The sequence below is a fragment of the Pseudomonas sp. 382 genome, from assembly GCF_002759075.1.
GTDB lineage: Bacteria > Pseudomonadota > Gammaproteobacteria > Pseudomonadales > Pseudomonadaceae > Aquipseudomonas > Aquipseudomonas vlassakiae.
This window is the reverse complement of record NZ_PEMX01000034.1, coordinates 1-56,753: the sequence shown is the minus strand read 5'-3', so window position 1 is coordinate 56,753 and position 56,753 is coordinate 1. Positions and strand designations below refer to the sequence as shown.

Sequence of the window (56,753 nt, the reverse complement as noted above, 5' to 3'; positions counted from 1 at the left end):
GTCGCATGCTTGTGCTCGCTTGTCGGTTGCAATGTTCACGGATGCCTGGCGCTGGCGGCGCTCGAGGCGGTTGTAGACGACACCGGTCAGCACCAGCCCGAACAGCATCATCACGGCCAGGAAGTACAGGCCCGAGGACAGCTGGCCGGTGTGTTCCTTGAGCGCGCCGATGCCGAACGGGCCGAGATAGCCGCCGAGGTTGCCGATCGAGTTGATCAGGGCGATGCCGGCCGCCGCGCTGGCGCCAGAAAAGAAACGCCCAGGCAAGGTCCAGAAAATCGCCGTGCAAGAGAACAGCGCGAAAGCCACCAGGCACAACGCGGCCAGCTGCATCGCTGGCACGGTCAGCCAGGCGCTGAGAAACAGCCCCGTTGCGCCCAAGGCATACAGCAAGCCCAGGTGGCCATAGCGGTCGTTGAGACGGTCGGAGCTGCGCGGGATGATCAACAGGCCGATGATGCCGAACAGGTACGGCACTGCCGAAACGAAGCCAGTCACCAGGTCACTGCCACCGAACTGGTGGATCAGCGTCGGCAGCCACAGGCCCAAGCCATAGATGCTCAAGGTCACTGGCAGGTAGAACAGCGCCAGCAGCAGCACCCGGCCATCCTTCAGGGCGTGCAGCGGGTTGCCGTGGCGGGTCTGGCCGAACGCACGCTGGTCTTCGGCCAACTGCTCCTTGAGCCAGCTACGCTGCGCATCATCCAGCCAGCGCACCTTGTCCGGGCCGTCCGGCAGCAGGCGCAGGGTCGGCCAGGCCAACAACACGGCGGGTGCGCCGATGCAGACGAACAGCCACTGCCAGCCATGCAGGCCCAGGTTGCCATCCAGGCCCAGCAAGGCGCCCGACAGTGGCCCGGTGATCAGCATCGCCAGCGGTTGCGACAGGATGAAGAAGCCAAGGATCTTGCCGCGATGGCGCACCGGGTACCACTGGGTGATGTAGTACAGCACGCCAGGGAAGAACCCCGCCTCCGCCGCGCCGAGCAGAAAGCGCATTACGTAGAAGCCGCTGGGCCCGGTGACGAACGCCATGCCGACGGTGATCGCACCCCAGGTCAGCAGGATGCGGGCAAACCAGCGCCGTGCGCCGAAGCGATCGAGCAGCAGGTTGCTGGGGACTTCGAACAGAAAATAGCCGATGAAGAACAGCCCGGCCCCCAGGCCGTAGGCCGCATCACCGAGGCCGATGTCGGCACCCATGTGCAGCTTGGCAAAGCCCACCGCCGAACGATCGACGTAGGCCACCAGGTAAAGCAGGACCAGAAAAGGGATGAGTTTCAGGGTGATCAGGCGGACGAGCCGCTGCTCCTGGATCATGGCGAGGTCTCCGATTGTTCTTGTAATGGGGACAGCACATGGCCGGGGTTTCATGGGCAGACCTCCGGCGCGGTGAGACGAGCATATAGTATTACTATTTAAATCAACAAGCCTTCACAATGATGATTTTTAGCGATAGAGTCGAAGCATAACGACAAATAGTAATACCAATAAGGTGTCCGTCATGTCTGATAGCAAACGCCCCCTGCGCTCCGCCCAATGGTTCGGCACCGCCGACAAGAACGGCTTCATGTACCGCAGCTGGATGAAGAACCAGGGCATTCCCGACCATGAGTTTCAGGGCAAGCCGATCATCGGCATCTGCAACACCTGGTCCGAGCTGACCCCGTGCAACGCGCACTTTCGCAAGATTGCCGAGCATGTGAAGAAAGGCGTGCTGGAGGCCGGCGGCTTCCCGGTGGAGTTCCCGGTGTTCTCCAGCGGCGAGTCCAACCTGCGCCCCACCGCGATGCTCACCCGCAACCTGGCGAGCATGGACGTGGAAGAAGCCATTCGTGGCAACCCGGTAGACGCCGTGGTGCTGCTGACTGGCTGCGACAAGACCACCCCGGCCCTGCTGATGGGCGCCGCCAGCTGCGACGTGCCGGCGATCGTGGTCACCGGCGGGCCGATGCTCAACGGCAAGCACAAGGGCCGCGACATCGGCGCCGGCACCATCGTCTGGCAAATGCACGAGGCCTACAAAGCCGGGCAGATCGACCTCAACGAGTTCCTTTCGGCCGAAGCTGGCATGTCGCGTTCGGCAGGCACCTGCAACACCATGGGCACCGCTTCGACCATGGCCTGCATGGCCGAGGCCCTGGGGACCTCGCTGCCGCACAATGCGGCGATCCCGGCGGTGGACTCGCGCCGTTACGTGCTCGCTCACCTGTCGGGCATGCGCATCGTCGAGATGGTCAACGAAGACCTGCGCCTGTCGAAGATTCTTACCCGCGAAGCCTTCGAGAATGCCATCCGCGTCAACGCCGCCATTGGTGGCTCGACCAATGCGGTGATCCACTTGAAAGCCATCGCCGGGCGCATCGGCGTCGACCTGCAACTGGAAGACTGGACCCGCGTCGGCCGCGGCACGCCGACCCTGGTCGATCTGCAGCCGTCCGGGCGCTTCCTGATGGAAGAGTTCTACTATGCCGGTGGCCTGCCTGCCGTGATCCGTCGCCTGGGCGAGCACAACCTGCTGCCCCACCCCAGCGCGCTGACCGCCAATGGCAAGAGCCTGTGGCACAACTGCCAGAGCGCACCGCTGTATGACGAAGCGGTCATCCGGCCGATCGACAAGCCGCTGGTGGCCGACGGCGGCATCTGCATCCTGCGCGGCAACCTCGCCCCCAAAGGCGCGGTGCTCAAGCCCTCGGCGGCAACCCCCGAACTGATGCGCCACCGTGGCCGTGCGGTGGTGTTCGAGAACTTCGAAGACTACAAGGCGCGCATCAACGACCCGGCGCTGGAGGTCGACGCCAGCTCGGTGCTGGTGATGAAGCATTGCGGCCCGAAGGGTTACCCGGGCATGGCCGAAGTCGGCAACATGGGCTTGCCAGCCAAGCTGCTGGCCCAGGGCGTGACCGACATGGTGCGCATCTCCGACGCGCGCATGAGCGGCACGGCGTATGGCACCGTGGTCCTGCATGTGGCGCCTGAAGCTGCGGCGGGTGGGCCGTTGGCGGCGGTACGCGAAGGTGACTGGATCGAGCTGGACTGTCATGAGGGCCGCCTGCACCTGGATATTTCCGAGGCGGAACTGGCCGGCCGCCTGGCAGATCTGCAGGTGCCGCAGCCGTTGATCAGCGGAGGCTATGCGAAGTTGTACATCGACCATGTGATGCAGGCCGATGAAGGTTGTGACTTCGACTTTCTGGTGGGCTGCCGAGGCTCTGCTGTGCCCAAGCACTCCCACTGAGCCTGCACTGGCACTGTGCGGGAGCGGGCATGCCCGCGAAGCAAGCAGCGCGGTGCGTAGCACCGGCTTTGCCGGTGTTCGCGGGCCTGCCCGCTGCCACAGGGGCCGGTACAGCTTGACTGATGCTATGATGCCCACCCCGCTCCGATGGACCGCCAGCACCCCACATGAACTACCGTCAGCCCACCACGCGCAAGAGCATGCACGCCACCCTGGTCCAGGACCTCGGCCTGCAGATCGTATCCGGCCAGCTCCAGCCGGGGCAGAAACTGCCCGCCGAAGCCAGCCTGTGCGAGGCCTATGCGATCAGCCGGCCGGTGTTCCGTGAAGCGATGCGCGCCCTCACCGCCAAGGGCCTGATCGAAGCCCGCCCCCGTGTCGGCACCTTGGTGCGCCCGCGCCACGCCTGGCACATGCTCGACCCCGACGTGCTGCACTGGCTGATGCAGGCTACGCCGCAGCAAGAGTTTTTCAACACCCTGTCCAGCGTGCGTTGGGTCATCGAACCTGCCGCCGCCGCACTGGCCGCGACCAATGCCAGCGCCGAGGATGTCGCCTCGATCAGCGAGGCCTATCAGCGCATGGAAGCCGCACGCACCCACGAAGAGCGCCTGCAGCCGGACCTGGACTTCCACGCACGTATCGCCGACGCCACCCACAACGACCTGCTCGCCTACCTGTGCAACATGCTCTCGCTGGCCCTTCGCGAGTCGGTGCGCTACTCCAACCAGCGCCCCAACTTCGACGAACTGGCCCTGCCGCGGCACAAGGCGATCCTCACGGCTATCCAGAACGGTGACGCCCTCGGCGCCCGGCATGCTTCGCTGGTGCAACTGGAAGATGCCCGGGTTGCGTTGAGCAAGGTGCTCGGCCAGGACCCGATCGGCTAAGCCTCACCGCCGCTGCAAGCAAGCACTTCTGAGGCCTCAGGCCACGGCTCGGCGCTGCATGATGAAGTACCGGGCCCGGTCGAACGCCCAGTTGTACACCACGGTGTAGGGCAAGATGATCACGAAGAAGCCCAGCTCGACCATGAACGCCTGCAGCAGCGAGATCTCCAGCATCCAGGCCGCCACCGGCAGGCACCAGACCACCAGGCCCGCCTCGAAGCCCAGGCCATGGACGAGGCGCGCCGGGGCTTTCCACTGACTGCGAGGCGTCGCCACGAAGCGGTCGACGAGCGCGTTATAGACCATGTTCCAAGCCATTGCGATCAGCGACAGCGTTACCGCCAGGGTGCCGGCCGTGGCCAGCGACTTGCCCATGATCCACGAGAGCAAGGGCGCACACAGCAGCACGGCGAAGATTTCATAGCCGACGGCATGGACCATGCGTTCGGTGAAAGAGACTTTGTTCATGGCAGATTCCAACATGTGGTTACGTGGCCCCATTTTCTTTGATGGAACAGATGCTTGCGATATAGCTCCCATCGGTTTTATCAATACCAAAGCGCGCTAAGGGACTCGTAAGTGCAATGGCGTCGCCGCACCGCCCCCAAAGTTGTACAGCCTCAGGCACAGAAGCCCACAAAGACCTCGATATGGCTATTTTGTCGCCCGATTTGGCTGATAAACCGTCTTCTCTACGAAAAATAATTGTACAAACAGCTTTCCTTGTACAAGTATTGGGGCAATACTTCGCCTCAGGGAGCGTGCAAGCACCTCCAGGACATCGGCACGGAGCCATACCACCGCCCCACACGAGGTGCCAGCTTGTCTACAGAACTCATACCCGTCACGGCTCAGCGGCCCCACGGTTGCCGCAACTGCAAGGACAATCGCGGCTTTGATGTCGATTTCACCATGGCCTTTCAACCGATTGTAAATACCTTCAACAACACTGTATTCGGCTATGAATCTCTGGTTCGCGGCACAGACGGAGCGGGTGCCAAATCCATTTTGGACAAGGTCAATGAGTCTAATCGATACCGCTTCGATCAAGCATGCCGTGTCAAAGCCGTTGAATTAGCCGCAAAAGCCAGCGTTCAAAATTTTTTAAGCATCAATTTTTTACCCAACGCGGTCTATCAAGCAGACGCCTGCATACGCACCACACTGGAGGCCGCCGAGACATTCGGATTCCCGATTGATCGAATCATCTTCGAAGTCACTGAAGGCGAGAGCATCCGTGACAAATCTCATATCAAGAACATCATGAGCTCTTACAGGAAGCAGGGTTTCAAAACGGCTATCGATGATTTCGGCGCCGGCTACTCTGGACTCAACTTACTTGCCGATTTTCAGCCGGACATCATAAAAATCGACATGGAACTCATCCGAGGGATTCAGCACAGCAAAGCCAAAAGAGTGATAACCCATGGAATCGTAACGATATCCAAGGGGCTCGGCATCGAGGTCATCGCCGAAGGCGTAGAAACCTTGGAAGAATTGACGACACTGCAAGACATTGGCGTCAACTTATTTCAAGGGTACTTTTTCGCCAAGCCCGCGATCGAAACCCTCCCCCGTATTAGTTGGCCTTAGCCACGACATCGATGACACAGAAGCACCGAGCCCAAAATCAAAGCAGCACTAGGAAAGCTTATGTTTAATACTCGATTAAAGCTCGAACTTGAACATGCCTCATCGGCGTTAAGGTACACGGAGGCAAGAACGCGCGCCATCGACCTGTCCAACCTGGTGATGGCGCTTACACCGAACGGCACCATCATCAGCGCCAACCAGAACTTGCTACATGCGCTGGATTACCGTCAAGACGAACTGATTGGAAAGCATCACAGCCTGCTCGCCCCGAAGGATGACACCCCTACAGGTATAAATAGCGACCTTTGGACAAAATTGCGCAGAGGTGAGTATGTTCGCGATCGGTTTGCGCTCTGTAATAAAGCGGGAACGAAAGTATGGATGGAAGCGAGCTACAATCCGATTCTCCGCTCAGATGGCGGCGTAGAAGAGATCCTGATGCTCGCGACCGTTGTAACAGACCGGGTAAAGATTGAGCAAGAGCAAAGGGGTGTAATAGACGCCATCCATCGCGCCATGGCCATTGTCTCGTTCGACCTGAACGGGCACCTCATTGAAGCCAATCAAAACTTTCTGCGCACATTCAAATATGAAGTAAAAGATATCCAGGGCAAGCATCACCGATTGTTTTGCACGCCGCAGGAAGCGGACTCGGCTGAATACCAACAATTCTGGAAACGGCTGAACGCAGGTGAGTTTTTCTCTGGCCGCTTCCAGCGAGTTGACCGGCACGGCAATACCGTCTGGCTGAGCGCGACTTACAACCCGGTCTTCGATACCGAGAACAGGCTGTACAAAATTGTCAAATTTGCTCGCGACATAACACCTCAAGTCAACCACCAACACGCTGAATCAGCGGCTGCCGCGCTGGCTTATGAAATCGCCCACAACACCGACCGCAGCGCTCACGAGGGCGCACTTATCGTTCGGCAAACCATCGCCACGGTGCGAGAAATTGCCGATGAGCTTTCCAGAGCCGCGGAGCAGATTCAGGCAGTCAACAGGCAATCCGAAGCCATCACCCGCATCATTCAAACGATACGCGAGGTTGCCGAGCAAACAAACCTCTTGGCCCTGAATGCAGCGATTGAAGCGGCCCGAGCGGGAGAGCACGGCAGGGGTTTTTCCGTGGTAGCAGACGAAGTTCGCAAGTTGGCAGTGCGTACCGCCCAAGCAACAACGGAGATCAAGGATGTGGTAAAGCGAAACCATGATCTCTCCCTCGTCGCTGTCCACGGCATGCAGAAAAGTCTTGGTAAAGCCGACCTCGGCGTCGAAATGGTTGGCCAGGCGGGACAGGTGATCGAGGACATTCAAAGCGGAGCGCGCCAAGTCGTGGAGGCCGTCAAGCTGTTCAGCAACGCTGTGGAACACTCATGACAGCCCACGTCATAGCAACCCGGGGAAGGCAGCATCCAGCAGCCCTGGCTCCTTCAGGATCGCGGCACTGCTGACGATATCCGGGGCCAGCCATCGGTCCTGGACATAGGCCGGCACCCGCTCGCGCAGCAAGCGCCAGGCAACCTCCGTCCCTGCCCCAAAACGCTGCTCCTTGAGGAACTCGAATGCCTGGGCCGCCAACAGGTACTCGATGGCAAGGATCTGCGTGCAGTTCTCCAAGGCGCGGTGCAGCTTCAACCCGGCATTGGTGCCCATGCTCAAGTGATCCTCCTGCAGCCCGGAGGTGACGTAGTTGTCGATGACAGCCGGTTGCGCCAACTGGCGGTTTTCCGCACACAGGGAAGCGGCCACGTACTGGACAATCATCATGCCCGAATTCACCCCGGGCTGGCTGACCAGGAACGCCGGCAAGCCACTGACCAACGGGTTGATCAGGCGGTCGAGCCGGCGCTCGGCAATCGCCCCGATCTCGGCCACCGCGATGGCCAGCAAGTCAGCCGCCATGGCCACCGACTGGCCGTGCGGGTTCGCCTGGGAAACCACTCGATAGGACTCGGGCGTACCCAGCAACATCGGGTTGTCGGTCGTGGAATTGAGTTCGGTTTCAATCTGCCGCGCAGCGTGGGCCAACTGATCGCGGGCGGCGCCATGAACCTGCGGGATCGAACGAATGCTCAAGGCATCCTGGGTGCGGATGCCATGGCTGCTGGCAATGACTTCGCTGCCGTCAAGCAGGCGGCGCAAGTTGCTGCCCACACGCTGCATGCCGGGGTGCGGTTTGAGCGCGATGACTTGCGCGTCGAACGCATCGAGTTGGCCACGCAGGGCTTCGAAGCTCATTGCACCGATCACGTCCGCCCATTGGCTCAACCGCGTGGCGTCATCCAGAGACAGGCAGCTCAGGCCGGTCATGCACGGGGTGCCGTTGACCAGGCACAGGCCATCCTTGGCGCCCAGCCTGACCGGCGCCAGGCCAACCTCGGCCAAGGCTTGCTGCGCAGGTACGATCTGACCGCGATAACTGACCTGGCCGACGCCCAGCAAGCTGATGCTGATATGGGCCATGTGGGTCAGATATCCCACCGACCCCTGCTTCGGAACCTGTGGGGTAATGTGCTGATTGAGCAGTGTCAGCAGCGCCTCGACCACCTTGCGTTGCAGGCCGGAACGGCCCTGGCTGAAATTGATGACCGCCGCGCACATGATCGCCCGGGTCTGTTCATCCGACAGCGCTGCCCCCACGCCGCAGGCATGGCTGAGCAGGGTATTGCGCGACAACTGGCTGAGCTGTTCGTCTTGCAATGAGACATTGCACAAGGCGCCAAGCCCGGTGTTGACACCATAGGCGCGTTCACCGCTGGCAACGATGCGCTGGACAATCGCCTGGGCGTTGTCGATCCGCGCCCAGGCCGAGGGCGCCAGCTCGAGCCTGGCGCCATGCCGCGCCACGGCCACCACGTCCTGCCAGTGAACAGGCGCATCGGCGATGATGATTTTTTTGGCAAACGACATACACGCAATTCCTTAAAGCGAAGCTACGCGGCGCTGCACGAAACGATCGACGTATTCGTCCGCAGGCTGATAGAGGATTTCCTTCGGCGTGCCGACCTGGATCAGGCGACCGTCTTTGAGAATGGCAATCCGGTTGCCGATACGCACCGCTTCATCGAGGTCGTGAGTGATGAAGACGATGGTCTTGTGCAGGGTCTTCTGCAGCTCCAGCAGCTGGTCCTGCATTTCGGCGCGAATCAGCGGGTCGAGCGCACTGAAGGCTTCGTCCATGAGGATGATGTCAGTGTCGGCGGCCAAGGCACGGGCCAGGCCGACGCGCTGGCGCATCCCGCCCGACAACTGGTGCGGGTACGATTTTTCATACCCCTTCAAGCCCACGGTGTTGATCCAGTGCAGGGCTCGCTCAGTGCACGTGGCCTTGTTCTCGCCACGGACTTTCAGGCCATAGGCGACGTTGTCCAGCACGCTGCGGTGCGGCAGCAGGCCGAAGCTCTGGAACACCATGCTGATCTTGTGTCGGCGGAATTCCCGCAGGGCCGGCAGGTCGTATTGCAGGATGTCCTCGCCATCGACCAGGATCTGGCCACTGGTGGGGTCGATCAGGCGGTTGAAGTGGCGCACCAGGGTTGATTTGCCCGAGCCCGACAGCCCCATGATCACGAAGATCTCACCGCTGCCGATGGACAACGAAAGGTCGTTGACGCCAACCACACAGCCGGTTTCGGCCAGCACCTGGTCCTTGGCCTTCTTCTGGCGGATCAGTGCCAGGGCCTCTTCGGCGCGCGCCCCGAAAATCTTGAAGACGTTCTTCACTTCGATCTTGTTCATCATCTGCTTGGCGCTCATTTGCCCACCCCATGCCGTGGCCGGCCATAAGCCTGGGTAATACGGTCGATCACGACCGCCAGAATCACAATGGCCAGGCCCGCTTCCAGGCCACGGCCGACGTTGAGGGTCTGAATGCCGACCAGGACGTCTTCACCCAGGCCACGGGCCCCGATCATCGACGCGATGACCACCATCGACAGGGCCATCATGGTGGTCTGGTTGATACCCGCCATGATGCTCGGCAACGCCAGGGGCAGTTGCACGCCGAACAGCTGCTGCAGGCGATTGGCGCCGAAGGCATTGATTGCCTCCATCACTTCGCCATCCACCTGGCGAATCCCCAGATCGGTCAAGCGGATCAGTGGCGGGGCGGCATAGATGACGGTGGCAAAGATCGCCGGCACCTTGCCCAGGCCGAACAGCATCAGCACCGGGATCAGGTACACGAAGCTGGGCATGGTCTGCATGATGTCGAGCAGCGGCATCAACACCGCCCGCAGGCGGTCGTTGCGCGCCGACAGGATCCCCAGCGGAATGCCCACCAGCACCGAGATCAGCGTGGCCACCAGCATCAGCGCCAGGGTCTGCATCAGCTTGTCCCAGAGGCCTACCGCACCGACCAGGAACAGCAAGCCGACGATCACGGCGGTGGCCGCGACCTTGCGGGTGGCGTGCCAGGCAATACCCGCGACGATGGCCAGCACCAGCCACCAAGGGGTCGCGCGCAGCAGGCCTTCGAGGTTGACGATGGCCCACAACAGGGTGTCGGAGACGTGCCGGAACACATCGCCGTAGTTGCTTACCAGCGCATCGACCCAGCCATTGACCCAGTCGGCAATGGAGAACGTGAAGTTTTTGGGAAACATGGAATTGTCTCGAGCAAGTGCATGGAGCGGACCGACGTGGGTTTATCCGGCAAGCGCCGGACGCCCCCCGCTTTCAGAGTGCCGCATCGACCTTCTTGGCTGCGTCTTCGCTGACCCAGCTGTGCCAGACTTCGGGGTGTTCCTTGAGGAACAACCTGGCCAGCTCCGGCGACTCGATACGGTCTTTGCTCATGCGCGCCAGGTTCTGGTTCAGCAGGTCGATCGGCAGATTGACCTTTTCCAGTACCGCCACCAGTTCCGGCGCCTGCTCGTGGAAGGCCTTGGACACCCCCACCTTGATGGTCACGGATTTGTCCACGCCGGGCTTCTCGTCCAGCTTGACCAGGTCGGCCTGGCCCATCAACGGCGTCGGTGACCAGTAGTAGAACAGGATCGGCTCACCACGCTTGTAGCTCGACAGCACGGCGGCATCCAGCGCCGGGCCGGTGCCCGGGCGGAAGTTGGTATAGGTGTTCTCCAGGCCGTATTGCTTGAGCATTTCGCTGTTGTCCAGCTCACAGGTCGGCGATGCGCTTGAGGTTGGGTGCCTTGGCTTCGAGTTTGCGCCTGGCATCGCCTTCGATCACATAACGCGGCACGTACCAGCCCTCGACCGCGCCTACCACCGGGGCGCCGACGCCGACGACCTTGCCGGCAGCCGCAGCCTTGTTCCATACCTCGCTGCGCCCTACCCATTCTTCGGCGAATACCTGGATATCGTTGCTGCTCAGGGCGTTCTCCATGGAGATGGAGTTACCCGGCAGGCTATCGGTATCGCAGCCGTAACCGTTTTTCAGCACGAACTGCATCACGTCGGTGAGCAGCATCCCGCTTTCCCAGTTCAAACCGGCGAATTTGACCGGTTTGCCAGACTCGCACCAGTTGGCGGCCTGGCTGCCGCCAGCGCACGCCAGCAACCCGAGAGAGAGTGTCGTGGTCAGCAGAGCCTTTGTAATTGTCATTGTGACGCTCCCAAACAAGAACATTGATTGCAGTATTCGAGGGCATCCGGCCCAAAGAGGGACGCCAGCCTGGCTGGCGTGCCGTCCTTGGTGAGCACTGCGCAGGAGAAATATTTCACAATGTAAAAAAAGGATAAAATAATAAGTGCTGATGCATCACAAAGGAAAAACCTATGAAGTTCACACTGCGCCAACTGCGCTATGCGCTCGCAGCGGCCAAGCATGGAAACCTGACGGCTGCGGCCATGGAACTGCATGTTTCACAACCCTCCATCTCGGCCGCCATCACCGAGCTGGAGGAGGTGCTGGGCCAATCGATCTTCATCCGCCAACGGGGCCTGGGCATATCGCTGACACCCTTCGGTCGCACAGTCATGGTCCAGGCCCGTCGCGTGCTGGCAGAGGCGCAGACCTTTGCCGAAATCAATGCCAATGCAGGTGAGTGCGTCGGCGAACTGGTGGTCGGCTGTTTCGAAGACCTGGCGCCCTATTGCCTGCCGCAAATCGTGCGGCGGATGCAGGAGTCCTGCCCACGGGTCACGGTCGACATGCGCGATGGCAGCTTCGATTTCGTGGGCAAGCGGCTCAGTGAAGGGGCGATAGAACTGGCGATCACCTACGACCTGGGTTTGCCGCCGAACACCCACTGCACTCAGCTGTGCGAGCTGACCGCTCAGGTACTGCTGGCGGCCGATCACCCCTTGGCCAGGCAGCCGCGCGTCAGCCTCAAGGCATTGGCGCAATACACCCTGGTGGTCACCGATCAGGCGCAAAGTTGGCAGCATGTGCTGGACCTGTTCAGCTTCTACGACCTGTCACCGGCCGTTGTGCACCGTGTGCGCACCTTCGAGCTGCAGCGTAGCCTCGTCGCCAACGGCTTTGGCGTGGCGCTGATCTATACCCGGCCATTTGGTGACCGCAGCTACGATGGGCAAGCGCTGGTCTGCCGGCCGACCGAGGAGAAGCTGCCCACCCACAGCATCGTTCTGGCGCATGACCAGCGCTATCCGCTGACGCCTTCGGCCGAGGCGTTCAAGGCGCTGGCGGTGGCCTGGTTCGCCGAGCGGCCGTCGTTTGCATCGGAGTGAATGCCAGGCAGCCTGGCCGCTCAGAAATCGCACAACAGTTCGGTAATCGCACAAATTCCTCTCCACCCTCTCTACTGTTTCACGCTATTGCGGCACGCTATGGGCAAGTCAGCACACAACGCCAACGCGCTGCATGGCCCCACCGCGTCAACGCGGCAGGTCGACTATTCATACTCCAGGAAGAACCAGGAGCTCGCTGTGATCAATAAAACGTTTGAGTCCATCGCCAGCGCGGTGGAAGGGATTACCGACGGTTCGACCATCATGGTCGGTGGCTTCGGCACCGCCGGGATGCCGTCCGAACTCATCGATGGCCTGATCGCCACCGGTGCCCGCGACCTGACCATCATCAGCAACAACGCCGGCAACGGCGAGATCGGCCTGGCCGCTCTGCTGATGGCCGGCAGCGTGCGCAAGGTAATCTGCTCCTTCCCGCGCCAGTCCGACTCCTACGTGTTCGACGAACTGTACCGTGCCGGCAAGATCGAACTGGAAGTGGTGCCACAAGGCAACCTGGCGGAGCGCATCCGCGCCGCGGGTTCGGGCATCGGGGCGTTTTTCTCGCCGACCGGCTATGGCACCCTGCTCGCCGAAGGCAAGGAAACCCGTGAAATCGACGGCCGCATGTACGTGCTGGAAATGCCACTGCACGCCGACTTTGCACTGATCAAGGCGCACAAGGGTGACCGCTGGGGCAACCTGGTCTACCGCAAGGCCGCGCGCAACTTCGGCCCGATCATGGCCATGGCGGCCAAGACCGCCATCGCCCAGGTCGACCAGGTCGTCGAGCTCGGTGAACTGGACCCGGAGCACATCATCACCCCGGGTATTTTCGTCCAGCGCGTGGTCGCCGTTTCCGGCGCTGCCGCTTCTTCGATCGCCAACGCTGTCTGAGGCCTGCCATGACCATCACCAAAAAGCTCTCCCGCACCGAGATGGCCCAGCGCGTGGCCGCAGACATCCAGGAAGGCGCCTACGTCAACCTGGGCATCGGCGCACCGACCCTGGTGGCCAACTACCTGGGCGACAAGGAAGTGTTCCTGCACAGCGAGAACGGCCTGCTGGGCATGGGCCCGAGCCCTGCGCCAGGTGAAGAAGACGACGACCTGATCAACGCCGGCAAGCAACACGTGACCCTGCTCACCGGCGGTGCCTTCTTCCACCACGCCGACTCGTTCTCGATGATGCGTGGCGGCCACCTGGACATCGCCGTATTGGGTGCCTTCCAGGTGTCGGTCAAGGGCGACCTGGCCAACTGGCACACCGGCGCCGAAGGTTCGATCCCCGCCGTGGGCGGCGCGATGGACCTGGCCACGGGCGCCCGCCAGGTGTTCGTGATGATGGACCACCTGACCAAGACCGGCGAAAGCAAGCTGGTGCCCGAGTGCACCTACCCGCTGACCGGCATCGGTTGCGTCAGCCGTATCTACACCGACCTGGCCGTGCTGGAAGTGACTGCCGATGGCCTGAAAGTGGTAGAGATCTGCGCGGACATCGACTTCGACGAGCTGCAGAAGCTCAGTGGCGTGCCGCTGATTCAGTGATCTGCTGAACCTGACCGAACGGCTACAGCGGTCATGCGCTAGTAGCCGCCCCGCGTCCAGCTAGCGATGTTTACTTCCCGGCTGCCGGCAAGCCATCTGCGGCCTTGCAGCCAAGGCTGCGCATCAGGTCACGGGTAGCGTCGAAGAAGATGTCGTTGAAGGCTTCGGCACACTCCGGGGTGAGCCGGCTGGATGGGCCGGAAAGGACCAGTGCGCCGACCAGCTCGTCGCCAGCGCCGTACACGGGAAAGGCGACCGATGCGGCATGCGGGTCTGTGGCTCCCATCGAGTAAAATGGCTTTTGCATGGCGATACCGCTGGCGAACGGCGCGCGCAACGCCTGGGCCCCAGCGGCGTCGTCCATCGGCCGCATGTCGCCGGGCTGGACGTGCATGCGCAGTCGATGGGGCGAATTGACGCGGTACTGACACATCCGATACGCGCCGTGTCGCACGTAGAACGAGGCCGTCTCGCCGGTACGCTCTGCCAACAGGTGCAGCCTGGGCATCACGTGGCGCTCCAGATCAATGCCCTCCTCATACACCGCATTGAGCCGCATGACCTCGCTGGCCAGCTGGTAGCGCCCATCTGCCATGCGATTGACGAAACCATGGTTCTCCAGCGAGACCATCAAACGCATGATGGTACTTTTGATCAGTCCGGTACGCTCGACGAGCTCCACAAGGGTCAAGGACGTGTCGCCCACCTGGAACGCCGAGAGCACTGTCAGCACGCGGTCAGCCGAAGCCACGCCATTCACCGCAGGACGCGGCCGAACATTAACCATCCGTAGATCCTCACATTTGATTTGCCCAGGTCTTTGTCAGGGCCCAGATGAATCATTATCTGCGAATGCCCTGGCAACCGCCATCATGCCAGCAAGAGCCGATGCGGCACCATCATCGTCGACGGTGAAGAACCTCGAGCAGAAGACCAGCAGGCCCGTCATCGCGCCTGCCGGCCCACTGCAAAGCGTGGCTCAGATGGCTATGCTGCGCTCACGCAACTGCATGTTCAGGATGAAGTCGTTCTCGCTGTAGTCCACCGGGCAGTCGATCACGTGCACGCCAGGGGTCTTGATGCAGTGCTCGAGCAGTGGCAGCAAGGCTTCGGCGCTTTCGACGCGGTGACCATTGGCACCATAGGCTTCGGCGTATTTGACGAAGTCCGGGTTGCCGTAGTCCAGGCCGAAATCGGTGAAGCCCATGTTGGCCTGCTTCCAGCGGATCATGCCGTAGCCATCGTCACGCAGGATCACCACGGTGATGTGCATGCCCAGACGGACCGCAGTTTCCAGCTCCTGGCTGTTCATCATGAAGCCGCCGTCGCCGCACACCGAGACGGCATTCGCAAGGATGGCAGTACCCTCTACCCCGCCATGCCCTACCCCTCGTACGCCAAGGTCACCGACCAGGACATCGCCGACCTCTATGCCTACTTCATGAAAGGTGTGCAGCCGGTGGCCGAGGCCAACCGCGAAAGCGACATCCCCTGGCCGATGAACATGCGCTGGCCGCTGGCGTTCTGGCGCTGGACGTTCGCCCCGAAGGTGGCCACCGAAACGGGCAGCACGCCAGACCCACAACTGGAGCGCGGCCGCTATCTGGTCAACGGCCTCGGCCACTGCGGGAGTTGCCACACCCCACGCGGCATCGGCATGCAGGAAAAATCGCTAACCGGCAGCGATGGCGACCACTTCCTGGCCGGCGGCGCACCGCTGGAAGGCTGGGTGGCGAAAAGCCTGCGCGGCGACGCGCACGATGGCCTGGGCAGTTGGAGCACCGAGGAGCTCGCGCAGTTCCTGAAAAGCGGCCGCACGGAACGCACGGCGGTGTTCGGTAGCATGACCGATGTCATCCAGCACAGCATGCAACACCTGACCGATGCTGATCGCCTGGCCATCGCTCACTACCTCAAGAGCTTGCCTCCGGTGAATGCGTCGCCTGCCGTCAAAGCCGAAAGCAACACCGCTTTGCAACTGAGCCGCATGGACGTGAGTACCCCGGGCGCTCGCACCTACATCGACAACTGCATGGCCTGCCACCGCAGCGACGGCCGCGGTTACGCCGAGGTGTTCCCGGCCCTGGCCGGCATCCCGGTACTCAATGGCAAGGATGCGACCTCGCTGATCCATATCGTGCTGGACGGCGGCTACCTGCCGGGCAACCAGCATGCCCCCACCGGTTACGGCATGCCCGGCTTCGCCTGGCGCCTTGGCGATCAGGAAGTGGCAGACGTGGTGTCGTTCATTCGCTCGGGCTGGGGAAATTCAGGCTCGCCTGTGTCCACGGACGAAGTGGCGAAGCAACGCATGCAGCACTGATGCAACAGCCATGGCCCCGCGCCTCTGCGCGGGGCCGTACTGACCTGTAGTTTTCCCGGGCCGTAACGCTGAACAGGCCGGCTGCTGCCAGCTCAGAACAATGCCACGGTATAGTTGACGATCACGCGGTTCTGATCGCCATTGCGGGCCGCTTCGCTGCGGGACATACCATTGCGCCAGGCCACGCCCAGGCCCTTGAAGGTCCCGCTCTGGATCACATAATCCAGGGAGAAGTCCCGCTCCCACTCCGACTGCTCGGCGCCGCCCGCGGTCTGGATGTGGTCACCCTTGAGATACATCACCGAGGCCTTGAGGCCGGGCACACCCAACGCCGCGAAATCGTAGCCATACTGCGCAAAACCGGTGCGCTCGCCAGCACGCGTGAAACTCAATAGCATCTTGTCTGTCCACAGATACAAGCTGCTGCCACCGGCCCCCTTGTCGATCGACCCTTGGTTGATCTGCACGAAGTTGCTGTCATCGGAAACGCTCTGATAGCCCAGCATGAGCGAGTGACCACGCAGGCGGTAAGTAAACGCCGCACTCCACAGGTCGCTATCGATTTCGCCGTCTCCATCGGCGGTGTAGCCGCCTACGGTATAGCCCTGCGCTCGCCCCGAAGCGCTGCCGTTGGCGCCGTCCGAGCGGGTGCGGAAGTAGCGCAGGTCGGTCGTCAGCGAGCTGTCGTCAGTCAGTGCCAGGGTATGATTGAGGCCAGCAAAATGCTGCTGGTAATAGTCCTGCAATTCACCCGCGTAGTACTGCAGCATGAGCGCATCGCTGGCACGGTAATCGACACCGGCAAAATAGAAACGGTCACTTTCCTGGGTGCCGCCACTTACGGCCATGCCGGTCAGGTCGGTGGACGCCCGGCCCCGGGCGCGGTCAAGCGCACCGCCGATCAGCATCAGATTGTCGAACTCCTTCGACTGCAGCTGCACCCCCTGGAAGGTCTGCGGCAGCAACCGACCATCCGAGGCCATCAGCACCGGCATCTTCGGCATCAACTGGCCGACCCGCAGCTCGTTCTTGCTCGCTTTCAACTTCAAAGTCGCGCCCGCGCTGCCCCACTGATCCACCGCACGCTCGCCATCGGACGGAATCATCGTGCCACCCGCGTGTCGGCCACGGCCGCTGTCCAAGGTGACACCCAGCATGGCGGTCGCATCCACCCCGACGCCGATCACCCCGCTGGTGTACCCCGAACGCAGATCGAGCAGGAAGCCCTGCGCCCATTCCTCGGTCTTCGAAGGCTTGGCGGCACCGTCGCGGTTATCACTGTTGAAGTAGAAGTTACGCATCGCCAGGTTGGCATGGCTGTCGGCAAGAAAGTCCGCCAGAGCAGGCGACGCCATTAGGCCACCACTGGCGGCAAGGGCAAGACCACAGAAGGAAGGTAAGGATTTCAAGACGAAAGCTCCCTGAGCACCCGAACCCGGGTGCCGGTTTTCTTGTTATTGGAATGGACGCCGAGTCAGCCCTGCATGCCCCAACGGCGCACGGTGACCCGCTTGCGCCAGGCGGTGACAGCCGCAAGGCCAACGGTAAGCGAGAGGTTTTTCAGAGACCGAGAAGGACGGTACGGCATACGCCATGACCAAGGCTGCATAGCAAACTCCAGTTGTTTTTATTTTGGAACGCCATTTCCCTTACATAAGGTCACATAATTTTGAGCCTCGTCAAGAGCCGCGAAAAAGACGACGAAAATCATCGCCTTTCGTCGCATCATGATTTATTTTGAAATGGCATTGCATTAAACCAAGAACACAACAACCTGGACGCTCACGCGCCCCTTGCCGCCAGGAGCCCTCATGAGTTTTTTCGCTGCCCCACCCACCGTTGAAACCACCGTCTTCACGCGCCTGCCCGAACGCTTCCGCGATCCGCGCCCCACTGCCTGGACCAACGCCAACCGCCAGGGACGCGCAATCGACTCATTCCTCGAGGGCCCGTCTTTCGACCGTCAGGGGCGCTTGTACGTGACCGACATTCCCAACGGGCGCATCTTCCGCATCTCGCCCCAAGGCGAATGGGAACTGATCTGCCAGTACGATGGCTGGCCCAACGGCCTGAAGATTCACCAGGACGGGCGCATCTTCATCACCGACTACAAGCGTGGGATCATGCTGCTCGACCCGCAGACCGGCGCCATCGAGCCGCTGCTGGACTCGGCCGGCTCCGAAGGTTTCAAGGGCGTCAACGACCTGGTGTTCGCGCCAAACGGTGACCTGTACTTCACCGACCAGGGCCAGACTGGCCTGCAGGACGCCACGGGCCGGGTATACAAGCTCGACGCCAAGGGCAACCTGACGTGTCTGCTGGGTACCATTCCCAGCCCCAATGGCATCGTCTACGACCCCCACCTCAACCACCTGCTGGTAGCCGTGACCCGCGCGCAGCAGATCTGGCGCATCCCGCTGGGTAACGGCTCGATCGTCGGCAAGGTGGGCGTTTTCGCGCAGTTGCATGGCGGCCTGGGCGGGCCCGACGGCCTGGCCCTCGATGCGCAGAGCAACCTGTACATCGCCCATACCGGCTTCGGCTCGGTGTGGAAGCTGTCGAAAGTCGCCGAACCGCTGCAACGCATCGTCTCCTGCGCCGGGATCAGCAACACCAACCTGGCCTTCGGTGGCGATGACGGACAGACCCTGTTCATTACCGAATCCGAGACCGGCAGCATTCTGCAGGTCCGTACCGCCACACCCGGGTTGCAGATGTATTCCCACAGCTGAACCCGCGCCTGTCAGCGCACACAACAACTACAAAAGAGTGACGACATGAACCACGATTCCCCTGCAGCCCAGGCGCCGCTCAGCGACGCCGAGGGCGACCGCCTGATGCGCCGCGTGCTGTGGCGCCTGGTGCCGTTCATCTTCATCTGCTACGTGATCAGCTACCTCGATCGCACCAACGTCGGCTTCGCCGCCATCAGCATGAACCAGGACCTGGGGCTGACCGCGACGATGTTCGGCTGGGCGGCCGGCCTGTTCTTCTTCGGCTACTTCATGTTCGAGATCCCCAGCAACCTGCTGATGCAGCGCTTTGGCGCACGGGTGTGGATTGCCCGGATCATGATCACCTGGGGGCTGATTTCCATGGCCACCGCCTTCGCCACCGGCCCCATCAGCTTCAGCATCGCACGGTTCCTGCTGGGGCTTGCCGAAGCAGGCTTCACGCCAGGGGTGTACCTGTACTTCACCTACTGGTTCCCCGGGAAGTGGCGAGCGAAAGCTACCGCAGCGTTCCTGCTGGGCATCCCGGTCGCCAACATCGTCGGCTCGCCACTGTCGGGCTGGCTGATGGAACAGCACGGTGTGTGGGGCCTGAAGAACTGGCAACTGCTACTGGTCACCAAATCGATGCCTGCCGTGTTGCTCGGTATTGCCTGCCTGTTCGTGCTGGTCGATGCCCCGAACAAGGCAAAGTGGCTGAACCCACGGGAAAAGGCCTGGCTGACCCAGCGCCTGTCCCAGGAGCAACAGGCCATTGGCGCCTCCCACGGCAACACACTGCGCGCAGCACTGACCAATCCCAAGGTGTTCACCCTGGCGGCCATCAACTTCTGCTGCATCGTCGGCTCCATCGGCATCGGGCTTTGGCTGCCGCAGATCATCAAGAGCCTGGGTATTTCCAGTGGCGTGGTCGGCCCGGTAGTGGCGCTGCCTTACCTGCTGGGCGCCGTGGCCATGACCTTATGGGCGCGCCTGGCCAACCGCAGCACGCACCGTCTGCCCTACGTGGCCAGCGCACTGGCGTTTGCTGCACTGGCCCTGGTGAGTGCTGCGCTGATCGACCAGCCGCTGCTGAAGATCGCCAGCCTGTGCCTGGCCGTGGCCGGCATCCTGTCTTTCCAGGCAACGTTCTGGGCGATTCCCTCGACCTTCCTCACCGGCCGCGCCGCAGCGGGCGGCCTGGCGCTGATCGTCTCGATCGGCAACCTTGGCGGCTTCACCGGGCCCTTCCTCATCGGCCTGATCAAGGATGCCACGCACAGCTTCACCCTGCCGTTCTTCGCCGTAGCCTCGATCCTGCTGATCGGTACCTGCCTGATGCTCTGGCTGGGTGACCCGGCCAAGCAGCAAACGCCGCAGGGCCAGGGTCAGGCTGCCTGACCGATCAACTGCGGCGACGCATGCCGTACTGCCCCAGCAACCCCAGCACCAGCACCCCACCGGCGATCCCCAAGGTCGCCGGTGCCCCCCAGCGGGCCGCGGCCAGCCCGGCGATCATCCCGCCCAGAGCCTCGAAGCCAAAACGCATGGCGATGTAGAAGGCAATCACCCGGCCACGCAAGTGGCCCGGCGCACCGCTCTGCAGCTGCATGTTGGTGCTGACATTGCTCAGGGTGATGCCAAAACCCAGCAATGCCAGCGCCAGCAACGCCAATGGCAGCATGCCCCCCAGCCATAGGCCGACCAGGGCGACCGCGCACAGCAGCGCCCCGGCGTCGGTGAACTGGCGCAGGCGGGGCAATGCGCCGCCGAACGCCAGCACCAGGGTCGCCGCGAAGGCTCCCGCCCCCGCCGCCCCCCACAACCACCCCAGCACCTGGGCGTCACCGGCAAACACCGCCTTGGCGAGGATCGGCAATAACGCTGCATAGCAGGACGCCAACAGGTTGACCATGATCACGTTGACCAGCAGTTGGCGCACATTGCGGGTCTGCCACATGTAGGCCAGCCCCTCGCGAAACACCTGGGCAGTCGAACCACTGGCCTTTGGGCTGGCGCTACCGCGCACCTTCAGCAAGCCGAACAGCAATGCCAGGAAGGCCAAGGCCGTCAGCGCGAAGCAAGTCGCCTCGCCGGCGAGCGCGATCAGTGCCCCGGCCAATGGCGGGCCGACGAAACGTGCGCCGTTGATCAGCATGGCATTGAGTACCAGCGCATTGGGCAGGTCGGCCGGGTCATCGACGAAACTGCCGATCAAGGCCTGGCGTAACGGTGTTTCCAGGGCGCTCAGCAAACCCAGCAGCAAGGCCATGCCGGCGATGATCGGGCCATCGACCCAGCCCAGCCAGGTAGAGAGCGCCAGCGCAGACGACTGCAGGGTCAGGATCACTTGCACGATGATCAGCAATCGACGTTTGTCGTGCCGGTCGATCCATGCACCGGCCAGCGGGCCAATCAGTAGTTGCGGCGCCAGCGAAAGGAAGGTGATCAGGCCCAGCAGCACGGCCGAACCCGTGAGGTGATAGGCGAGCCAGGCCAACGCCACCTGCTGCACCCACTTGCCAAGGGTGGAAACTCCCTGGCCGGCGAAATAGATCTGGAAATTACGGTGGGCGAGCGCCCGAATGGCCGAAGGCCATTGACTACGATGCGACGACGGTGAATCGGTCAAGTCTGCGAATCCTCATGAGACCCGCGCCAGTCCATCACCTGCTGCGCCCCCCATCGCAAGGTGCGCAGCAGGTTGTTGGGTCAGCCTGGCAGCAGGCAGCCTTTCTTCTTCAAGGACTCAATGACCCAGGAGCGGTCGTTGGTACCTTGGGCAATGTGCTCCATCTGAGCGGTTTCGGCAGCATGCTTGGCCGTGGCACGGGCATAGACGTCGGCAACCTGGTCGTACGGTACGCAGAGCAGGCCGTCTTCATCGCCGATCACCAGGTCGCCCGGCTCGATCACCATACCATCAATGGCAATCGGCACGTTGATCTCGCCCGGGCCGTCCTTGTACGGGCCACGGTGCGACACACCGGCGGCGAACAGCGGGAAGTCGCCCGCACCGATATTGGCCGCATCACGGATCGCGCCGTTGATGACGATGCCCGCCACACCGCGCTTGACGGCGTAGGCCACCATCATTTCGCCGATCAGGGCGTTGGTCAGGTCACCGCCGGCATCAACCACGATCACGTCGCCTGGCTGAGCGATGTCGAGGGCATAGTGCAGCATGAGGTTGTCACCTGGGCGAGCCTTGACGGTGAGGGCCGGGCCGCAAAGCCCCCCTTCGCGGTGCATTGGGCGCAGCCGGGCACCGCCCGCCGTCATGCGGTTCATCGAGTCGCTGACGTTGGCGACCGGAACCTCACGGTAGCGTGCAACCCACTCTTCGCCAATTTTGCGCGTGCGCTCAAGCACTTGGAAGCCAATGCTCATGTGACATACCTCTATTGATGTTATTCGATGTCATCGGCGGCCGCCGAATCTGTTTTTTAGAATGTCATTGCATTATTCCTTTTTCAATCGCTTTTTTTAGCTGCTATTCAAATGGCGACGAGCAGTAAATTTATTTTGTTGCAACGTCGTTTCATTATGGTAGGGTTGATTCCATCGCCGCCCCTGAGCTGCAGCGACTGCCCTGACAATAAAAAGGTGTTCACGATGTCCCGTACCATTCTGATTACCGGCCCCGAACTCGCCGCCGAGGCCATGCAACTTGCCGCCGACCAGGGCATCAGGGTGGTCCCCACCACGCCCTACCTGCCGGCAGAAGAGCTGGTCGCCATCATTCGCGCGGAACAGCCCGATGCCATCGTGGTTCGCCAGGGCAGCCTGACCCGTGCCATGATCGAGGCTTGCACCAAGCTGAAGCTGATCACCAAGCACGGTGTCGGCTTCAACACCATCGATATCCAGGCTGCCGCCGAGCACGGGATACCTGTGTCGATCGCAGTGGGTGCCAACGCACAGTCAGTGGCCGAGCATGCCTTTGCCCTGATGTTCAGCGTCGCCCGCCAGACCGCCCTGCTCGATGCACGCATGCGTGAAGGCCACTGGGACAAGGCATCGGCCAACGGCATCGAGCTGTCCGGCAAGACCTTGGGCCTGGTGGGTCTGGGTTCGATCGGCAGCATTCTGATGGACCTGGTGGCGCCGCTGCGCATGAAGGTCAAGGTGTTCGACCCTTACCTCAAGCAACTGCCGGCACGCGCCCATGTCGAGCGCGAAGAAGATTTCGATCGCCTGCTCGCCGAAAGCGATATCATCAGCCTGCACTGCCCGCTGACCGAGACCAATCACGGCCTGATCGGCGCTGACCAATTGGCACGCATGCGTCCGGGTGCCATCCTCATCAACACTGCCCGTGGCGAGCTGATCGACACTGACGCCCTGGTACAGGCACTCAGCGAGCGTCGCATTGCCGGTGCGGGCCTGGACACCTTCAGCCCCGAGCCGCCACCCGCCGACAGCCCGCTGTGGGGCTTGCCGACCCTGGTCGCCACACCACACGTCGGCGCCAACACCACCGAAGCCCGCGACCGTGTAGCCCTGGTCTGTGTGAGGCAGGTGCTGGATATCCTGGCGGGCAATGCCCTTGATCCGCGTTGCGTGGTCAACCGCCACCTGATCGACAGCTGATTGCAGCCCTCTCGCGCCGCGTTGCGAGAAGCGGCGCCGATACCACGCGTCACTCCAGAAAAACAACAATTGGAGAGCACCATGAATTCAGCTACATCCGTGCCGGACGACCTCGAACGCAGCACCATGCGCCGTGTTGCCTGGCGCCTGCTGCCTTTTCTGATCATCTGCTACCTGATTGCGATCATCGATCGCGGCAACATTGGCATGGCTTCGCTACAGATGAACCAGGACCTGCAGCTCTCAGCCAAGGTCTTCGGTTTCGCCAGCAGCCTGTTCTTCTTCTCTTACTTCCTGGTCGAAGTACCCAGCAACCTGGCCATGCAGCGGTATGGCGCGCGGATCTGGATCGCTCGCATCATGATCACCTGGGGCCTGATCTCCGCCGGCACGGCGTTCGTCCAGGGCGCCAATTCGCTGTACGTGATGCGCTTCCTGCTGGGCGCCGCCGAGGCCGGCTTCTTCCCGGGCGTGCTGCTCTACCTCACCTACTGGCTACCGTCGGCCTACCGTGCGCGCATGGTGGCGCTGTTCATGGTGGCGATCCCGGCCGCCAACTTCATCGGTTCGCCCCTGTCGGGCCTGCTGCTGAGCCTGGATGGCTGGATGGGCATGCGCGGCTGGCACTGGCTGTTCATCCTCGAAGGCATCCCGGCAGTGCTACTGGGCATCGCCTGCCTGTTCGTGCTGACTGACCGCCCTGAACAGGCCAAGTGGCTGAGCGACGAGCAACGCGGCTGGCTCACCCAACGGCTGGCCAGCGAGGCCGCCAAGAAGACCGCCATCGGCCATATCTCGCTGTGGAAACTGCTGCGTCACAAGGATATCTGGGTACTCGCGTTGATCTACTCGGGCGCTTCCGCCGCGGGCAGCACCATGAGCGTGTGGGCGCCGCAACTGCTGAAAACCTTCGGTCTCAGTGCCCTGGAGATCGGCCTGGTCAATGCCATCCCGTATGGCATCGCCTCGGTTGCGATGATCATCTGGGGGCGTAGCTCCGACCGCACCGGTGAGCGCCGCTGGCACACTGCAATGACCATGCTGCTGATCGCCGCAGGCCTGCTGATGACCCTGTTCACCTCCTCGTTGCCGGCCACGGTCGTGATGCTGACAATGGTGCTGGTGGGCGCTTATTCGATGAAGGGGCCGTTCTGGGCACTGGTCTCCGGCTGGCTGTCGTCGTCCACGGCAGCCGCCGGGCTGGCGGCCGTCGGCGCCATGGCCAACCTGATCGGTGGCGGGTTGATGGTCAACGTCTACGGTGCCATCCACGACGCCACCAACAGCTATGCCCTGGCATTGATGCCCCTCGCGACACTGTGCACGCTGGCCGCCATGGGGGTATTGGTGATCGGCCGCAAGCGCCAGCATGAGCAGGCTGAAGCAACCGCCACTGCAAGCGCCAAGCAAGCCTGAGCCTCGGCGCTTTGATGCCTGCCTTCCGCAGGGAACGTGGGCATCGTCTTTTCGATCCTCAGGCAGGCATCCATCGCCCCACGGATTACAGCAAGCTCAGCGGGTACTCCACGATCAGCCGCACTTCATCCAGGTCGTTATCGAATGAAGTGGAACGGTGGGTGGCCTGGCGCAGGCGGAACGAGAGGTCCTTGGCCATGCCGGCCTGGATGACATAGCGGGCTTCCATATCCCGTTCCCAGTGCTTCTGGTCATCTCCCGCCCATCCCGCGAACGGGCCGTTCGGGTCCACCCGGGTACCGTCGATCTGATCGCCCTTCACATACCTGGCCATGAGCGTCAGCCCCGGTACACCGAAGGCCACCAGGTTCAGGTCGTATCTCAACTGCCAGGAGCGCTCGTTGGGGGCGTTGAAGTCCGAGTACTGGACCGAGTTGGCCAGCCAGATCGAATCACCACCGATGTAGTCGAAAAAGTCGTCGCCGCTGATCTTCTGGTACGCCACGCTGAGCTTGTGCGGACCCTGGCTGTAAGCACCCTTGAGCGAATATGCCGTATTGTCCAGTTGCCCCGCCAACGCAGCGCCCTGATCGCGGGTGTTGTAAGCGACCAGGTCGAAGCTCACGGACTGGGTTTCAGCCAGGGGCAGTGTGTAGTAGACGTTGGCGAAATACTGGCGCCAGAGCTCTTCGGCTTGGCTGGCGTAGGCCGCCAGGCTGAGCCTGTCGGTGACGTGGTAGGTGGCACCGATGAAATCAACGCTGCGCGCTTCCACACCTGCGTATTCGGTGGTCAGAGCGCCATCGGCGTTGCTCGAGTCACGTCGGTTGATCGAAGTGAAGTGCCCTCCTTCAACGGACAGCTTCTCGTACTCCTGGCTGGCCAGGTGAACGCCGGTCGCGGTCTCCGGCAGCAGACGCGAATCGCTGGTGGCAAACACCGGGGCGGTGGTGCGTTGCTCGCCATATTTCAAGGTAGTGGACGACACCCGCAGCTTCACCGCACCGCCCAACTCGCCGGTACTGTCTTCTATACGCCCCTCGCTATCCACCGGCAGGATCCCGTTGCCGACGCTTCCGCGTCCACCATCAAGCTTGATGCCGCCATATGCATGCACATCGAAACCCAAGCCCAGCATGCCCGGGGTAAAACCCGACACATAGTGCGCCTGGATACCCTGGTCCCATTCATTCCGGGTGTTGCGCCTGGCATTGCGATAGTCGCGGTGCATCCAGAAGTTGCGGTTGAGCAGGTTCAGCGTGCTGTCTTCGATCAAGCCTTTCGAGGCCTGCTGTTCGCCAGCACCTGCCCACTGGGCGTGAGTAGAGACGAGGGCCACTGCGATCAGGGTCGCTTTCACGGTATTCATTGCTTGCTCCATTGTTCTTGTTATGGGGGTACGTGGCGGCTTGCACCGCCAGTCAGGACAGGCGCATCGGCCCTATGCCAATTGCTCCAGTGAAAATTCGGGTGGGCACGTCCCTTTGCTGATGACCGCCTCCAGGCACAGGGTGGTCGCCGACTCTGCCCAGCAAACGAAATAGCCCTTGGCTTTGGATTGCTTGAGCTTGAACAGCCACTTCAACTCTGCATCGTCGTGCAGGCTCTCCATGCTCGCTGGCAACTGGATGATCGAATAGAAGCCAGCCTTGGTTTGCGTCCGCTCCAGAACCTGGAACGCCGGCTGGGCGATGGCGAAGGCTTTCGGGCTTTGCGGTTGCAGCAATTTTTCCAGGGCGAACGCTTCCAACCTGCTGATTTTCATACAGGACTCTTGTGTGGGTTGACGGAGGGTCGATGCTGCGCCAGGCCAAGCGCGGCCAGGTTCAACTTACAGCGGTTGCAACCCGACGACCTTGGCCAGTACCTGCGCCACTTCGGCCCGGGTTACCGGGGCTCGTGGGTTGAAGCGGCCTTGCTCGGCCTGCAACCAGCCCTCACCCACGGTGAGGGTGGCCGCATCGGCATAGGCTTTGGCCAGGCCACCGATGTCCGACAACGCCGCGGTTCTGCTCAGGCGGATGCCCTGATAACGCTCTACCAGCGCCCGGCAGGCCAGCGCCCATTCCTTGCGGCTGACGAGCTGGTTGACAGAGAAGGGTTCGCTGCTGCTCATCCAGCCGTTGGACAGCACCACGTCGAGTTGATCACGCAGCGGGTGTTCGGCGCCGACATCGGTCAACGCGGGCAACCGGTCCCGCCTGGGCTCCGCGGCCAGCGTCATCTGCAGGGCATTGGCCAGTTCCAGACGGGTGATGGGCCGCCCTGGTTCGAAGGCGTTGCCGGCGTTCAAGGTCATCAGCCCCCTGAAACTGACGGCGCGAATCGCATCGCCGCTGCTCCCCGAGCCGGCGTCGGTCGGCGCGCTGGTTGCGGGCTCGCCGAGGGTGGCATTGACCGGGCGGATATCCAGGCGCACGCCACCCACGCTGTACTGGGTCAGCGCATCGTGCACCTGGCTATAGGCGCTGAAGTCAGGCGTCTTGCTAAACTCGAAACGGTAGCCGTAGTGGTAGCCGTTGAGCGGGTTGTAGCGGGTCATCAGGCCCAGCTGCCGCGAGGCGGTATTATCCGCCAGACCATAGATCACCGCCCGGTCGATCGCCGAAACGCCCGAAAGGTCTGTAATCAGCTGATTGCCCGACAGGTATTCGCTACCGGCCTGAATGACTGCCTTGCCTGGGGCGGGCTGCACCTTGCCGCTGGCAAGGTCATAGCGATCGCCATGGCTGAGCATGGCCAAGCGCACATTGCTAAGCCGTGTGCCATACAGGCCGAAGGATTTCTCTGCCTGGCGGGTGTCCATCACGGTCAGATAGCCCTCGCCCAGCACCTGTACCTGCCCTTGAGGGTTGACCCACATCGCGGTGTTGGTGTCCAGGCCGAACCCGCGGTTGAGCGTGCCCCCGGTGAGGTAGGCTGCCATGCGCGCGACACGCCCGGTGCTGGTTTCCTCGATCTGATCGAGGTGCTGATCGATCACACCACCTTTGAACAGGCCGGCACCCTTGAGCAACGCCGTGCCGCGCTGGTCAGCTTTGCTGGCCACGCCGAAGTCCAGGGTATCCATCACGACGCCGAAAGCGGTTGGCATCCGTCCCCCCAGAACGCTGGCACCGGCGCTGGTGCCGCCGACCACGCCACCGCGGTCATAGACGCTGCGCACAGCCTGCATCAGCAGCGACGGGGAGCCATCGGCGTTGAACAGGGCGCGGGCGATCCGGGCCTGGTCGCCACCGACAAACCACACGCCGCTGGCACCGCGCAGCGGTTCGACCACTGCGGCATCGTTCATGGTTCGCTGGTAGTTGAGCTTGTCGACCCCCACGATACTGATGCGCTTCGCGGCAACCCCTAGGGCAACCAGTTCCGCCATGAAGCGATTGCTCGAGCTCAGGCTGCCGCTGGCCGTCGGGACGATGACGATGCGGGCGTCCTGACGACCACCGGCGAGTTCGATGAACTTGTCATAGACCGGAAGGTTGCTGGCACGCAGCATACCGCCCACGGCCAGCAAGTTGCCTTCAGCCAGGGCGGCCGGACTGGCACAGGAAAGCATCAGGGCGGCGATCATTGCCCCCGCGTTCAACGGTGTGTTCATGGATTGTCGCTCTTGTTATGGAAATTCGTGCGAGCCGGCTGGCAGCGCGCCATGGAAAAATATTCTCCAAATTCTATTTTTTGAAAATTTATATATCAGCACAGGCATGTCTTCAAGCGTTGCGCGCTGGCGTGCCCCCGACGCGTGCCAGGACAAAAACGTGAGAACGACCGGCAAGGCACGCGCTAGAGGCTTCTCGACCTGAAGAGGCAATAGAGAGGTAGATAATTTATTTTCACGAATATAGATTTCTGAAAAAAATAATGTCATAAATCTGCACACCAACGGCTCAGGTAACGCCATCGCCCAGGCGACCTGCGCGCACACCCAATCCGCCCCAGCTAGGAGTCAACAAGATGAACAAGATCGTACTTCTCGGCGCGCTGGCACTCAGCGCCGTCAGTGGCATCACCGCCGCCAGCGACGATACCCTGCGCATCGGTATCGAAGCGGCCTATCCGCCCTTCGCCTTCAAGACCCCGGAAGGCAAGATCAGCGGTTTCGACTATGACATCGGCAATGCCCTGTGCGCAGAAATGAAGGTCAGATGCGAGTGGGTCGAGCAAGAGTTCGACGGGCTGATCCCTTCGCTGAAGGTGCGCAAGATCGATGCGGTACTGTCATCGATGTCGATTACCGAGGACCGTTTGAAGTCGGTGGACTTCAGCAAGAAGTACTATCAGACGCCTGGCAAGCTGGCGATGAAGGCCGGCAGCGTGGTGAACGATCCGTTGGTGGACCTCAAGGGCAAGAAGGTGGGCGTACAGCGCGCATCGACCTACGACCGATTCGCCTCTGACCAGTTCGAACCCGCCGGCATCGAGGTGGTGCGCTACGCCTCGCAGAACGAAGCCTTCCTCGACCTGGCCGCGGGCCGACTGGACGCGACACTGGCAGACATCGTGAACACCAGCGAAGGCTTCATCAAGACCCCCATCAGCAAAGGCTTCGCTTTGGTCGGCCCAGACTTCAACGACCCACGTTACTTCGGCAAGGGGGCAGGCATTGCCGTGCGCAAGGGTGACAGCGACCACGCCGCCCGCCTCAACGCAGCCATTGACGCGGTTCGCGCCAACGGCACCTATCAGCAGGTACAGGCGAAGTACTTTGCGTTCGACATCTACGGCAAGTAAGAGGCCCGACCATGCTCCACGGCTACGGCCCGACCATTCTCCAGGGGGCTTGGCTGACGCTGAGTCTGGCCCTGATTTCCATGACAGTGGCGATCGCCCTCGGCTTGCTGGGCGCGACATGCCGCCTGTCGCCCTTGAAGTGGCTGGCCGTGCTTGGCGAAAGCTACGCCACGGTCATCCGCGGCATACCTGACCTGGTACTGATCCTGCTGATCTTCTACGGCGGCCAGGACCTGATCAATCGTGTCGCGCCGCTGCTCGGTCATCCTCGCTACATCGATATCAACCCGTTCATCGCAGGGGTCTGCACGATGGGCTTCATCTTCGGTGCCTATCTTTCGGAAACGTTCCGCGGTGCTTTCATGGCCATCCCCAGAGGGCAGGCCGAAGCCGGCGCGGCCTATGGGATGACAGGCATGCAGGTCTTTAGGCGAGTGCTGCTGCCGCAGATGGTCCGCTTCGCCCTGCCCGGCTTCACCAACAATTGGCTGGTGCTGACCAAGGCCACGGCACTGATATCGCTGATTGGCCTGCAGGACATGATGTTCAAGGCCAAGAGCGCGGCCGACGCTACCCACGAACCATTCACCTTCTTCCTGACCGTTGCCGCGTTGTACCTGACGCTCACCAGCGTATCGCTGCTCATCCTGCGCCTGGTGGAAAAGCGCTACAGCGTCGGCACCCGTCTGGCCGAACTTTGAGGACGCTCCATGCTGGACTTCAAGCTGATCGCCGACAGCCTGCCGCTCTTTGCAGGCGGTGTGCTAGTGACCTTCAAACTGCTGCTGATTGCCCTCGCCGCAGGCCTGGCGCTGGCCATCCCGCTGGCGCTGTTGCGCGTATCGCGCCAGCCATGGCTCAGCGCCCCGGCATGGCTGTATACCTACGTCATTCGTGGCACCCCCATGCTGGTGCAGCTGTTTCTCATCTACTACGGCCTGGCGCAGTTCGAGGCAGTGCGCACCAGCGTGCTGTGGCCATACCTTTCCAGCGCCACCTTCTGCGCCTGCCTGGCGTTCGCCATCAACACCAGTGCCTACAGTGCCGAGATTCTCGCCGGCAGCCTGAGGGCCACACCGCCTGGCGAGATCGAAGCGGCCCATGCCATGGGCATGCCACGCATTACCCTGTACCGCCGGATCCTGCTGCCGTCTTCGCTGCGCCGTGCACTGCCGCAGTACAGCAATGAAGTCGTCATGATGTTGCACACAACCTCGCTCGCCTCGATCGTCACCTTGGTCGACATCACCGGTGTGGCCAGGACCGTCAGCTCGCGTTACTACATGCCGTTCGAGGCCTTCGTCACTGCCGGGCTGTTCTACCTGTGCCTGACCTTGATCCTGGTGCGCCTTTTCAAACTGGCAGAAGGCCGCTGGCTGGCCCACCTGGCCCCGCGCAAGAACTGAGAGATCTACATGGAACATATTCAACACACCCTGCCCTGGAGCAGCGCTGGCATGGAACGTCGGGTCTCGGTGTTCCGCTTTGGCAGTGGCTCGCGCAAGGCTTACATTCAGGCAGCCCTGCATGCCGATGAACTTCCCGGCATGCGCGTCGCAGCGGAGCTCAAGCAGCGCCTGCTCGAACTGGAACGCCAAGGCCGCCTGGCTGGCGTGATCGAGCTGGTGCCGGTAGCCAACCCGATCGGCCTGGGGCAGGTTTTTCAGGCCACTCACCAGGGGCGCTTCGACCTGGCCAGCGGGCACAACTTCAACCGCGACTTTCCTGCTTTGGCAGCACTGATCGCACCACAGCTCGAAGGCCGTCTGGGTAACGATGCGCGGCACAACATCGCGTTGGTTCGCCGCCTGATGCGTGAGGCCATCAGCGCGATGCCGCCCGCGGCCTCGGCACTCGAAGGCCTGCGCCGGATACTGCTGCTACAGGCCTGCGACGCAGACGTGGTGCTCGACCTGCATTGCGACTTTGAGTCGGTCGTGCTGCTGTACGCTCTGCCCCAGCTCTGGCCAGCCCTGAAACCGCTGGCTGCGCGCCTGGACGCGGGCGCGGTGTTGCTGGCCGAGGACAGCGGCGGCAGCTCGTTCGATGAAGCCTGTGCCCTGCCCTGGCTGCGCCTGGCAGAACAGTTCGGGCACGCCCGCATCCCACTGGCCTGTGTCGCCACCACGGTCGAACTGCGCGGCATGGCCGATACCGACCGCCCCCAGGTGCAGCACAGTGCCGAAGCCATATTGGGCTTTCTGGCCGATCAGGGTCTGCTCAGCGGCGATTGGCCCGCCGCGCCTTCGACATGCTGTGACGCCACCCCGTTCTCCGGCGCGCAGTACGCCTGTGCGCCGCACCCGGGCGTGGTGAGTTTCCTGCAGCCCCTGGGCAAGCGGGTCGCTGCAGGCGATCCCTTGTTCGAGGTGATCGACCCTATCAGCGACCAGCACTCCGTGGTACACGCCACCACCGCCGGAATCCTCTACGCCCGCGAGCGCTTGCGCTACGCCCAGCCCGGGCTGTGGCTGGCCAAGGTCGCCGGCGCACACCCGTTGCGCCATGGCCGCCTGCTTACCGACTGACAACAAGAGAGCCCCTGCCATGTACACCTTGCAAATCGAAGACCTGCATAAACGCTACGGTACCCACGACGTGCTCAAGGGCGTTTCCCTGAAAGCCAAGGCCGGTGATGTCACCAGCATCATCGGCTCCAGCGGCTCGGGCAAGAGCACCTTCCTGCGCTGCATCAACCTGCTGGAAGAACCACACGGCGGGCGCATCCTGCTCAACAACGAGGAGTTGCAACTGGCGCGGCACAGGTCCCGTGGTACTCTCAGCGCCACGGACAGCAGGCAGCTGCAACGCGTGCGCTCACGCCTGTCGATGGTCTTCCAGCATTTCAATTTGTGGTCACATATGACAGCGCTGGAAAACGTCATGGAAGCGCCGGTGCACGTGCTGGGTGTGGGCAGGAAAGAAGCCCGCGAACGGGCCGAGCACTATCTGGCGAAAGTCGGCGTTGGCCATCGCCAAGCCGCCTACCCTGGCCACATGAGCGGTGGAGAGCAACAGCGTGTGGCGATCGCCCGCGCCCTGGCCATGGAGCCGGAGGTCATGCTGTTCGACGAACCGACGTCGGCGCTGGACCCGGAGCTGGTGGGCGAGGTGCTCAAGGTCATGCGCGACCTTGCCCGGGAAGGTCGCACCATGGTGGTGGTCACCCACGAGATGGGCTTTGCCCGGGAAGTGTCCAACCAGCTGCTGTTCCTTCACCAGGGCCGCGTGGAGGAAAGCGGCTGCCCGCGTGAACTGTTGGCCCGGCCCAGCTCCGAGCGCCTGCAGCAGTTTCTGGCCGGCAGCCTGAAGTAGGTTGTGGCATGCCGCCCTGCAGGGCGCTACATTCGCGCCCTCCTTGGGATACACTGCGGTCTTTGCCATGACCGCCTCGACCAGGCGCGTACGCCCATTCCTCCAACGTGCCGACCCCAATGCCGACATCTGCCAAGAACCTGACCATCTACGCTGCGCCGGTGATGCGCAAGCTGGCGGAGGCCGCCCCCCACCTGCAACCTTCGCTGCGCAAGGTGGCAGACTTCATCCTGCGTCATCCTTTGAAAGCGGCGACGCTGACCATCGAGGAGATGGCCGTTGAAACCTGCACCTCGGCGGCCGCCGTCAACCGCCTGGCCAAAGCCATCGACATGGGCGGCTATACCGGGCTGAAAGCCGAGCTGGTGAGCACCCTGCAACAGATGGTGTCGCCGGTGGACAAGCTGCGCAATGAACTGGCACAACGCCCGGACGGCACCTTTGGCCTGCACGAGCAGGTACAGATCGCCACCGGCAACCTGCACACCACCGGCAGCAACAACACCGCCGACACCTTCGAAGCGTTTGTCCGTTGCCTGACCCAAGCCCGCAAGATCTACATACTCGGCTTTGGCAACAGCGCATACATGGCCGGCCTCGCCGCAGCCAACCTGGTGCCATTCTGCGCCGATGCCACGGCGGTGAGCATGGAAGGTGGCAACGAGAACGCCGCTTACCGCCTGGCGTCCATCACCAGACAGGATGTATTGCTGTCGATTTCCCTGCCGCGCTACTCGCTCGACACGTTGCAGCTGTCGCGCTTTGCCAGCGAACGCGGGGCAACCGTGCTGGCGATAACCGATTCGCCCGCCTCGCCCTTGGCCAGCATCGCCGAGCATGTGCTGTTTGCCCCGGCCGACCACCCTGTGCTGATCAGTTCCAACGGCGCCGTACTGGCCCTTATCGAAGCACTGGTCGCCGGGGTGATGGCCCGCAACACTGAAGCGGTGCAATTGGCGTCCGAATTGACCGAAAGCGTAATGTCCTATCTGCACATGCCAGGCAAAGACAAACCCGTACGAAAACCGGCCAAAGGACGCAGCTGAGGGCAGCATCGCTGTACGATCGATTGCAGATCATGGGCGGCTGCGTCAGTCAGCGGTGAATGCTTGCGCAAGCCGATGCGGATCCAAGTCACCCAGGGCGCCGCACAGCTGCCTCGGCGCATGCTTGCCTTGCACATTGACAGGATCGATACTCATGGCCCTGTGTCCATAGCATTTATCGATATCCATGCGCTACTCACCTGAAGCCCTCGTCGCCTTCGTCGAGGCCGCCGCCCTTGGTTCGTTCTCCGCGGCTGCGCGCAAGCTGCGCAAAAGCCAGTCGACCATCAGCATCGCCATCGCCAACTTCGAAGCCGACATCGGTTGCCCGCTGTTCGACCGTGCCGGCCGCCACCCCACGCTCAATGCTGCCGGCCATCAAGTGCTGACCCACGTCGAGGCGATCCTCGATGCCAGCGCCAAACTGGATGCCTTGGCCGTGCGCCTGGCTGACCAGGTCGAACCGCTGGTGTCAGTGGTGATGTCGGACAGTTACAGCGTCACCTTCCAGGGCGCGTCGATGGGCCGCTTCGCCGAGCATTACCCGCACACCGAACTGCGCTGCGGCCCCTCGGAAGACGCCGACGTGATAGACCTCGTGCAGCAAGGCCTGGCGCATATCGGCATCCTCGCCGCACAGGACCGTTACCCGGCCGATGTCAGCGTGGCACGCCTGCCCGAGCAGGCGGAGTTCTGTTTGTATGCCAGCAGCGAACACCCGCTGGCGAAGCTGCCGGCGCTACAGCCAGAGCACCTGGAGAACGCGCGCCAGCTGTACATCAAGACCTACGCCGCAAGCCTGCCCCATGGCCACGGCCAGGCCTGGTCGGCACCGGACTACCTGACCTTGCTGGAGTTCGCCGTGCGCGGCTTCGGCTGGGCCGAACTGCCCAAGGCGCTGGTGGCGCGCTTCGGCAGTGGCCTGGTGGAGCTGCCCATGGCCGGCTACCCGCGGCGGGTGGCCATGGATGTGGCCTGGTCGCGCCAGCGGGCGCTGGGGCCCGCCGGGCAGTGGTTGGTGGGGCAACTGCTGCGGCGCTAGGCGCTCTCCCCGAAGACCAGGGCGCTGTTTCACGCTGGCTGGTATCAGTATTCGCGGTACTGATCTGCGGCGCGAGCCGTCAGGCAAGCCGTTCGACCTGCGCCGGCGTGCGGCGCATCAATACCTTGCCGTTGCGCACCGACACCAGCGCATGGCCCTGGCTACGAACCATCTCGTAGTCATCCGGCGCCGACAGCAGCAGCAGGTTGGCCGGCCTCCCGACCTCGATGCCATAGCGCTCGCCGAGGTTGAGGGTGCGGGCGCTGTTGTCGGTGATCAGGTCCAGGCTGCGTTGCAGGTCTTCGTAGCCAAGCATGTGGCAGATGTGCAGCCCGGCTTCGAGAATGCGCAGGATATTGCCGTTGCCCAGCGGGTACCACGGGTCGACGATGGAGTCCTGGCCAAAGCACACGTTCATCCCGGCCCGGTCGATCTCGGCCACGCGGGTCAACCCGCGGCGCTTGGGGTAGCCGTCGAAGCGCCCTTGCAGGTGGATGCTTTCGGTGGGGCACGAGACGAAGTTGATCCCCGACATCTTCAGCAGGCGGAACAGCTTGTAGCAGTAGGCGTTGTCGTAGGAGCCCATGGCCACGGTGTGGCTGGCCGTGACCCGCGCGCCCATGCCGCGCACCCGTGCTTCTTCGGCCAGCACTTCGAGGAAGCGCGACTGCGGGTCGTCGGTCTCATCGCAATGCACGTCCACCAGGCAGCCGGTGCGCTCGGCCAGGTCCATGAGGAACTTGATCGACGCCACGCCCTGGTCGCGGGTGTTCTCGAAATGCGGAATGCCGCCAACCACATCGGCGCCCATGGCCACCGCTTCGGTCATCAGCGCCCGGCCATTGGCGTATGACTCGATGCCCTCCTGAGGGAACGCGACGATCTGCAGGTCGACCAGGTCGCGCACCTCGTCGCGCACCTCGACCATGGCCTTGAGTGCGGTCAGCTTGGGGTCGGTGACGTCGACATGGGTGCGCACGTGCTGGATGCCATGGTCCACCAGCATGCCGATGGTCTTCTTGGCGCGGGTCTTGATGTCGTCGTGGGTGGTGATTTCCTTGCGCTCGGCCCAGCGTTCGATGCCTTCGAACAAGGTGCCACTCATGTTCCACTTCGGCTCGCCCGCCGTGAGGGTGGCGTCGAGGTGGATGTGCGGCTCGACGAAGGGCGCCACTACCAGGTTCTGCCGAGCGTCCAGGTCAGCCGCGCTGGCCAGTACGGCCACGTCAGCCTGCGGCGCGATGGCGGCGATGCGCTCGCCGTCCAGCTCGATGCGGAACAGGCCGGGCTTGCCACGCAGGCGGGCATTGATGATGTTCATGGCGTTACTCCTTACCTTGGGCTTCGTTCAGGCGCCATACCAGCATGGCAACAGAAGCGTTCATCCGAAACAGCGGGTCGTCAAGGGACTGCCCGCTCAGTTGTTCGATGCGTTGAATACGTTGGTTGATGGTATTGCGATGCAGGCCCAGGCGCTGGGCGGCCTTGAGCCCGTTGCCGTTTTCCTTGAGCAGGGCGTCGAGGGTGTGCACCAGCACATGCGGCTGCTTGCGTGCAGGGGCGATCAGCGGGCCCAGGGTCTGGGCAACGAAGTCATCGATCAGCGACCGGTCGAAGATACCTTGCAGCAGGCGCAGCACGCCAAGCTCGCCGAAGTCGCAGAAGCCGTTGGCCGGGTGCAGCTGCTGCGCCACCTCCAGGGCCTGGCGCGCCTCGCTGAGCGCCTGCCGGTAGTGGGCGCAGTCGGCAGCCAGGCGCGACAGGCCCATATACAGTGCCAGTTCCCCCACCACCGCGGCCAGCTGCCGGTGCAGCGCGGCCAACGTCAACGGCAGGTCGGCGGCATCTGCCAGCAACAGCACCTGCAGGTCGCCCGGCAATTGTGCGGTGACGGTTCCCGGTCGCTCGCGGCACCAGGCTTCGAGCTGGTCTGCCAGAGCCTGACGGGTAGCCTGCCAGAGGCGCTCGCCCTGGGCCAGGCCATGGCGCTCGAACAGCTGCTCGACGTGTAGCAAGCGCAGCGCCACCACGCGACGCGGCTCATCCAGTGCCAGTTCAAGGTGCGCCGCACGCTGGCGGGCAATGGCCAGGCTCGGGTAGTCACCACTGAGCAACTGGCCGAGGATATCGTTGCGCGAGCGGCGCACCTGGTTCATCTGCACAAGGGCCGTGCCGATCAGGTGGGTGACGATCACCATCTTCAGGGCATAGGGTTGCTCGATCAACGGCAGGCCCAGTTGCTCGGCACGGGTAATCACTGCCGGCGGAATGGTCTGGATGAAGGTGCCGCCCGTGAGGATCACCATCCCGGCAATGCCCACCGCCTCGCCATCCTCGACCAGGCTCAGCAGATTGGCCTCGCCACGCGGGTGATTGATGCCGGTGACGAACACCAGTTCGCCGCCCATCACCCACTCGGCGATGCCTTCGTTCTCGGCCACGTAGGGCCAGCGCACCCGCCGCTGCAGGTTGCGCGCACCGGCACGCACGGTCATCTCCTGCAGGCCCGGCAGGTGCAGGATCTCGTTCAGCGCCAGGCTCACGGCTCGACGCCCGCCTGGCCCAGCGCCCGGCGCCGGCCGCTGACCTCAAGCAGGACGATGTAGCACAGGGCCGAGGCGCCAATGCCTACCAGCGGCGCGACCCAGGGCGAGGCGTAGGCGAGCAGCGCACCCAGCGCATAGGCCCCCAGGCCCAGGAGGTTGTAGCGCGGCAGCTGCACCGAGGCCAGCGCCGGGTACTTGCCGCGGTGGCGGTACCAGAAATCGGCCATGATCACCCCGCCCACGGGCGGAATGATCGAACCCAGCAACACCAGGAACGGGATCAGCATTTCATACATGCCACCGATCGCCAGCACGATGCCCACCGCCGCCGCCGCCAGCGTGGCGGAGCGTCGGCGCTCGCTGCGCAGCAGGTGACAGGCCGCTGCCGAGACGTTGTAGATGGTCGGCCCCTGGATGGTCCACAGGTTCAGGCAGAGCATCACCACGGCTGCGAACGACAGGCCTTGCAGCATCATCACTTCGACGATGTCGGCCTGCTGGTAGACCATCGCGCACCAGGCCCCGGCCACCACCATCAGGCCGTTGCCGAGCAGGAAGGCGACGATGCTGGCCACCACCGCCACCCGCCCGCTGCGCGACAGCCGGGTCCAGTTGGTGGCCTGGGTGGCCCCGCTGGCGAAGGTGCCGAAGACCATGGTCACCGCTGCCGAGAAGGTCATGGTTTCATGGGGCACCACCGCGGCCAGGCCGGCAAAGCCCCCGGCATCGGCGGTGGCGATGTACATCGACACCAGCAGCAGCGCGAACATCAGCGGTACCGACACCCGCGACAGCAGGTCCAGGCCCTTGAAGCCGATGATCGCGGTAATGCTGAAGCCCAGGCCGAACAGCACCATCAACGGTACGGTGAAGCCACCCGCCAGGCCCAGCAGCTTGACCAGCACGATCGCCACGGTCGCAGTGCCCCAGGCGTACCAGCCAAGCTCCGCAAAGCCCAGGAGGAAGTCGGAAAGCCGGCTGCCCGCCTCACCGAAACAGAAGCGCCCCATCAGCACGGTGTTCAAGCCGCTGCGTGAGGCGATGAAGGCCAGGGCTGCGGCATACAGCGCCAGCAGCGTGTTGCCGATGGCGGCGACCCACAGCATGTCGACGAAATTGAAGGCCATGCCCAGCTTGCCACCGGCGAACATGGTGCCGGTGAAGAAGGTGAAGCTGAACAACACCATGGCAATGGGCAGCAGCCCCTTGCGCGAGGATGGCGGGGCTTCGCATAGCGGGAATTCGGTAGGTGAGCTCATGGCACGGTGCTCCGGGTTGTCGTTGCGACCAGGGGAGCAATATGCGGGCCGCTTTTGCCTGGCGCGAAAAACCGGAAATTTGCGGGCAATCGGCACAACCTTCCCGGTGCACCCTGCACACTTTTTGCCTGATTGCTTGATCCAACCTGTGCGATCAGACCTGTATTGAGGCAGGCGCGCACCAAAGCGGCACATTACCGGGTAGTTTTCACCCAGCCTCCCGCAGTGCGCGCACTGCCGTTCATTCGCTGGCGTTGACGTCTACCTCTTTCCAGCTGTCATCCGGGTCGAAGCGCTTCATGGCTTTGGCGATCTTGTCGCCCTGCGGCCCCAGGTCCTTCTCGAACACCTGGCCGTCGTGGCTGATCATGAAGCTCATGACACCGCTGTCGTTGTACTTCGCCGGCCAGGCGACCAGGGCGAAGCCGCGGCTCATCTGGTTGCCGATCAGGTAGCTGTACGCGCCGCCCGGTGCCGACGGGCCTTGGCCATCGAGGATGCGGAAGTGGTAGCCGTACCAGGCATCCCCTAGCACATCCTTGCCGAACAGCGGCCCCAGCGGGCTGATCTCGCCGCCCGCTTCGTCTTCCCAGAACAGGCCGTCATGCTTGCCTGGCGTGCTGAAGATCTGCTGGGCATATTCCAGCGCGCCGTTGCCGTTGCGGTCTTTCGAGGCGTAGTCCATCTGTGCGTCGTGATAGGCAAGCACCGACTGCAATGCTGCCAGCTCGTTGCGGCCGATGCGCCGGGCACGGATTTCGGCGCTGCCGGCCTTGAGGTCGAAGCGCCAGCCATTGCCAGCCTTGGTCAAGGGGATGGGCAAGGTCCAGTGATCGGGGCCCACGGCCAGGATGGCCTTGTTGTCGCCCTGCTTGTCGATCCGATGCTCGGCCTTGTACTGCTCCAGGAAAGCATCGACATCACTGCGCTGCACGCCCTCACGAGGGATATAGGTGCGCCAGTCATCACCCAGCAACTGCGTCAGGCGCGCTTCGTCGGCGTGCTCGACGCCCAGCGCCTGAACGAACGATTCGACGGCTTTCTCCGGCGTCGGGAACGCTTCCTGCGCCGCGGCCAGGCTTGTCCAGGCCATGCCCAGGCCGATCAGCACCGTTGCAATAGTTGTCCTGGTGTTCATCGACGGCCACCTCCACCACCGCGGCGCGCCGGGGCGCTAGGCCTGGATATCTGATGCCCCGCTGTGCGCGAGGCGTTGGGCCGCTGGGCGAACGACTGGCTGATACGGCCGCGATTGGCCTGTGCCGTGGTACGCGACGGTGAACGCACGCCGTCGAAGGCATTGTTGCGGGCGCGGCCTGCCGTGTTGCTCGGGCGGTTCTGCGCAGCCTGACGGGCCTGGCCTTCACCCTGCCGGCGCTGGTTGACCTGGTTGCGCGCCTGCTGGTTGTCGCGGGTGTTATCACGCGCGTTGCGCGGTTCTGCGCGGCGTGCGTTGTCGTTGGCGCCTTGCATGCGATTGCCCACACCGCCCTCGGCGCGGGCCTGGCGTGCACTGTCGAGGGCCTCCCGGTTGCTGGTAGCCGGGCGCTCGAAACCCGCACGGTCCATCGAGCTGCGGGCACGATCACGGGCCTGGGCACGCTGGGCATCATCGCCACGGAACGCAGCACGCTGGTTGGCCCCGTCGAGCTGGCGACCGTACTGCTGGCGGCTGCGGTTGTCGCGGTACGGCACGCCATCGCGGTGCGCGGGGTTGTGCTGCCACTTGTTCTGGTTGTTGGTGATGCGATTGTTGCCGTTGATGTTGTTGTAGCGATTGACGTCGATATCGACATCGCCGTGGTTCCAGTCGCAATCGCCCCACACCGAATCGATGATCGCCACCCCGGCGCCGAACGCCAGCCCGGCCATCAGCGCGGTGCCCGCGTAGTACATCGGCGACGGTGGGTAATACACCGGCGGCGAGGCCGGATAGGCCCAGGTGCCGTAGGTGGTGGTCGGGTTGTAGGTGGGCACGTAGACCACCTGTGGGTCGGCCGGCTGAATGATGATGGTGCTGGTCGACGCGCTGCTGGCAGGCGCGCTCTGCGAATTGCCCGGGCTGGCCGTGGCCGCTGCGGGCGCGGCCTGCACGGTGACGTTCTGGTACTGGTTGCTGGTCAGGTTGCCAGCCGCCTGGGCTTGGTGGCGCAGGCGCTGGACGCCGGCCATGACATCATCGGGCTGGGCCAGGAAGGCGTCGCCCAGGCGCTGGACCCACACCGGGTCCTGGCCGAGCACCACCAGCACCTGCGGGAACGCCACCAGCGACTGCACGCTCGGGTCCCAGGTCTGGTTGGCCACCTGCTTGACGGCGTCATCACCTTGGGCCTTGGGGTTGGCCTTGGACCAGGCCACCGCCTCGGTCACCTCGCCCGGGTAGGTCGACGCCATCAGCACCTGGGCCAGCAGCGGATCAGGGTACAGGGCGATCGGCGCGAGCATCTGGTCGAGTTGCTCCTGATTGAACACTGCCTGCTTGGCTTCGGCAGGCGCCGGGTCGGGCGCCGGCACATCATCGGCCAGCGCCGGGCTGACAACACCGTTAAGGCACAACACGACCGACAAGATGCATAACAATGGCATGCGCATCGCATTCCCCATCTGGCCATACCGCGTTAAAAGAGTGGATTGCAAACCGGGCAGTCGCTGCCGTGCGATAAGGGTAGCAAAGGCGCCATTTTCGACCACTTTTGCGTATTGGATTTCAACCCACTAATGGCAACCCGGTTTACTGCCTTTAATTCTAAATCGTCTATCGAAACGCAACTGTACTTAACTTGCCCTGAGCGCTTCGCGGCATTAAAAACACCCAGCAGGAGGCCCGATCATGGCAACTTCAAAAGCCTGTCGTTTTTGCGTGGCGCTGTTATTGTGCACCACGACGTTACAGGGTTGGACGGCTGTTACCGATCGCGCCGAACGGCGCCAGCAAGCACGCGAAGTGCGCCAGGAAACACGCCAGGATGCGCGCCAGACCAAACAGGACTGTCGCCACGCCGACCAGAAGAGCAACGCCGGTTGCCGACAGGACAAACGCCACACGAAACAGCAAGGTCGCGAACGCGCCCGGGACATCAAGTACTGAGCCTGCATCAGCCTCCAAGGGCGATGATGGCCAGGATCAGCGCCACCCCGACCAGCGACATGATCCCCCCCGTGAGCAGTCGGCGCCCGCCGGAATAACGGGCCAGCAGCCAGCCGGCGAGGAACAGCATGATCAGGGCGACCAGGTTCGACACGCGAATGGCGGTGCCGGTATGGGCGACCACCAGGAACGGTATGACCAGCGGGAAAGTCGCCAGCACCACCAGCAGAAAGGTCGCCAGGGCCGCCTTGAAGTCCTGCAGGCCAAGCCGCGCCGGCAGCGGTTGCTGGCCGTTGCGCAGCAGATGCACCCTGAGCAGCTCCAGCCCGTTCTCGTCCACCACCTCACCGATGCGCGCCGGCAGTGCATCGGCAATCAGCTTACGCCCCTCCTGCCCTTTCTCATCGGCAAGCAGCCGGGCCAGCAAGGTGCGGCTGCGGGTCCGCTCGGTCCAGGTGCGCAGCAGATAGATCACCGCATCGGCAAGGCCCCAGGCCAGGTTGCAGCCGAAGGCCGCAATCAGCATCAGCCTGGCATCTTCGCGGCCGGCCGTGGCCACGCTCAGCGAGCCGGTGAAAGTGGTGGCCATCAACAGCCCGAACATCACTTCGGTAATACGATCGATGGGTTCCAGTGCACGTCCGCTCATATGTTGCCCTCCCGGGTTGCCCTGAACTAACGGATGCCATGTCTCAAACGAGCATGTTGCGCATTCCAGTACTTCAGTGTTTCTTGCGGCAATTGATGAGGCGCGTCGACCCGCTCTGCCAGCTTGCTGGCAAAACTGTGCGCCGAATCCTGAGTTGGAAAGGTAAAGTTCATGCCACAGGCATGCACCCGCCAGCTTGGCCGTCCCTGTTCGCTGGCCTGTTCGATAAGGAAGTTCATGTTGCGCTCCTGCTGGCAGGCAAAGCGCCACGGCAATGTTTTTTCCAGCGTAGCGCAACGGCGCAAAGCCTCAACTAACCAATCATTATCAACCACCATTTGACATTCACTTTGCATCTACCTGCGGGGCCTCCCTTGCCGGATGAATCAACATGAGGATTGCGCGGCAGTGAAGGGTCATCGGTAGCGGTCCGCATCAGCGATGCGGTTATCGATTTGGTGAGGTTGAATCAGCGGTTGCAGCAAAAGGCAAATATCCAGACGAAAGTTCCGGCAGTGTTTTAGGAAGCGCTCAACCCCTCTGAGAATTGATTCCTCGTTAGTTCAGGCTCATCTTATGGTTAGGGCCGCTCTACGACCCATCGCCGCGGCAAGCCAGTTCCCTCGTACTTTTCGCAAGCTTCGGCATTCAAGAAACCAGTGGGACAGCATCCAGACGGAGGACTTGCAGCAACCTCAATAGTCACTATCGACAACACCAATTTCTACCCATCGCCATCAATCAATAACCTAGCCCCATCGATTCCCACCGCCCGAATCATGGAGCTTCCCCCGATGAACACCACGGCCCGCCTGCTGCTCGCTACCCTCTGCGCCACCGCTATCGCCGTGCTCACCGGTTGCGCCAGCCACCCGGAACTGCGCCCTTATACCGCCGAGGAAACCCGCCAGTTGCAACTCGAATCCATCCAGCGCCAAGGCCTGTCGCTGGACGAATACGAACTGCGCAAGCGTGTCATCGAGCGCTCCGCGAGCCAGCAAGTGGTCACCGATGTCGCCCAAACCCAGCCTGCAATCAAAGGCTGAGTTGAAAGAGCGGCTAACCGCACTATCATGGCCCTGCCCGGACTGATCGCCTTCAGTCCCTGTCACCGAGGCTGGCCAATGATCGATCACCTGGACCACCTGGTCCTCACCACCACCGATGTCCAAGCCTGCGCCGATTTCTACACGCGGGTGCTGGGCATGCAGCTGGAAACCTTCGGCGATAAGCGCCTGGCACTGCGCTACGGCAACCAGAAAATCAATATCCATGTCCGCGGCCATGAGTTCGAGCCCAAGGCGCATCTGCCGGTACCCGGTGCCCTGGACCTGTGCTTCATCAGCAAGGTCAGCCTGGAACAGGTGATCGCTCACCTGCAGCAGATGCAATGGCCCATCATCGAAGGCCCCGTTGCACGCACTGGCGCAACCGGCCCGATCCGCTCGGTGTACGTCCGTGACCCTGACCTGAACCTGATCGAGATCGCCGAACCACTCGTGGTTTGAACGGCCCTTGACCAATGGTCGAGTAAAGGCCACCGCCGGTAGCCTCCTGGCGGCTGACGCAGGTATCCTCGACCGCTCAAGAGCAAGCCTTCCAGGACGGTGACCATGACCAGGCCCCTTCTCTTGCTGACTGTTGCCCTTCTCTCGAGCCCGGCACTGCACGCGCAACAGATTCAGCGTCAATTGGGCGATTTCGACTTCAAGCTCGGCACCACGCCCTCGCGCAGCATGGCCCAGGGGCTGATCTCGCCGAGCGCGGTGGGCGCCTTCCACGGCGGCCTCGACCTCAGCCACCCCAGCGGTTGGTATATCGGCCAGTACGCGCCGAGCATGGGCGTGACGCCCGACTCCACCCTGCGCCTGGACAGCTACACCGGCTACAAGCATCACTTCGACAGCACCCTGGGCTATGAAATGGGCCTGATCCACTACAGCCAGCCGAACATCGCAGGCCCCGACAGCTACGCCCTGTACGGCGGCATCTCGGTGCTGGGCAGCCGCTTTGGCGGCGCCTTGCGCGACAATCCGGACAACCGCACCGGCACGCTGTTCGCCGACTTCGGCCAGTTGCCGCTGTTCGATGTCGACCTCACCGTCAAGCTCGCCCACCACCGCCTGGGCACGCCTTTCACGATTGGCGACGGCAGCCAGATCAACGGGTTTTCCGACTGGTCGCTGGAGCTGTCGCGGCCATGGCTGGGCATCGACCTGAACCTGATCTACAGCAACTCCGACCTCAGCGGCAGCGGCTGCGACGCCTATGCCGGCATCAACACCTACTGCCAAAGCATGGTCACCCTGAAAGCCCAGCGCAGCTTCTTCTAACGCGGCCTTAGCGCTGGCCAGAGCCGGGATTTGTTACCTTGACCGGCGATGGCGGTAGTGCGGGCACTGATGGTGTTGACACGTCTGAGATAGAAATTCGTGTTTGTGAGTGTTTGAGAGGCTTTATCGAGATCTCACAACAGCTGATCATAGGTGAGTACCTGTTCCGACCTTTCAACATCAGGAAAACCGCCATGCTTCCGGACCGCCTGAACGCCGACCTGGCCTTGCCCGCCGTCATGCACGGTGCCGACCTGCCGTGGCTGGCCAGCCCCCTGCCCGGCGTCGAGCGGCGCCCGCTGTTTCGCATCGGTGGCGAGAAGGCCCGTGCCACCAGCCTGGTGCGCTATGCCCCCGGCAGTCATTTCAACGCTCACCAGCACCCTGGCGGCGAGGAATTTGTGGTGCTGGAAGGTGTGTTTGAAGATGAGCGCGGCCAGTACCCTGCGGGCAGCTATGTGCGCAACCCGCCTGGTAGTGCTCACGCGCCACGGTCTGGAGAGGGCTGCACGATCTTTGTTCGCCTGCAGCAGTTTCATCGTGAAGATGGCCAACAGCTGGTCGCAACGTTATCGGCGCTGGGCGATCAACTGCTGTTCTCGAACGCCCATGAACAGGTGTATCTGAAGCACGTGCAACCCGGCGCCGCTGTCCATCTGGACAACCCGCGTGGGCTGGAATGTCTGCTTCTGCAAGGCAACCTGGACGGCGCGGACTTCAGCCTTCAGCCGCTGAGCTGGATGCGCCTGCCGGCAGGCACGCCTTTGCAGGCAAGCGCCGGCGCTCAGGGTGCTCGTTTCTGGATCAAGGACGCAGCACTCACCCTGGGCCTCTGATCTCGCGCTGTACGCCTCGCCCCCCTGCTCTTGCTCTTGCTCTTGCTCTTGCTCTTGCTCTTGCTCTTGCTCTTGCTCTTGCTCTTGCTCTTGCTCTTGCTCTTGCTCTTGCTCTTGCTCTTGCTCTTGCTCTTGCTCTTGCTCTTGCTTTTGCTTTGGCTTCTAAGCGCGCGATAGTTCAGGCGACGCAAATTGCGACTTCAGGAGGCCGAACGGAGGTCTTGCGGAGGGAGGTGACGGGCATGGATGCTCGTCAAGCGCTGGGCCCCAGGATGGGGCCTGCAGCGCGGTCCTCCCGGGAGCAAGGCCGGAGTGAGGGGACCCCGGAGCGTAGCGCAGGGGCCGGATGATGGGAGCGGGCGGCTTTGGTTACTTTGGCCAAGACCAAAGTAACCCGCCGTAAGGGCGGAAAGGTGACTGTGCGCCACCATCGCAAATGAATGCGCACCTGATCTGAAAGCCAAAAGCCAAAAGCCAAAAGCCAAAGCTCGACTACGACGGTTTTGAATATTCCGAATCCATTCATTTGCGATGGCGACGCACAGTCACCTTTCCGCCCTTACGGCGGGTCACTTTTTGTCAAACGCGACAAAAAGTAACCAAAAAACGCTGGCTCCTATCATCCGGCCCCTGCGCTGCGCTCCGGGGTTCCCTCGCTCCGGCCTTGCTCCCGGGAGGACCGCGCTGAACGGCCCATCCTGGGCCGCAGCGCTTGACGGGCATCCATGCCCGTCACCTCCCTCCGCAAGGCCTGCGCTCGGCCTCCTGAAGTCGCAATCTGCGTCGCCTGAACTACCGCGCGCTTAGAAGCCAAAGCAAAAACAGAGCAAGAGCAAGAGCAAGAGCAAGAGCAAGAGCAAGAGCAAGAAGCGGCTAGCGCCGCTGACATCACGCTTCTGGCATCAACGTCGCAATCAACGCTCGCACCGTCCCCGGCAGCGCATCCAGCTCCCGCACCAGGATGCTCCGCTCGCGCACCGCCCACGGCTCATCCAGGCTGATGGTCACCAGTTCCATGGTCTGGCTGTGCCGCAGCGCCGCCGACTCAGGGATGATGCCGATGCCCACCCCCGCCTCCACCAGCCGGCAGATCGCCTCGAAACTCGACAGCTGGATACGCAACGACAGGTTCAACCCCATGCGCTCCACATGGTCGCGCAGGAAGCTCAGCAAGGTACTGCCGTCGTGCAGGCCGATGTGCTGGAAGTCCAGGGTCTGCTTCAGGGTCACCCGCTTGCGACCTGCCAGTTCATGACCCGCCGGGACGATCAGCACCAGGCGGTCGGTGCTGAAATGCATCACCTGCAAGCCGCTCGCCTCCACGGGCCCGGCGATGATACCCATGTCGCTGCTGCCATCGAGCACACCGCGCACGATATCCCGCGACAGACGCTCCTGCAGGTCTACCGTCACGCCAGGGCGCTTGGCCAAGAAGCCGGCCAGCACTTCGGGCAAAAACTCGGTGACCGCAGTGGTGTTGGCGAAGATGCGAATATGCCCGGCAAGGTCGGTGCCGAACTGGGTGAACTCGGCTTTCAGGTAGTCGACCTGGCGCATGATCAGGCGGGCATGCATCAGCAGCTTGTGCCCCGCCGGGGTCAACTCGACACCGCGACTGTCGCGGTACAGCAGACGTGTATCGAGCTGCGCCTCCAGCGCCTTGATCCGTGCGCTGGCGGCGGCCGGCGAGAGAAACGCCCGGCGTGCGCCCTGGGTCAGGCTCGGCGATTCGCCGATGTGGATGAAAAGCCGCAAGTCTGCCAGGTCGAAATGCATGGGGAGCTCCGGTCGAGGCGAAGGCGTTCAGCATACATGAACGCTGCCTTACACAAATGCAAATTCACAGAATGCCAAGCGCCTCGCATGATCGGCCCATAACAACAAATGCAGAGGCCCCTGGTTATGACTGCTCTCCACCCGCCCATCGACTACAGTGCCTGGATAGGCCGCACGGAAGAAGCCGTCGATGAGTTCAGCCGCAACCTGATCAAGCGCATCGCCGCCACCTTCGGCGAAACCGCCCCAGCCGTCGGCCAACCGCTGCCACCGCTGTGGATGTGGTGCTTCTTCCAGGAGCCAGTGGCCGAATCACAACTGGGCACAGACGGCCACCCGCTACGCGGCGGTTTCCTGCCCCCGGCCAATAACCGTAACCGCATGTGGGCCGGGGGCCGGGTCGAGTTCATCGCCCCGCTCACCGTCGGAGCCGAAGCCCATCGCCTGTCGACCATCCTGCACATCGAGGAGAAGCACGGCCGCACTGGCGCCCTGCTGTTCGTCACCGTGCGCCACGACTACTCGCAACACGGCCAGCTGTGCGTGCGCGAGGAACAGGACATCGTCTACCGCGAAGCCAACCCGCCCAAGCTTGAAAGCGCAGCAGCCGAGATGCCAGCCGACTGGAGCGAGGCGGTCACACCAACGCCGACCCTGCTGTTTCGCTATTCCGCCGTGACCTTCAACGGCCATCGCATCCACTACGACTTCCCCTACGTCAGCGCAACCGAAGGCTACGCCGGCCTGGTCGTACACGGGCCGATGATCGCCACCTTGAACCTGCGCGCCTTCATCCGCGCCAACCCTGGCAAACATGTGCGCCGCTTCGCCTACCGCGGCGTGCGCCCGCTGACCGTGCCGACCTCGTTCGAAGTGGCCGGGCGCATCAGCGCACCCGGCCAGGCCCAGCTGTGGGCCGGCAATGCCAACGGCGTGGCGCAGAGCGCCGACGTGCTTTTCGACTGAGACCAGACAGGGAACACCCCAATGCAGACGTACGACAGCGATGACCTCAACGCCATCCGGGAAGGCGTGCGCGCCCTGTGCGCCGAGTTCGACGCCAGCTACTGGCGCACGATCGATGAACACAAGGGCTTCCCCGAAGCCTTCGTCAAAGCCATGACCGACGCCGGCTGGCTATCGGCCATGATCCCCGAAGCGTACGGCGGCTCGGGCCTGGGCCTGGCCGAAGCGTCGGTGATCCTCGAAGAGGTGAACGCGTGCGGTGGCAACTCCGGCACCGTGCACGGGCAGATGTACAACATGTTCACCCTGCTGCGCCACGGCAGCGAAGAACAGAAGCGCCACTACCTGCCCAAGCTCGCCAGCGGCGAACTGCGCCTGCAGTCGATGGGCGTGACCGAACCCACCACCGGTACCGACACCACCAAGATCAAGACCACTGCCGTGCGCCAGGGCGACAAGTACGTGATCAATGGCCAGAAGGTGTGGATATCGCGCATCCAGCATTCGGACCTGATGATCCTGCTGGCGCGCACCACGCCCTTGCCCCAGGTGCAGAAAAAGTCCGAGGGCATGTCGATCTTCCTCGTCGACCTGCGCGAGGCCATCGGTAACGGCCTGACCGTGCAACCGATCGCCAACATGGTCAACCACGAGACCAACGAGCTGTTCTTCGACAACCTCGAACTGCCGGCCAGCAGCCTGATCGGCGAGGAAGGCAAGGGTTTCCGCTACATCCTCGACGGCCTCAATGCCGAGCGCACCCTTATCGCCGCCGAGTGCATCGGCGATGGTCGCTGGTTCATCGAGAAGGCCAGCGCCTACGCCCGTGACCGCGTGGTGTTCGGCCGCCCGATCGGGCAGAACCAGGGCGTGCAATTCCCTATCGCCGAAGCCCATATCGAGATCGAGGCCGCCGACCTGATGCGCTGGCGCGCCTGCGCCGAGTACGACAGCGGGCAGAACGCCGGAGCCAGCGCCAACATGGCCAAGTACCTGGCGGCCAAAGCCTCGTGGGAGGCAGCCAATGCCTGCCTGCAGACCCACGGCGGCTTCGGCTTTGCCTGCGAATACGACGTCGAGCGCAAGTTCCGCGAAACCCGCCTGTACCAGGTGGCGCCGATCTCAACCAACCTGATCCTGTCCTACGTGGCCGAGCACCTGCTCGAGCTGCCACGCAGCTTCTGAGGGCACGCGCATGCAAGCTACCCAAGCCCTGGCGGGTTTCCTCGCCGACCTGCAGTACGCGCACATCCCCGGCCATGTGCTGGAGCGCACTGAAGACCTGTTTCTCGACTGGCTCGGCTCGGCCCTGGCCAGCCAGGGTGCGCACCCGATCCCGCTGTTCGAGCGTTACGCCGAGCGCATGGGCCCTACCCAAGGCAGCGCCCGCGTGCTGACCAGCGGGCGCAGTTCATCGCCCTACTTCGCCGCGCTGGTCAACGGCGCTGCCTCACACCTGGTAGAGCAGGACGACTTGCACAACCGTTCGGTGCTGCACCCGGCCACCGTGGTGTTCTCCGCCGTGCTGGCAGCGGCCCAGGACCTCGGCAAGTCGGGCCAGGAACTGCTGCTGGCCAGCGTCGCCGGCTATGAGGCAGGCATCCGCATCGGTGAGTTCCTCGGCCGTTCGCACTATCGCATTTTCCACACCACGGCCACTGTCGGCACCCTGGCCGCTGCTGTGGGCGTAGGCAAGCTGCTGGGCTTCGACAAGGCACAGTTCATCAACCTGCTCGGCAGCGCCGGCACCCAAGCGGCCGGGCTGTGGGAGTTCCTCCGCGATGCGGCCGACTCCAAGCAGCTGCACACCGCCAAGGCCGCCGCCGATGGCCTGCTCGCCGCCTACCTGACCGCCGATGGCCTGACCGGCGCGCGCAATATTCTCGAAGGTGACCAGGGCCTGGCTGCCGGGATGTCCAGTGACGCCGACCCGGCGCGCCTGAACGACCGCCTGGGCACGCGCTGGGCGCTGGCGGAAACCTCGTTCAAGTTCCACGCCTCGTGCCGTCATACCCACCCCGCCGCCGATGCGCTGCTGCTGTTGATGCAACGCGAGGGCTTGACCCATGAGCAGATCGCCACGGTGGTCACCCGTGTGCACCAGGGCGCCATCGATGTGCTCGGCCGGGTCGTCACACCCACTACCGTGCACCAGGCCAAGTTTTCCATGGGCACCGTGCTAGGCCTGATAGCCGTGCACGGCAGAGCGCAGCTCATCGAGTTCCGCGACCTGGCGCTGGGCGACCCTCAGGTCGCGCGCTTTCGCGAAAAAGTGCAGATGCAGCTGGACCCTGAAGTGGATGCCGCCTATCCGGCCCGCTGGCTGGGCCGGGTCGAGGTCACCTGCACCGATGGCCGCCGCTTCAGCGCCAGCATCGACGAGCCCAAGGGCGACCCCGGCAACACCCTTTCACGCCCTGAGCTGGAAGCCAAGTTCCAGCGCCTGCTGGCCTATTCCGGCGCGCGCAGCCCCGCCCAGGGCCAGGCACTGATCGGGCAGGTCTGGCAGCTGCGCGATGCGCGTTCGCTGGCCGCACTGCACTGATGACGAACAGGTGACTCCATGACCCAAACTGCACCTCGCCCGCTGGACGGCATCACTGTCGTCAGCCTGGAACATGCCATCGCCGCGCCCTTCTGCACCCGCCAGCTGGCCGACCTGGGCGCCCGCGTGATCAAGGTCGAACGCCCTGGCAGCGGCGACTTTGCCCGTGGCTACGACCAACGCGTCGACGGCCTGGCCTCGCACTTCGTGTGGACCAACCGCTCCAAGGAAAGCCTGACCCTCGACCTCAAGCAGCAAGCCGCCGACGGCATCCTCGATGCCCTGCTGGCCAAGGCCGACGTACTCGTGCAAAACCTCGCACCCGGCGCCGCCGCCCGCATGGGCCTGTCGTTCGACGCCTTGCACCCGCGCTTCCCACGGCTGATCGTCTGCGACATTTCCGGCTACGGCGCAGGCGGCCCGTATGAAAACAAGAAGGCCTACGACCTGCTGATCCAGAGCGAGGGCGGTTTTCTGTCGGTGACGGGTGGCCCCGGCGATGGGGAGATGGCCAAGGCCGGCTGCTCGATCGCCGACATCGCCGCCGGTATGTATGCCTACACCGGTGTGCTGTCGGCGCTGCTGCTGCGCGACAAGACCGGCCTGGGCAGCCGCGTCGACGTGTCGATGCTGGAGAGCCTGGTGGAATGGATGGGCTACCCGATGTATTACGCCTACAACGGCGCGCCGCCACCCCCGCGCGCGGGCGCATCGCACTCGACCATCTACCCCTACGGGCCGTTCCCCACCGGGGGTGGCGGCACGATCATGCTCGGCCTGCAGAACGAACGGGAATGGGCGCTGTTCTGCGAAAAAGTACTGCTCGACCCTGCGCTGGCCAGCGATGAGCGCTTCAACGCCAACTTCAAGCGCTCGGAGAACCGAGAGGTGCTGCGCCAGCTCATCGTCGAGCGCTTTGCCGCGCTGTCACTCGACGAGGTGGTGGCGCGCCTGGAAGAGGCGCAGATTGCCAATGCCCGGGTCAACGACATGCACGGCGTGTGGCAGCACCCACAACTGCAGGCGCGCGACAGCTGGCGTGAAGTGGACAGCCCGGCTGGCAAGCTGCCGTCGCTGCTGCCACCGGGGCGCAATGCCGCCTTCACCCCACGCATGGACGCCGTGCCGGCGCTGGGCCAGCACACCGCGGGCATCCTCGCCGAGCTGGGCCTGAGCGCCGAACAGCGCGCCACCCTGGCCGCAGGAGGCGTGGTATGAACGCGGTACGCTCCGCCCTGTTCGTGCCCGGCAGCCGGCCTGAACGTTTCGCCAAGGCGCTGGCGGCGGGTGCCGATGTGGTGATCGTCGACTTCGAGGATGCCGTCGAGGAGCCGCTGAAACAGCAGGCCCGCGACCACCTGGCGGCGTTCCTGCAGGTCACGCCGCAGGCCTCTGTATGGGTGCGGGTAAATGCACCGCAGCATCGGCAGCACGCCAGCGACCTGGCCTTCTGCGCGCAGCAGCGCGGGGTCGCCGGGCTGCTGTTGCCCAAGGTGGAGAACGCGACTCAAGTCGCGCTGGCCTGGCGCGGCGGCAAGCCGGTATGGCCAATCATCGAGAGCGCCAAGGGCTTGCTGGCACTGGCACAGATTGCCGCAGCCGAAGGCGTCGAGCGCTTGTCATTCGGCAGCCTCGACCTGGCCCTGGACCTGAGGTTGAACACCGAGAGCGAGGCGGCCCGGCAGTTTCTCGACCAGGCGCGCATGGCGGTGCAGCTGCATTCGCGGGGGGCCGATCTGGCGCCGCCGCTGGATGGGGTGTTCCCGGCCATCGCCGATGCCGAGGGGCTGCAGCGGGCCGTGCGGCATGCCTATGACATGGGGTATGGCGGGGCGTTGTGCATACATCCTCAGCAGGTGGCGGTGATTCATGCAGCGCTGGCGCCCAGTGCCGAGGAACTGGCGTGGGCGCGGCGGGTGCTGGCGGCGAGTGAAGTAGCCAATGGCGCCGGGGCCTTCCAGCTGGACGGGCAGATGGTCGATGCGCCGGTGGTGTTGCGCGCGCAGCGGTTGCTGGCTGGGCATCTCGACTGAACATTCCGGCCTCTTCGCGGGCACGCCCGCACACAGGTACTGCGTAAACCTGTGGGAGCGGGCGTGCCCGCGAATGGGCCGGTACAAGTGACGGTGTTAAGCAAACCCGAACGCCGCCTTATACAAATGCTAATTCTCCATACGCAGCCCGTTGGTCCATCTTTACCCCACTCCTCCTACAACAATAAATCAGAGGTGACACCGATGTTGAAGCTGACCCAGGCGCTGTTCTGCGCCGCCGCAGTGTCCATGGCCGGCCTGGCCCAGGCCGCCGACCCCATCGTCATCAAGTTCGCCCACGTGGTGGCCGACAGCACGCCCAAGGGTCAGGGCGCGCTGATGTTCCAGAAAATGGTCGCCGCCGACCCGCAGCTCAAGGACAAGGTCAAGGTCGAGGTCTACCCCAACTCGTCGCTGTTCGGCGATGGCAAGGAAATGGAAGCCCTGCTGCTTGGCGACGTGCAGATGCTGGCACCGTCGCTGGCCAAATTCGAGCACTACAACAAGCAGGTGCAGATCTTCGACCTGCCGTTCCTGTTCAATGACCTGGCCGCCGTCGACCGCTTTCAGCAAGGCCCGCAAGGCAAGGCGCTGCTGACCTCGATGGAAGACAAGGGAATCCGTGGCCTGGCCTATTGGCACAACGGCCTGAAACAACTGTCGGCGAACAAAAAGGTGATCCTGCCCAAGGACGCCCGCGGCCTGAAATTCCGCGTGCAGGCCTCCAGTGTGCTTGAAGAGCAGTTCAGGGCGATCCGCGCCAACCCGCGCAAGATGAGCTTCGCCGAGGTCTACCAGGGCCTGCAGACCGGCACCGTCAACGGCACCGAGAACACCTGGTCGAACTACGAGAGCCAGAAAGTCAACGAAGTGCAGCCCTTCTTCACCGAGACCAACCACGGCCTGATCGACTACATGGTGATCACCAACGCCAAATTCTGGAACAGCCTGCCTGAGGACGTGCGCGGCGAGCTGCAAGCGATCATGGACGAGGTCACCGTCGAGGTGAACAAGCAGGCCGAAGCGCTGAACCAGACGTCACGGCAGAAGATCATCGACGCCAAGACCAGCGAGATCGACCCGCTCACCGCCGAGCAACGCCAGCAATGGCGTGAGGCCATGCGCCCGGTATGGGAGAAGTTCTCCGAGCAGATCGGCGCTGAGCTGATCAAGGCCGCCGACGAAGCCAACAAGGCCTCCTGACCCTGCCTGCGCCCTACCCCGGCCACCTGCCGTGCAGGTGGCCGGTCCTGTCTCTGTCTGGAGAATCCCTATGCAATCGCTCAGGCGTGTCTGGGAGCACTTCGAGGAAGGCATGATCGCTTTCCTCCTGGCGGCCATGACCTTGGTGACCTTCCTCTACGTGGCGCTGAACAACCTCTACACGATGTTCTACTCCCTCAGTGATCACTGGGCCTTCGCCAGCGACCTGCTGCTCGGCATCGGCGACCACCTGATGGCCTATGCCCAGGACATGACCTGGAGCATCGCCCTGACCAAGGCCCTGTTCGGCTGGCTGATCTTCTTCGGCATCGCCTACGGCGTGCGCACCGCCGGCCACCTGGGGGTCGACGTGCTGGTACGGCGCACCTCCAGGCCGGTGCAACGGGTGCTGGCGATGATCGCCTGCGCCTGCTGCCTGGCCTACGCCGGGTTGTTCCTGGTGGCCAGCATCAAGTGGGTCAGCGCAGTGCTGGTGGCCGGCATCGGCGCCGAAGACCTCGACCGCTATGGCATCAAGGTCGGCCATATCGCGCTGATCGTGCCGTTGGGCTTCGCCCTGGTGATTGTCCGCTACCTGGAAATCCTCTACCGCCTGTTCACCCATCGCCAGTACGGCCTGGGCCTGGCCGACGAGGCTGCCGAAGCCAGCAAGCTGGCCAACCCCGGTGAGGAGCACCACTGATGACGGTTATCTGCCTGTTCCTGCTGCTGTTCGTGTTCATGTTCCTCGGCGTGCCGATCGCCATCTCCCTGGGCCTGTCGGGGGCGCTGTCGATCCTGATGTTCAGCCAGGACTCGCTCAGCTCGCTGGCGATCAAGCTGTTCGAGACCTCCGACAGCTACACCTTCCTGGCCATCCCGTTCTTCCTGCTGTCGGGTGCGTTCATGACCACCGGCGGCGTGGCCCAACGCCTGATCGACTTTGCCAACGCCTGCGTCGGGCATATCCGCGGCGGCCTGGCGATTGCCGCAGTGCTGGCGTGCATGCTGTTCGCGGCGTTGTCGGGGTCGTCGCCAGCCACCGTGGCCGCCGTCGGCTCGATTGCCGTGGCCGGCATGGTGCGCTCCGGCTACCCGCGCGAGTTCGGTGCCGGCATCATCTGCAACGCCGGCACCCTGGGCATCCTGATCCCACCGTCGATCGTCATGGTGGTGTACTCGGCGGCCACCGAGACTTCGGTCGGCAAGCTGTTCATGGCCGGCGTGGTGCCAGGCATCTTGCTTGGCGTATTCCTGATGATCACCATCTACGTTGTCGCCCGCATCAAGAAACTGCCGGCACAACCGCGGGCAAGCTTCGCCGAATGGCTGAGCACCGCCCGGCGCGCATTCTGGGGTCTGTTGCTGCTGGTGATCATCCTCGGCGGCATCTACAGCGGCATGTTCACCCCCACCGAAGCGGCGGCCGTGGCGGCGGTGTACTCGGCGTTCATCGCGCTGTTCGTATACAAGGACATGCGCCTGCGTGACTGCCCGAAAGTGCTGCTGGAGTCGGGCCGGCTGACCATCATGCTGCTGTTCATCATCGCCAACGCCATGCTTTTCGCCCATGTGCTGACCACCGAGCAGATCCCCCAGCAGATCACCCAGTGGGTGATGTCCGAGGGGCTGACGCCGATCGGCTTCCTGATCATGGTCAACATCGTGCTGCTGGTGGCCGGCAGCTTCATGGAGCCATCGGCGATCATCCTGATCCTGGCGCCGATCTTCTTCCCGATCGCGATGAAACTGGGCATCGACCCGATTCACCTGGGTATCGTGATGGTGGTGAACATGGAGATCGGCCTGGTGCACCCGCCGGTGGGGCTGAACCTGTTCGTCACCTCGGCCGTGACCGGGCTGACCCTGGGGCAGACGATTCGCGCAGCGCTGCCGTGGCTGTCGATTCTGCTGCTGTTCCTGGTGCTGGTGACCTATGTGCCGTTCATCTCGCTGGCGCTGCCGGAGTGGTTGGGCATGCCGTAGCCATCGACCTGAAATGCTGACCCTGTGGGAGCGGGCGTGCCCGCGAAGCAGGCACCGCGGTGTATGGCACCGGCTCTGCCGGTGTTCGCGGGCACGCCCGCTTGTATGGTTAGACTTGAAGGGGTGGTGGGACTAAATGCCCGATTCTGACTGTTCGCAGCAGTACAGACCGTGGGAGACATCGCCCCACCCCTTCCACCAAAGCGCCGATAAAGAATGCATCGTTTGCAAGCGACGATAGAAGCAAGCCAGCGCCTCTTGGTGAAACCCCTTCAAGCCGAAAAACCATAACGTGAGGAGCCGTCCATGGCAATGCAGGTAGGAAAGTTGATCGTGGGTGCGGATGTCGCAAAAGCTGAGCTGGTTATCCACCACGATGATCGCGACGAGATCATCAGATTGAAAAATTCCAAACTCGAGATCAGAAGGTG

Annotated in this window: 52 protein-coding genes and 5 pseudogenes (2 of these 57 only partly in view); 34 read left to right on the top strand and 23 right to left on the bottom strand. The window is 63.0% G+C overall.

Going from position 1 to position 56,753, the window contains the following annotated elements:
* A protein-coding gene (araD1, locus tag CQW31_RS25900) for an AraD1 family protein (protein WP_099815731.1) crosses the window boundary here: on the bottom strand, positions 1–7 show its 5' end (the start). It extends 983 nt beyond the left edge of the window; 7 of the gene's 990 nt are visible here — the first part of the coding sequence; the start codon lies at positions 5–7; the stop codon falls past the left edge of the window.
* Positions 1–1,320, bottom strand: partial view of an MFS transporter gene (locus tag CQW31_RS25895; RefSeq protein WP_054887374.1) — the 5' portion only. Its footprint begins 3 nt before the window's first position; only the first 1,320 of its 1,323 coding nucleotides appear in the window; the start codon lies at positions 1,318–1,320; its stop codon lies beyond the left edge, outside the window. The genes araD1 and CQW31_RS25895 overlap by 10 nt, the downstream gene beginning before the upstream one ends.
* 184 nt (positions 1,321–1,504) lie before the next feature.
* Between CQW31_RS25895 and CQW31_RS25890 the strand changes: the two genes are divergently transcribed.
* Together CQW31_RS25890 and CQW31_RS25880 are read left to right on the top strand one after the other, a co-directional pair.
* On the top strand, positions 1,505–3,238 hold the full coding sequence (locus CQW31_RS25890; RefSeq protein ID WP_054887375.1) for an IlvD/Edd family dehydratase: 1,734 nt from the start codon (positions 1,505–1,507) through the stop codon (positions 3,236–3,238).
* A 167-nt stretch (positions 3,239–3,405) separates the two neighbouring features.
* Positions 3,406–4,128, top strand: a complete 723-nt coding sequence (locus tag CQW31_RS25880; protein ID WP_054887376.1) for a FadR/GntR family transcriptional regulator — start codon at positions 3,406–3,408, stop codon at positions 4,126–4,128.
* Between the two features lie 36 nt (positions 4,129–4,164).
* Here CQW31_RS25880 and CQW31_RS25875 read toward each other — a convergent pair whose 3' ends face one another.
* Positions 4,165–4,596, bottom strand: a complete 432-nt coding sequence (locus CQW31_RS25875; RefSeq protein WP_099815730.1) for a multidrug/biocide efflux PACE transporter — start codon at positions 4,594–4,596, stop codon at positions 4,165–4,167.
* 354 nt (positions 4,597–4,950) lie between these two features.
* Between CQW31_RS25875 and CQW31_RS25870 the strand changes: the two genes are divergently transcribed.
* The 3 genes and pseudogenes from CQW31_RS25870 to CQW31_RS32250 all read left to right on the top strand — a co-directional run bounded on the left by CQW31_RS25870 (position 4,951) and on the right by CQW31_RS32250 (position 7,101).
* Complete coding sequence (locus CQW31_RS25870; protein WP_249341958.1) at positions 4,951–5,721, top strand: EAL domain-containing protein; 771 nt, start codon at positions 4,951–4,953, stop codon at positions 5,719–5,721.
* A gap of 60 nt (positions 5,722–5,781) precedes the next feature.
* Positions 5,782–6,552, top strand: a pseudogene (locus tag CQW31_RS32255) (PAS domain-containing protein); the annotation flags it as partial.
* A complete protein-coding gene (locus CQW31_RS32250; protein ID WP_256587437.1) occupies positions 6,541–7,101 on the top strand; it encodes a methyl-accepting chemotaxis protein in 561 nt (186 codons plus the stop codon). The pseudogene CQW31_RS32255 and the gene CQW31_RS32250, both read left to right, overlap by 12 nt.
* Positions 7,102–7,110: 9 nt before the next feature.
* Here the strand turns inward: CQW31_RS32250 and hutH are convergent, their stop codons facing one another.
* From hutH to CQW31_RS25845, 4 genes and pseudogenes are all read right to left on the bottom strand, one after another.
* A complete protein-coding gene (gene hutH, locus CQW31_RS25860) occupies positions 7,111–8,634 on the bottom strand; it encodes a histidine ammonia-lyase (protein ID WP_054887380.1) in 1,524 nt (507 codons plus the stop codon).
* A 12-nt stretch (positions 8,635–8,646) separates the two neighbouring features.
* Entirely contained in the window at positions 8,647–9,480 is an 834-nt protein-coding gene (locus CQW31_RS25855; RefSeq protein ID WP_054887381.1) for a glycine betaine/L-proline ABC transporter ATP-binding protein, read from the bottom strand.
* Entirely contained in the window at positions 9,477–10,328 is an 852-nt protein-coding gene (locus CQW31_RS25850; RefSeq protein ID WP_054887382.1) for a proline/glycine betaine ABC transporter permease, read from the bottom strand. Before CQW31_RS25850 ends, CQW31_RS25855 begins: the two co-directional genes overlap by 4 nt.
* 73 nt (positions 10,329–10,401) lie before the next feature.
* A pseudogene (locus CQW31_RS25845) lies at positions 10,402–11,290 on the bottom strand (glycine betaine ABC transporter substrate-binding protein).
* Positions 11,291–11,463: 173 nt separating this feature from the next.
* On the opposite strand from CQW31_RS25845, the gene CQW31_RS25840 reads away from it, so the two are divergent.
* From CQW31_RS25840 to CQW31_RS25830, 3 genes are all read left to right on the top strand, one after another.
* Positions 11,464–12,378 (top strand): LysR family transcriptional regulator, encoded by a 915-nt coding sequence (locus tag CQW31_RS25840; RefSeq protein ID WP_054887384.1) that lies wholly within the window; start codon positions 11,464–11,466, stop codon positions 12,376–12,378.
* A 198-nt stretch (positions 12,379–12,576) separates the two neighbouring features.
* Positions 12,577–13,272 carry a 3-oxoacid CoA-transferase subunit A gene (locus CQW31_RS25835; RefSeq protein ID WP_054887385.1) on the top strand — a complete coding sequence of 232 codons (696 nt, stop codon included), beginning with the start codon at positions 12,577–12,579 and terminating at the stop codon, positions 13,270–13,272.
* 8 nt (positions 13,273–13,280) lie between these two features.
* Positions 13,281–13,922, top strand: a complete 642-nt coding sequence (locus tag CQW31_RS25830; RefSeq protein ID WP_054887386.1) for a 3-oxoacid CoA-transferase subunit B — start codon at positions 13,281–13,283, stop codon at positions 13,920–13,922.
* Positions 13,923–13,992: 70 nt separating this feature from the next.
* Here the strand turns inward: CQW31_RS25830 and CQW31_RS25825 are convergent, their stop codons facing one another.
* Both CQW31_RS25825 and CQW31_RS25820 read right to left on the bottom strand, forming a co-directional pair.
* Positions 13,993–14,709, bottom strand: a complete 717-nt coding sequence (locus CQW31_RS25825; protein WP_082433691.1) for an IclR family transcriptional regulator — start codon at positions 14,707–14,709, stop codon at positions 13,993–13,995.
* Between the two features lie 192 nt (positions 14,710–14,901).
* Positions 14,902–15,264 (bottom strand): annotated as a pseudogene (locus CQW31_RS25820) (thiamine pyrophosphate-dependent enzyme); the annotation flags it as partial.
* On the opposite strand from CQW31_RS25820, the pseudogene CQW31_RS25815 reads away from it, so the two are divergent.
* Positions 15,253–16,245, top strand: a pseudogene (locus CQW31_RS25815) (cytochrome c); the annotation flags it as partial. The pseudogenes CQW31_RS25820 and CQW31_RS25815 sit on opposite strands and share 12 nt — an antisense overlap.
* A 92-nt stretch (positions 16,246–16,337) precedes the next feature.
* On the opposite strand, the gene CQW31_RS25810 reads toward CQW31_RS25815, so the two are convergent.
* A complete protein-coding gene (locus tag CQW31_RS25810; RefSeq protein WP_099815726.1) occupies positions 16,338–17,600 on the bottom strand; it encodes an OprD family porin in 1,263 nt (420 codons plus the stop codon).
* Between the two features lie 456 nt (positions 17,601–18,056).
* Here CQW31_RS25810 and CQW31_RS25805 point away from each other — a divergent pair, with 456 nt between their 5' ends.
* Entirely contained in the window at positions 18,057–18,977 is a 921-nt protein-coding gene (locus CQW31_RS25805) for an SMP-30/gluconolactonase/LRE family protein (protein WP_099815725.1), read from the top strand.
* 45 nt (positions 18,978–19,022) lie between these two features.
* Positions 19,023–20,357: an MFS transporter gene (locus CQW31_RS25800; protein ID WP_099815724.1), complete on the top strand. Its 1,335-nt coding sequence runs from the start codon at positions 19,023–19,025 to the stop codon at positions 20,355–20,357.
* 4 nt (positions 20,358–20,361) lie between these two features.
* Here the strand turns inward: CQW31_RS25800 and CQW31_RS25795 are convergent, their stop codons facing one another.
* Positions 20,362–21,543 carry an MFS transporter gene (locus CQW31_RS25795; RefSeq protein WP_099815737.1) on the bottom strand — a complete coding sequence of 394 codons (1,182 nt, stop codon included), beginning with the start codon at positions 21,541–21,543 and terminating at the stop codon, positions 20,362–20,364.
* A 125-nt stretch (positions 21,544–21,668) separates the two neighbouring features.
* Positions 21,669–22,346 carry an RraA family protein gene (locus CQW31_RS25790; protein WP_054887392.1) on the bottom strand — a complete coding sequence of 226 codons (678 nt, stop codon included), beginning with the start codon at positions 22,344–22,346 and terminating at the stop codon, positions 21,669–21,671.
* Positions 22,347–22,571: 225 nt separating this feature from the next.
* Here CQW31_RS25790 and CQW31_RS25785 point away from each other — a divergent pair, with 225 nt between their 5' ends.
* On the top strand, positions 22,572–23,549 hold the full coding sequence (locus CQW31_RS25785) for a hydroxyacid dehydrogenase (protein WP_054887393.1): 978 nt from the start codon (positions 22,572–22,574) through the stop codon (positions 23,547–23,549).
* Positions 23,550–23,630: 81 nt separating this feature from the next.
* Entirely contained in the window at positions 23,631–24,965 is a 1,335-nt protein-coding gene (locus CQW31_RS25780) for an MFS transporter (RefSeq protein ID WP_099815723.1), read from the top strand.
* A gap of 85 nt (positions 24,966–25,050) precedes the next feature.
* Here CQW31_RS25780 and CQW31_RS25775 read toward each other — a convergent pair whose 3' ends face one another.
* The 3 genes from CQW31_RS25775 to CQW31_RS25765 form a co-directional block, all read right to left on the bottom strand.
* On the bottom strand, positions 25,051–26,334 hold the full coding sequence (locus CQW31_RS25775; RefSeq protein WP_099815722.1) for an OprD family porin: 1,284 nt from the start codon (positions 26,332–26,334) through the stop codon (positions 25,051–25,053).
* 72 nt (positions 26,335–26,406) lie between these two features.
* Positions 26,407–26,730 (bottom strand): hypothetical protein, encoded by a 324-nt coding sequence (locus CQW31_RS25770; RefSeq protein WP_054887396.1) that lies wholly within the window; start codon positions 26,728–26,730, stop codon positions 26,407–26,409.
* A gap of 66 nt (positions 26,731–26,796) precedes the next feature.
* Positions 26,797–28,566, bottom strand: a complete 1,770-nt coding sequence (locus CQW31_RS25765) for a cyanophycinase (protein ID WP_099815721.1) — start codon at positions 28,564–28,566, stop codon at positions 26,797–26,799.
* 356 nt (positions 28,567–28,922) lie between these two features.
* Between CQW31_RS25765 and CQW31_RS25760 the strand changes: the two genes are divergently transcribed.
* From CQW31_RS25760 to CQW31_RS25730, 7 genes are all read left to right on the top strand, one after another.
* Positions 28,923–29,699, top strand: coding sequence for an ABC transporter substrate-binding protein (locus tag CQW31_RS25760; RefSeq protein ID WP_099815720.1), 777 nt, complete (start codon positions 28,923–28,925; stop codon positions 29,697–29,699).
* 11 nt (positions 29,700–29,710) lie between these two features.
* The gene (locus CQW31_RS25755; protein WP_054887399.1) at positions 29,711–30,400 is read left to right on the top strand and encodes an ABC transporter permease; all 690 of its coding nucleotides are present in this window, start codon (positions 29,711–29,713) and stop codon (positions 30,398–30,400) included.
* A gap of 9 nt (positions 30,401–30,409) precedes the next feature.
* Positions 30,410–31,105, top strand: coding sequence for an ABC transporter permease (locus CQW31_RS25750; protein WP_054887400.1), 696 nt, complete (start codon positions 30,410–30,412; stop codon positions 31,103–31,105).
* A 9-nt stretch (positions 31,106–31,114) separates the two neighbouring features.
* Complete coding sequence (locus tag CQW31_RS25745; protein ID WP_099815719.1) at positions 31,115–32,227, top strand: succinylglutamate desuccinylase/aspartoacylase family protein; 1,113 nt, start codon at positions 31,115–31,117, stop codon at positions 32,225–32,227.
* 19 nt (positions 32,228–32,246) lie between these two features.
* A complete protein-coding gene (locus tag CQW31_RS25740) occupies positions 32,247–33,014 on the top strand; it encodes an ABC transporter ATP-binding protein (RefSeq protein WP_099815718.1) in 768 nt (255 codons plus the stop codon).
* A gap of 119 nt (positions 33,015–33,133) precedes the next feature.
* Positions 33,134–34,060, top strand: coding sequence for a MurR/RpiR family transcriptional regulator (locus CQW31_RS25735; RefSeq protein WP_054887403.1), 927 nt, complete (start codon positions 33,134–33,136; stop codon positions 34,058–34,060).
* Between the two features lie 187 nt (positions 34,061–34,247).
* Entirely contained in the window at positions 34,248–35,102 is an 855-nt protein-coding gene (locus CQW31_RS25730) for a LysR family transcriptional regulator (protein ID WP_099815717.1), read from the top strand.
* A 79-nt stretch (positions 35,103–35,181) separates the two neighbouring features.
* Here the strand turns inward: CQW31_RS25730 and codA are convergent, their stop codons facing one another.
* The 5 genes from codA to CQW31_RS25705 form a co-directional block, all read right to left on the bottom strand.
* The gene (codA, locus tag CQW31_RS25725; protein WP_054887405.1) at positions 35,182–36,423 is read right to left on the bottom strand and encodes a cytosine deaminase; all 1,242 of its coding nucleotides are present in this window, start codon (positions 36,421–36,423) and stop codon (positions 35,182–35,184) included.
* 4 nt (positions 36,424–36,427) lie between these two features.
* Positions 36,428–37,645: a PucR family transcriptional regulator gene (locus tag CQW31_RS25720; protein ID WP_054887406.1), complete on the bottom strand. Its 1,218-nt coding sequence runs from the start codon at positions 37,643–37,645 to the stop codon at positions 36,428–36,430.
* Positions 37,642–38,907: a cytosine permease gene (gene codB, locus CQW31_RS25715; RefSeq protein ID WP_099815716.1), complete on the bottom strand. Its 1,266-nt coding sequence runs from the start codon at positions 38,905–38,907 to the stop codon at positions 37,642–37,644. The genes CQW31_RS25720 and codB overlap by 4 nt, the downstream gene beginning before the upstream one ends.
* A 241-nt stretch (positions 38,908–39,148) precedes the next feature.
* Entirely contained in the window at positions 39,149–40,045 is an 897-nt protein-coding gene (locus CQW31_RS25710; RefSeq protein WP_054887408.1) for a DUF2950 domain-containing protein, read from the bottom strand.
* The gene (locus CQW31_RS25705; RefSeq protein ID WP_099815715.1) at positions 40,042–41,499 is read right to left on the bottom strand and encodes a DUF3300 domain-containing protein; all 1,458 of its coding nucleotides are present in this window, start codon (positions 41,497–41,499) and stop codon (positions 40,042–40,044) included. Before CQW31_RS25705 ends, CQW31_RS25710 begins: the two co-directional genes overlap by 4 nt.
* Positions 41,500–41,737: 238 nt before the next feature.
* Between CQW31_RS25705 and CQW31_RS25700 the strand changes: the two genes are divergently transcribed.
* Positions 41,738–41,995, top strand: coding sequence for a hypothetical protein (locus CQW31_RS25700; RefSeq protein ID WP_099815714.1), 258 nt, complete (start codon positions 41,738–41,740; stop codon positions 41,993–41,995).
* Between the two features lie 7 nt (positions 41,996–42,002).
* Here CQW31_RS25700 and CQW31_RS25695 read toward each other — a convergent pair whose 3' ends face one another.
* Positions 42,003–42,644 carry a VIT1/CCC1 transporter family protein gene (locus CQW31_RS25695; RefSeq protein WP_099815713.1) on the bottom strand — a complete coding sequence of 214 codons (642 nt, stop codon included), beginning with the start codon at positions 42,642–42,644 and terminating at the stop codon, positions 42,003–42,005.
* 26 nt (positions 42,645–42,670) lie between these two features.
* Complete coding sequence (locus CQW31_RS25690; protein ID WP_249341956.1) at positions 42,671–42,982, bottom strand: hypothetical protein; 312 nt, start codon at positions 42,980–42,982, stop codon at positions 42,671–42,673.
* 456 nt (positions 42,983–43,438) lie between these two features.
* On the opposite strand from CQW31_RS25690, the gene CQW31_RS25685 reads away from it, so the two are divergent.
* The 4 genes from CQW31_RS25685 (at position 43,439) to CQW31_RS25670 (ending at position 45,813) form a co-directional block, all read left to right on the top strand.
* On the top strand, positions 43,439–43,690 hold the full coding sequence (locus tag CQW31_RS25685; RefSeq protein WP_054887413.1) for a hypothetical protein: 252 nt from the start codon (positions 43,439–43,441) through the stop codon (positions 43,688–43,690).
* A gap of 78 nt (positions 43,691–43,768) precedes the next feature.
* On the top strand, positions 43,769–44,152 hold the full coding sequence (locus CQW31_RS25680) for a VOC family protein (RefSeq protein WP_099815711.1): 384 nt from the start codon (positions 43,769–43,771) through the stop codon (positions 44,150–44,152).
* Positions 44,153–44,257: 105 nt separating this feature from the next.
* A complete protein-coding gene (locus tag CQW31_RS25675) occupies positions 44,258–44,977 on the top strand; it encodes a TorF family putative porin (protein WP_099815710.1) in 720 nt (239 codons plus the stop codon).
* A gap of 194 nt (positions 44,978–45,171) precedes the next feature.
* Positions 45,172–45,813: a cupin domain-containing protein gene (locus CQW31_RS25670; RefSeq protein WP_099815709.1), complete on the top strand. Its 642-nt coding sequence runs from the start codon at positions 45,172–45,174 to the stop codon at positions 45,811–45,813.
* An 888-nt stretch (positions 45,814–46,701) separates the two neighbouring features.
* Here the strand turns inward: CQW31_RS25670 and CQW31_RS25655 are convergent.
* On the bottom strand, positions 46,702–47,589 hold the full coding sequence (locus CQW31_RS25655; RefSeq protein WP_054887422.1) for a LysR family transcriptional regulator: 888 nt from the start codon (positions 47,587–47,589) through the stop codon (positions 46,702–46,704).
* Positions 47,590–47,715: 126 nt separating this feature from the next.
* Between CQW31_RS25655 and CQW31_RS25650 the strand changes: the two genes are divergently transcribed.
* The 9 genes and pseudogenes from CQW31_RS25650 to CQW31_RS32245 form a co-directional block, all read left to right on the top strand.
* A complete protein-coding gene (locus tag CQW31_RS25650; RefSeq protein WP_099815708.1) occupies positions 47,716–48,555 on the top strand; it encodes a MaoC family dehydratase N-terminal domain-containing protein in 840 nt (279 codons plus the stop codon).
* A gap of 21 nt (positions 48,556–48,576) precedes the next feature.
* Positions 48,577–49,740, top strand: a complete 1,164-nt coding sequence (locus tag CQW31_RS25645) for an acyl-CoA dehydrogenase family protein (protein ID WP_099815707.1) — start codon at positions 48,577–48,579, stop codon at positions 49,738–49,740.
* Between the two features lie 10 nt (positions 49,741–49,750).
* On the top strand, positions 49,751–51,100 hold the full coding sequence (locus CQW31_RS25640) for an MmgE/PrpD family protein (RefSeq protein WP_099815706.1): 1,350 nt from the start codon (positions 49,751–49,753) through the stop codon (positions 51,098–51,100).
* A gap of 18 nt (positions 51,101–51,118) precedes the next feature.
* A complete protein-coding gene (locus CQW31_RS25635) occupies positions 51,119–52,318 on the top strand; it encodes a CaiB/BaiF CoA-transferase family protein (RefSeq protein WP_054887426.1) in 1,200 nt (399 codons plus the stop codon).
* Positions 52,315–53,133 carry a CoA ester lyase gene (locus CQW31_RS25630; RefSeq protein WP_099815705.1) on the top strand — a complete coding sequence of 273 codons (819 nt, stop codon included), beginning with the start codon at positions 52,315–52,317 and terminating at the stop codon, positions 53,131–53,133. The genes CQW31_RS25635 and CQW31_RS25630 overlap by 4 nt, the downstream gene beginning before the upstream one ends.
* A 204-nt stretch (positions 53,134–53,337) precedes the next feature.
* Positions 53,338–54,336, top strand: a complete 999-nt coding sequence (locus tag CQW31_RS25625) for a TRAP transporter substrate-binding protein (protein WP_099815704.1) — start codon at positions 53,338–53,340, stop codon at positions 54,334–54,336.
* Positions 54,337–54,406: 70 nt separating this feature from the next.
* Complete coding sequence (locus CQW31_RS25620) at positions 54,407–55,039, top strand: TRAP transporter small permease (protein ID WP_099815703.1); 633 nt, start codon at positions 54,407–54,409, stop codon at positions 55,037–55,039.
* Positions 55,039–56,322 (top strand): C4-dicarboxylate TRAP transporter large permease protein DctM, encoded by a 1,284-nt coding sequence (gene dctM / locus CQW31_RS25615; protein WP_054887430.1) that lies wholly within the window; start codon positions 55,039–55,041, stop codon positions 56,320–56,322. Before CQW31_RS25620 ends, dctM begins: the two co-directional genes overlap by 1 nt.
* Before the next feature lie 306 nt (positions 56,323–56,628).
* Positions 56,629–56,753, top strand: a pseudogene (locus tag CQW31_RS32245) (IS110 family transposase); the annotation flags it as partial.

Coding starts and splice junctions, on each gene's coding strand:
- CQW31_RS25890 (WP_054887375.1), top strand. CDS start 1,505: ATGTCTGATAGCAAACGCCCCCTGCGCTCCGCCCAATGGTTCGGCACC.
- CQW31_RS25880 (WP_054887376.1), top strand. CDS start 3,406: ATGAACTACCGTCAGCCCACCACGCGCAAGAGCATGCACGCCACCCTG.
- CQW31_RS25875 (WP_099815730.1), bottom strand. CDS start 4,596: ATGAACAAAGTCTCTTTCACCGAACGCATGGTCCATGCCGTCGGCTAT.
- hutH (WP_054887380.1), bottom strand. CDS start 8,634: ATGTCGTTTGCCAAAAAAATCATCATCGCCGATGCGCCTGTTCACTGG.
- CQW31_RS25855 (WP_054887381.1), bottom strand. CDS start 9,480: ATGAGCGCCAAGCAGATGATGAACAAGATCGAAGTGAAGAACGTCTTC.
- CQW31_RS25850 (WP_054887382.1), bottom strand. CDS start 10,328: ATGTTTCCCAAAAACTTCACGTTCTCCATTGCCGACTGGGTCAATGGC.
- CQW31_RS25840 (WP_054887384.1), top strand. CDS start 11,464: ATGAAGTTCACACTGCGCCAACTGCGCTATGCGCTCGCAGCGGCCAAG.
- CQW31_RS25830 (WP_054887386.1), top strand. CDS start 13,281: ATGACCATCACCAAAAAGCTCTCCCGCACCGAGATGGCCCAGCGCGTG.
- CQW31_RS25825 (WP_082433691.1), bottom strand. CDS start 14,709: ATGGTTAATGTTCGGCCGCGTCCTGCGGTGAATGGCGTGGCTTCGGCT.
- CQW31_RS25810 (WP_099815726.1), bottom strand. CDS start 17,600: ATGGCGTCGCCTGCTCTGGCGGACTTTCTTGCCGACAGCCATGCCAAC.
- CQW31_RS25805 (WP_099815725.1), top strand. CDS start 18,057: ATGAGTTTTTTCGCTGCCCCACCCACCGTTGAAACCACCGTCTTCACG.
- CQW31_RS25800 (WP_099815724.1), top strand. CDS start 19,023: ATGAACCACGATTCCCCTGCAGCCCAGGCGCCGCTCAGCGACGCCGAG.
- CQW31_RS25790 (WP_054887392.1), bottom strand. CDS start 22,346: ATGAGCATTGGCTTCCAAGTGCTTGAGCGCACGCGCAAAATTGGCGAA.
- CQW31_RS25785 (WP_054887393.1), top strand. CDS start 22,572: ATGTCCCGTACCATTCTGATTACCGGCCCCGAACTCGCCGCCGAGGCC.
- CQW31_RS25780 (WP_099815723.1), top strand. CDS start 23,631: ATGAATTCAGCTACATCCGTGCCGGACGACCTCGAACGCAGCACCATG.
- CQW31_RS25775 (WP_099815722.1), bottom strand. CDS start 26,334: ATGAATACCGTGAAAGCGACCCTGATCGCAGTGGCCCTCGTCTCTACT.
- CQW31_RS25770 (WP_054887396.1), bottom strand. CDS start 26,730: ATGAAAATCAGCAGGTTGGAAGCGTTCGCCCTGGAAAAATTGCTGCAA.
- CQW31_RS25765 (WP_099815721.1), bottom strand. CDS start 28,566: ATGAACACACCGTTGAACGCGGGGGCAATGATCGCCGCCCTGATGCTT.
- CQW31_RS25760 (WP_099815720.1), top strand. CDS start 28,923: ATGAACAAGATCGTACTTCTCGGCGCGCTGGCACTCAGCGCCGTCAGT.
- CQW31_RS25755 (WP_054887399.1), top strand. CDS start 29,711: ATGCTCCACGGCTACGGCCCGACCATTCTCCAGGGGGCTTGGCTGACG.
- CQW31_RS25750 (WP_054887400.1), top strand. CDS start 30,410: ATGCTGGACTTCAAGCTGATCGCCGACAGCCTGCCGCTCTTTGCAGGC.
- CQW31_RS25745 (WP_099815719.1), top strand. CDS start 31,115: ATGGAACATATTCAACACACCCTGCCCTGGAGCAGCGCTGGCATGGAA.
- CQW31_RS25740 (WP_099815718.1), top strand. CDS start 32,247: ATGTACACCTTGCAAATCGAAGACCTGCATAAACGCTACGGTACCCAC.
- CQW31_RS25735 (WP_054887403.1), top strand. CDS start 33,134: ATGCCGACATCTGCCAAGAACCTGACCATCTACGCTGCGCCGGTGATG.
- CQW31_RS25730 (WP_099815717.1), top strand. CDS start 34,248: ATGCGCTACTCACCTGAAGCCCTCGTCGCCTTCGTCGAGGCCGCCGCC.
- codA (WP_054887405.1), bottom strand. CDS start 36,423: ATGAACATCATCAATGCCCGCCTGCGTGGCAAGCCCGGCCTGTTCCGC.
- codB (WP_099815716.1), bottom strand. CDS start 38,907: ATGAGCTCACCTACCGAATTCCCGCTATGCGAAGCCCCGCCATCCTCG.
- CQW31_RS25710 (WP_054887408.1), bottom strand. CDS start 40,045: ATGAACACCAGGACAACTATTGCAACGGTGCTGATCGGCCTGGGCATG.
- CQW31_RS25705 (WP_099815715.1), bottom strand. CDS start 41,499: ATGCGCATGCCATTGTTATGCATCTTGTCGGTCGTGTTGTGCCTTAAC.
- CQW31_RS25700 (WP_099815714.1), top strand. CDS start 41,738: ATGGCAACTTCAAAAGCCTGTCGTTTTTGCGTGGCGCTGTTATTGTGC.
- CQW31_RS25695 (WP_099815713.1), bottom strand. CDS start 42,644: ATGAGCGGACGTGCACTGGAACCCATCGATCGTATTACCGAAGTGATG.
- CQW31_RS25690 (WP_249341956.1), bottom strand. CDS start 42,982: ATGGTGGTTGATAATGATTGGTTAGTTGAGGCTTTGCGCCGTTGCGCT.
- CQW31_RS25685 (WP_054887413.1), top strand. CDS start 43,439: ATGAACACCACGGCCCGCCTGCTGCTCGCTACCCTCTGCGCCACCGCT.
- CQW31_RS25680 (WP_099815711.1), top strand. CDS start 43,769: ATGATCGATCACCTGGACCACCTGGTCCTCACCACCACCGATGTCCAA.
- CQW31_RS25675 (WP_099815710.1), top strand. CDS start 44,258: ATGACCAGGCCCCTTCTCTTGCTGACTGTTGCCCTTCTCTCGAGCCCG.
- CQW31_RS25670 (WP_099815709.1), top strand. CDS start 45,172: ATGCTTCCGGACCGCCTGAACGCCGACCTGGCCTTGCCCGCCGTCATG.
- CQW31_RS25655 (WP_054887422.1), bottom strand. CDS start 47,589: ATGCATTTCGACCTGGCAGACTTGCGGCTTTTCATCCACATCGGCGAA.
- CQW31_RS25650 (WP_099815708.1), top strand. CDS start 47,716: ATGACTGCTCTCCACCCGCCCATCGACTACAGTGCCTGGATAGGCCGC.
- CQW31_RS25645 (WP_099815707.1), top strand. CDS start 48,577: ATGCAGACGTACGACAGCGATGACCTCAACGCCATCCGGGAAGGCGTG.
- CQW31_RS25640 (WP_099815706.1), top strand. CDS start 49,751: ATGCAAGCTACCCAAGCCCTGGCGGGTTTCCTCGCCGACCTGCAGTAC.
- CQW31_RS25635 (WP_054887426.1), top strand. CDS start 51,119: ATGACCCAAACTGCACCTCGCCCGCTGGACGGCATCACTGTCGTCAGC.
- CQW31_RS25630 (WP_099815705.1), top strand. CDS start 52,315: ATGAACGCGGTACGCTCCGCCCTGTTCGTGCCCGGCAGCCGGCCTGAA.
- CQW31_RS25625 (WP_099815704.1), top strand. CDS start 53,338: ATGTTGAAGCTGACCCAGGCGCTGTTCTGCGCCGCCGCAGTGTCCATG.
- CQW31_RS25620 (WP_099815703.1), top strand. CDS start 54,407: ATGCAATCGCTCAGGCGTGTCTGGGAGCACTTCGAGGAAGGCATGATC.
- dctM (WP_054887430.1), top strand. CDS start 55,039: ATGACGGTTATCTGCCTGTTCCTGCTGCTGTTCGTGTTCATGTTCCTC.